50 protein-coding genes and 7 tRNA genes are annotated in these 55,541 nt (G+C 37.2%); 26 read left to right on the top strand and 31 right to left on the bottom strand.

Going from position 1 to position 55,541, the window contains the following annotated elements; translation table 11 throughout:
• A partial coding sequence (locus tag H4J39_RS01300) for a GNAT family N-acetyltransferase (RefSeq protein WP_182225634.1) occupies positions 1–397 on the bottom strand: 397 nt, incomplete at its 3' end.
• A 20-nt stretch (positions 398–417) separates the two neighbouring features.
• Positions 418–1,584, bottom strand: a complete 1,167-nt coding sequence (locus H4J39_RS01295) for a cupin domain-containing protein (RefSeq protein WP_182225633.1) — start codon at positions 1,582–1,584, stop codon at positions 418–420.
• Between the two features lie 117 nt (positions 1,585–1,701).
• Between H4J39_RS01295 and H4J39_RS01290 the strand changes: the two genes are divergently transcribed.
• Positions 1,702–1,866: a hypothetical protein gene (locus H4J39_RS01290; protein WP_182225632.1), complete on the top strand. Its 165-nt coding sequence runs from the start codon at positions 1,702–1,704 to the stop codon at positions 1,864–1,866.
• A 12-nt stretch (positions 1,867–1,878) separates the two neighbouring features.
• Here the strand turns inward: H4J39_RS01290 and purB are convergent, their stop codons facing one another.
• From purB to dinG, 6 genes are all read right to left on the bottom strand, one after another.
• Positions 1,879–3,249 carry an adenylosuccinate lyase gene (purB, locus tag H4J39_RS01285; protein WP_182225631.1) on the bottom strand — a complete coding sequence of 457 codons (1,371 nt, stop codon included), beginning with the start codon at positions 3,247–3,249 and terminating at the stop codon, positions 1,879–1,881.
• 49 nt (positions 3,250–3,298) lie between these two features.
• The gene (gene hflD, locus H4J39_RS01280) at positions 3,299–3,922 is read right to left on the bottom strand and encodes a high frequency lysogenization protein HflD (protein ID WP_182225630.1); all 624 of its coding nucleotides are present in this window, start codon (positions 3,920–3,922) and stop codon (positions 3,299–3,301) included.
• A 35-nt stretch (positions 3,923–3,957) separates the two neighbouring features.
• Positions 3,958–5,109 carry a tRNA 2-thiouridine(34) synthase MnmA gene (gene mnmA / locus H4J39_RS01275; RefSeq protein ID WP_182225629.1) on the bottom strand — a complete coding sequence of 384 codons (1,152 nt, stop codon included), beginning with the start codon at positions 5,107–5,109 and terminating at the stop codon, positions 3,958–3,960.
• 63 nt (positions 5,110–5,172) lie between these two features.
• Complete coding sequence (locus tag H4J39_RS01270) at positions 5,173–5,673, bottom strand: NUDIX hydrolase (RefSeq protein WP_182225628.1); 501 nt, start codon at positions 5,671–5,673, stop codon at positions 5,173–5,175.
• A 4-nt stretch (positions 5,674–5,677) separates the two neighbouring features.
• Positions 5,678–6,301, bottom strand: a complete 624-nt coding sequence (locus tag H4J39_RS01265) for a pseudouridine synthase (protein WP_182225638.1) — start codon at positions 6,299–6,301, stop codon at positions 5,678–5,680.
• A 24-nt stretch (positions 6,302–6,325) separates the two neighbouring features.
• Positions 6,326–8,443 carry an ATP-dependent DNA helicase DinG gene (gene dinG / locus H4J39_RS01260; RefSeq protein WP_182225637.1) on the bottom strand — a complete coding sequence of 706 codons (2,118 nt, stop codon included), beginning with the start codon at positions 8,441–8,443 and terminating at the stop codon, positions 6,326–6,328.
• A 140-nt stretch (positions 8,444–8,583) separates the two neighbouring features.
• Here dinG and H4J39_RS01255 point away from each other — a divergent pair, with 140 nt between their 5' ends.
• The gene (locus H4J39_RS01255) at positions 8,584–11,097 is read left to right on the top strand and encodes a DNA polymerase II (protein ID WP_182225627.1); all 2,514 of its coding nucleotides are present in this window, start codon (positions 8,584–8,586) and stop codon (positions 11,095–11,097) included.
• Positions 11,098–11,217: 120 nt separating this feature from the next.
• The gene (locus H4J39_RS01250) at positions 11,218–12,408 is read left to right on the top strand and encodes a cystathionine beta-lyase (protein ID WP_182225626.1); all 1,191 of its coding nucleotides are present in this window, start codon (positions 11,218–11,220) and stop codon (positions 12,406–12,408) included.
• 88 nt (positions 12,409–12,496) lie between these two features.
• Here H4J39_RS01250 and secF read toward each other — a convergent pair whose 3' ends face one another.
• The 3 genes from secF to H4J39_RS01235 form a co-directional block, all read right to left on the bottom strand.
• Positions 12,497–13,417: a protein translocase subunit SecF gene (secF, locus tag H4J39_RS01245; RefSeq protein ID WP_182225625.1), complete on the bottom strand. Its 921-nt coding sequence runs from the start codon at positions 13,415–13,417 to the stop codon at positions 12,497–12,499.
• Positions 13,414–15,267: a protein translocase subunit SecD gene (gene secD / locus H4J39_RS01240; RefSeq protein ID WP_182225636.1), complete on the bottom strand. Its 1,854-nt coding sequence runs from the start codon at positions 15,265–15,267 to the stop codon at positions 13,414–13,416. The genes secF and secD overlap by 4 nt, the downstream gene beginning before the upstream one ends.
• A gap of 128 nt (positions 15,268–15,395) precedes the next feature.
• Complete coding sequence (locus H4J39_RS01235) at positions 15,396–15,806, bottom strand: hypothetical protein (RefSeq protein WP_182225624.1); 411 nt, start codon at positions 15,804–15,806, stop codon at positions 15,396–15,398.
• A gap of 333 nt (positions 15,807–16,139) precedes the next feature.
• On the opposite strand from H4J39_RS01235, the gene aroG reads away from it, so the two are divergent.
• The 3 genes from aroG (at position 16,140) to H4J39_RS01220 (ending at position 19,102) form a co-directional block, all read left to right on the top strand.
• Positions 16,140–17,192 carry a 3-deoxy-7-phosphoheptulonate synthase AroG gene (aroG, locus tag H4J39_RS01230; RefSeq protein WP_182225623.1) on the top strand — a complete coding sequence of 351 codons (1,053 nt, stop codon included), beginning with the start codon at positions 16,140–16,142 and terminating at the stop codon, positions 17,190–17,192.
• 177 nt (positions 17,193–17,369) lie between these two features.
• Positions 17,370–18,182, top strand: a complete 813-nt coding sequence (locus H4J39_RS01225) for a hypothetical protein (RefSeq protein WP_182225622.1) — start codon at positions 17,370–17,372, stop codon at positions 18,180–18,182.
• Positions 18,179–19,102: an ABC transporter ATP-binding protein gene (locus H4J39_RS01220; RefSeq protein WP_182225621.1), complete on the top strand. Its 924-nt coding sequence runs from the start codon at positions 18,179–18,181 to the stop codon at positions 19,100–19,102. Before H4J39_RS01225 ends, H4J39_RS01220 begins: the two co-directional genes overlap by 4 nt.
• Here H4J39_RS01220 and H4J39_RS01215 read toward each other — a convergent pair.
• On the bottom strand, positions 19,099–21,642 hold the full coding sequence (locus tag H4J39_RS01215; RefSeq protein WP_182225620.1) for an EAL domain-containing protein: 2,544 nt from the start codon (positions 21,640–21,642) through the stop codon (positions 19,099–19,101). The two genes, H4J39_RS01220 and H4J39_RS01215, sit on opposite strands and share 4 nt — an antisense overlap.
• 220 nt (positions 21,643–21,862) lie before the next feature.
• Positions 21,863–22,378 (bottom strand): bifunctional 3-hydroxydecanoyl-ACP dehydratase/trans-2-decenoyl-ACP isomerase, encoded by a 516-nt coding sequence (fabA, locus tag H4J39_RS01210; RefSeq protein ID WP_182181111.1) that lies wholly within the window; start codon positions 22,376–22,378, stop codon positions 21,863–21,865.
• 183 nt (positions 22,379–22,561) lie between these two features.
• On the opposite strand from fabA, the gene H4J39_RS01205 reads away from it, so the two are divergent.
• The 11 genes from H4J39_RS01205 to H4J39_RS01155 all read left to right on the top strand — a co-directional run bounded on the left by H4J39_RS01205 (position 22,562) and on the right by H4J39_RS01155 (position 30,269).
• Positions 22,562–22,816, top strand: coding sequence for a hypothetical protein (locus H4J39_RS01205; protein ID WP_182181110.1), 255 nt, complete (start codon positions 22,562–22,564; stop codon positions 22,814–22,816).
• Positions 22,817–23,002: 186 nt separating this feature from the next.
• On the top strand, positions 23,003–23,647 hold the full coding sequence (uvrY, locus tag H4J39_RS01200; protein WP_182181109.1) for a UvrY/SirA/GacA family response regulator transcription factor: 645 nt from the start codon (positions 23,003–23,005) through the stop codon (positions 23,645–23,647).
• Between the two features lie 3 nt (positions 23,648–23,650).
• The gene (uvrC, locus tag H4J39_RS01195) at positions 23,651–25,501 is read left to right on the top strand and encodes an excinuclease ABC subunit UvrC (protein WP_259368713.1); all 1,851 of its coding nucleotides are present in this window, start codon (positions 23,651–23,653) and stop codon (positions 25,499–25,501) included.
• Between the two features lie 137 nt (positions 25,502–25,638).
• On the top strand, positions 25,639–26,226 hold the full coding sequence (pgsA, locus tag H4J39_RS01190) for a CDP-diacylglycerol--glycerol-3-phosphate 3-phosphatidyltransferase (protein WP_182225619.1): 588 nt from the start codon (positions 25,639–25,641) through the stop codon (positions 26,224–26,226).
• Positions 26,227–26,363: 137 nt separating this feature from the next.
• Positions 26,364–26,439 (top strand) — tRNA-Gly (locus H4J39_RS01185).
• A 47-nt stretch (positions 26,440–26,486) separates the two neighbouring features.
• Positions 26,487–26,560, top strand: a tRNA-Cys gene (locus H4J39_RS01180).
• Positions 26,561–26,654: 94 nt separating this feature from the next.
• A tRNA-Leu gene (locus H4J39_RS01175) sits at positions 26,655–26,740 on the top strand.
• Between the two features lie 94 nt (positions 26,741–26,834).
• Positions 26,835–26,910: transfer RNA gene (locus H4J39_RS01170), tRNA-Gly, on the top strand.
• Positions 26,911–26,969: 59 nt separating this feature from the next.
• Positions 26,970–27,045: transfer RNA gene (locus H4J39_RS01165), tRNA-Gly, on the top strand.
• A 235-nt stretch (positions 27,046–27,280) separates the two neighbouring features.
• Positions 27,281–27,366 (top strand) — tRNA-Leu (locus H4J39_RS01160).
• A 623-nt stretch (positions 27,367–27,989) separates the two neighbouring features.
• On the top strand, positions 27,990–30,269 hold the full coding sequence (locus H4J39_RS01155) for an EAL domain-containing protein (RefSeq protein ID WP_182225618.1): 2,280 nt from the start codon (positions 27,990–27,992) through the stop codon (positions 30,267–30,269).
• 229 nt (positions 30,270–30,498) lie between these two features.
• On the opposite strand, the gene H4J39_RS19020 is transcribed toward H4J39_RS01155, so the two are convergent.
• Genes H4J39_RS19020 through H4J39_RS01115 form a run of 8 tightly spaced genes read right to left on the bottom strand, consistent with a single transcriptional unit; the run spans position 30,499 to position 37,754 of the window.
• Positions 30,499–33,813: a complex I subunit 5 family protein gene (locus H4J39_RS19020; protein WP_182225617.1), complete on the bottom strand. Its 3,315-nt coding sequence runs from the start codon at positions 33,811–33,813 to the stop codon at positions 30,499–30,501.
• Positions 33,814–33,850: 37 nt separating this feature from the next.
• Positions 33,851–35,344: a complex I subunit 5 family protein gene (locus tag H4J39_RS01145; protein ID WP_182225616.1), complete on the bottom strand. Its 1,494-nt coding sequence runs from the start codon at positions 35,342–35,344 to the stop codon at positions 33,851–33,853.
• Positions 35,307–35,666: an NADH-quinone oxidoreductase subunit K gene (locus H4J39_RS01140; protein ID WP_182225615.1), complete on the bottom strand. Its 360-nt coding sequence runs from the start codon at positions 35,664–35,666 to the stop codon at positions 35,307–35,309. Before H4J39_RS01140 ends, H4J39_RS01145 begins: the two co-directional genes overlap by 38 nt.
• Positions 35,666–36,349, bottom strand: coding sequence for an MnhB domain-containing protein (locus tag H4J39_RS01135; RefSeq protein ID WP_182225614.1), 684 nt, complete (start codon positions 36,347–36,349; stop codon positions 35,666–35,668). The genes H4J39_RS01140 and H4J39_RS01135 overlap by 1 nt, the downstream gene beginning before the upstream one ends.
• Entirely contained in the window at positions 36,346–36,621 is a 276-nt protein-coding gene (locus H4J39_RS01130; RefSeq protein ID WP_182225613.1) for a hydrogenase subunit MbhD domain-containing protein, read from the bottom strand. Before H4J39_RS01130 ends, H4J39_RS01135 begins: the two co-directional genes overlap by 4 nt.
• A complete protein-coding gene (locus H4J39_RS01125) occupies positions 36,618–36,944 on the bottom strand; it encodes a monovalent cation/H(+) antiporter subunit G (protein WP_182225612.1) in 327 nt (108 codons plus the stop codon). Before H4J39_RS01125 ends, H4J39_RS01130 begins: the two co-directional genes overlap by 4 nt.
• Positions 36,934–37,230: a monovalent cation/H+ antiporter complex subunit F gene (locus tag H4J39_RS01120; RefSeq protein WP_182225611.1), complete on the bottom strand. Its 297-nt coding sequence runs from the start codon at positions 37,228–37,230 to the stop codon at positions 36,934–36,936. Before H4J39_RS01120 ends, H4J39_RS01125 begins: the two co-directional genes overlap by 11 nt.
• Positions 37,231–37,232: 2 nt before the next feature.
• Positions 37,233–37,754, bottom strand: a complete 522-nt coding sequence (locus H4J39_RS01115; protein ID WP_182225610.1) for a Na+/H+ antiporter subunit E — start codon at positions 37,752–37,754, stop codon at positions 37,233–37,235.
• Between the two features lie 145 nt (positions 37,755–37,899).
• Here H4J39_RS01115 and H4J39_RS01110 point away from each other — a divergent pair, with 145 nt between their 5' ends.
• On the top strand, positions 37,900–38,856 hold the full coding sequence (locus tag H4J39_RS01110; RefSeq protein ID WP_182225609.1) for a calcium/sodium antiporter: 957 nt from the start codon (positions 37,900–37,902) through the stop codon (positions 38,854–38,856).
• A 201-nt stretch (positions 38,857–39,057) separates the two neighbouring features.
• On the opposite strand, the gene H4J39_RS01105 is transcribed toward H4J39_RS01110, so the two are convergent.
• Complete coding sequence (locus H4J39_RS01105; RefSeq protein ID WP_182225608.1) at positions 39,058–39,537, bottom strand: hypothetical protein; 480 nt, start codon at positions 39,535–39,537, stop codon at positions 39,058–39,060.
• A 307-nt stretch (positions 39,538–39,844) separates the two neighbouring features.
• Here H4J39_RS01105 and H4J39_RS01100 point away from each other — a divergent pair, with 307 nt between their 5' ends.
• Positions 39,845–40,036: a DUF3185 family protein gene (locus H4J39_RS01100; protein ID WP_182225607.1), complete on the top strand. Its 192-nt coding sequence runs from the start codon at positions 39,845–39,847 to the stop codon at positions 40,034–40,036.
• A gap of 12 nt (positions 40,037–40,048) precedes the next feature.
• Positions 40,049–40,516 (top strand): nuclear transport factor 2 family protein, encoded by a 468-nt coding sequence (locus tag H4J39_RS01095; protein WP_182225606.1) that lies wholly within the window; start codon positions 40,049–40,051, stop codon positions 40,514–40,516.
• 218 nt (positions 40,517–40,734) lie between these two features.
• Here H4J39_RS01095 and cspD read toward each other — a convergent pair whose 3' ends face one another.
• Positions 40,735–40,956 (bottom strand): cold shock domain-containing protein CspD, encoded by a 222-nt coding sequence (gene cspD, locus H4J39_RS01090; RefSeq protein ID WP_182181100.1) that lies wholly within the window; start codon positions 40,954–40,956, stop codon positions 40,735–40,737.
• Between the two features lie 206 nt (positions 40,957–41,162).
• On the opposite strand from cspD, the gene clpS reads away from it, so the two are divergent.
• Together clpS and clpA are read left to right on the top strand one after the other, a co-directional pair.
• Complete coding sequence (clpS, locus tag H4J39_RS01085) at positions 41,163–41,483, top strand: ATP-dependent Clp protease adapter ClpS (RefSeq protein WP_182225605.1); 321 nt, start codon at positions 41,163–41,165, stop codon at positions 41,481–41,483.
• Positions 41,484–41,511: 28 nt separating this feature from the next.
• On the top strand, positions 41,512–43,764 hold the full coding sequence (gene clpA, locus H4J39_RS01080; RefSeq protein WP_182225604.1) for an ATP-dependent Clp protease ATP-binding subunit ClpA: 2,253 nt from the start codon (positions 41,512–41,514) through the stop codon (positions 43,762–43,764).
• Between the two features lie 136 nt (positions 43,765–43,900).
• Here the strand turns inward: clpA and H4J39_RS01075 are convergent, their stop codons facing one another.
• Together H4J39_RS01075 and H4J39_RS01070 are read right to left on the bottom strand one after the other, a co-directional pair.
• Positions 43,901–44,956 (bottom strand): 3-deoxy-7-phosphoheptulonate synthase, encoded by a 1,056-nt coding sequence (locus H4J39_RS01075; RefSeq protein WP_182225603.1) that lies wholly within the window; start codon positions 44,954–44,956, stop codon positions 43,901–43,903.
• Between the two features lie 136 nt (positions 44,957–45,092).
• Complete coding sequence (locus H4J39_RS01070) at positions 45,093–45,902, bottom strand: pyruvate, water dikinase regulatory protein (protein WP_182225602.1); 810 nt, start codon at positions 45,900–45,902, stop codon at positions 45,093–45,095.
• Between the two features lie 473 nt (positions 45,903–46,375).
• Here H4J39_RS01070 and ppsA point away from each other — a divergent pair, with 473 nt between their 5' ends.
• From ppsA to H4J39_RS01055, 3 genes are all read left to right on the top strand, one after another.
• On the top strand, positions 46,376–48,751 hold the full coding sequence (gene ppsA, locus H4J39_RS01065; RefSeq protein ID WP_182225601.1) for a phosphoenolpyruvate synthase: 2,376 nt from the start codon (positions 46,376–46,378) through the stop codon (positions 48,749–48,751).
• A gap of 212 nt (positions 48,752–48,963) precedes the next feature.
• Positions 48,964–52,041 carry an FAD-binding and (Fe-S)-binding domain-containing protein gene (locus H4J39_RS01060; protein ID WP_182225600.1) on the top strand — a complete coding sequence of 1,026 codons (3,078 nt, stop codon included), beginning with the start codon at positions 48,964–48,966 and terminating at the stop codon, positions 52,039–52,041.
• Positions 52,042–52,147: 106 nt separating this feature from the next.
• Positions 52,148–52,351: a hypothetical protein gene (locus H4J39_RS01055; protein ID WP_182225599.1), complete on the top strand. Its 204-nt coding sequence runs from the start codon at positions 52,148–52,150 to the stop codon at positions 52,349–52,351.
• A 27-nt stretch (positions 52,352–52,378) separates the two neighbouring features.
• On the opposite strand, the gene H4J39_RS01050 is transcribed toward H4J39_RS01055, so the two are convergent.
• The 6 genes from H4J39_RS01050 to H4J39_RS01025 all read right to left on the bottom strand — a co-directional run bounded on the left by H4J39_RS01050 (position 52,379) and on the right by H4J39_RS01025 (position 55,302).
• Complete coding sequence (locus tag H4J39_RS01050) at positions 52,379–52,711, bottom strand: TusE/DsrC/DsvC family sulfur relay protein (protein WP_182225598.1); 333 nt, start codon at positions 52,709–52,711, stop codon at positions 52,379–52,381.
• Positions 52,708–53,004, bottom strand: coding sequence for a sulfurtransferase complex subunit TusB (gene tusB, locus H4J39_RS01045; protein WP_182225597.1), 297 nt, complete (start codon positions 53,002–53,004; stop codon positions 52,708–52,710). The genes H4J39_RS01050 and tusB overlap by 4 nt, the downstream gene beginning before the upstream one ends.
• Before the next feature lie 6 nt (positions 53,005–53,010).
• Positions 53,011–53,382 (bottom strand): sulfurtransferase complex subunit TusC, encoded by a 372-nt coding sequence (gene tusC / locus H4J39_RS01040; RefSeq protein WP_182225596.1) that lies wholly within the window; start codon positions 53,380–53,382, stop codon positions 53,011–53,013.
• 7 nt (positions 53,383–53,389) lie between these two features.
• Positions 53,390–53,764, bottom strand: a complete 375-nt coding sequence (tusD, locus tag H4J39_RS01035) for a sulfurtransferase complex subunit TusD (protein ID WP_182225595.1) — start codon at positions 53,762–53,764, stop codon at positions 53,390–53,392.
• A 126-nt stretch (positions 53,765–53,890) separates the two neighbouring features.
• Positions 53,891–54,556, bottom strand: coding sequence for a Bax inhibitor-1/YccA family protein (locus H4J39_RS01030; protein WP_070373648.1), 666 nt, complete (start codon positions 54,554–54,556; stop codon positions 53,891–53,893).
• 137 nt (positions 54,557–54,693) lie between these two features.
• Positions 54,694–55,302 (bottom strand): DNA-3-methyladenine glycosylase I, encoded by a 609-nt coding sequence (locus tag H4J39_RS01025; protein WP_182225594.1) that lies wholly within the window; start codon positions 55,300–55,302, stop codon positions 54,694–54,696.
• A gap of 148 nt (positions 55,303–55,450) precedes the next feature.
• Here H4J39_RS01025 and H4J39_RS01020 point away from each other — a divergent pair.
• Positions 55,451–55,541, top strand: a tRNA-Ser gene (locus tag H4J39_RS01020).

Raw genomic sequence — 55,541 nt, 5'->3', positions numbered from 1 at the left:
GCATGCCTGCCTCCATAAAAACGGCCCCTGCACTGATAAAGTTAAAGTTTCTAAAATATTCAACGTTATCAAGTGGGCTGTAAATAAAAACCTCATCCAATTTGAGGTCTTTTGCAATAGCGAGTAATCCTTTGACAACCTCTCGGTCGATGTTTCTTTTTCTAAAAGACATTAATACTGCTATACGGGATATTTCTCCGGTAGACAAGATCCGGCCCGTTGCAACGGGCTCTTGGGTAATATCATCACAAACTAAGACATGAAATGCATATTGATCTTTACGGTCAAACTCAATTTTACGTGGAATACGCCATTCACAAATGAAAACTTTTTCACGAACATCCCTTAACAATGATGCTGCTTGTTCCCAATTCACTCTACTGACACTAAACGACATTATAGCTATTCCACTTGTTCTTATTCTACATACCAAAGCCCCATATTAAGAACATTAGTCAATAATTTTTCATTTTTCAAATTTATAATTAAACTTTTTACTTTTTCTGTGGTCAAAGTTTCCTGCTTTGTTAAGCAAGTCGCTAATGCAATTGTTTCTTTATCAATTAAGAAGCTTTCGCCATTAATATATAAGTAGCTTTTTTCTGGTGATTCATCTCCTTGGCGAATAGGAATAATTAAGCTTTTTATACCTGAAACGGGTACTAAGGTATTTTCAGCTTCAGCCAGAATATCGCTAAGCTGTTCGCTATCGATAGGGGATACTGGCATTAATATTTCTAAGGCGTGGTGATTCTGGGTAAGATATTTCCCGATAAAAGGCGTAAATAAATTATCGTCGTCTAGTTGTGCTTGCATGAAAACCTTTAATTTTTCAATATCAGTTTGTTCAAGCTGTTCAGGTTGATGGGTTAATGAACGTTCTTTATCAGGAAAACGTGCTTCACCGAGGTTCTCATCGATTAATTTATCAGCAAAGGCTGACCAGAGTTCCTGATTATTGGGTGCCTGAAAGCCAATAGAAAAGTTCATTGAGTTCTCTATTGATACGCCGTTGTGTGGATGATTAGGGGGAATATAAAGTAAATCTCCAGCTTCCGTCACTTCGTCTATCACAGGCGTAAACGTTGAAACCTGTTTTAAATCAGGGTGTGGTATTAACAGCTGAAGTGAACTATCAGGTGCACCAACTTGCCAACGGCGCTTTCCTTCACCTTGAACAATAAAGACATCGTATTGGTCTAAATGAGCGCCGACACCCCCGTTGGGTGTTGAAAAACTCACCATCACATCGTCAATACGCCATTGAGGTAAAAAATCAACCGCAGCTAACAGTGATTGAGTATCTCGAGACCAATTGTTTACCGCCTGAACCAGTAGGGTCCAATTTTCTTCGCCAAATTTATCGAATGATTTAAAAGGGCCATGTTCTACTTGCCACTCGTTATTATTACAGGCAATAATTCGTGATTCTATTTCGCTTTCCATCGCTAAACCCGCAAGCTCATTAGCATCGATAGGATCGGTAAAATCTTTAAATGCGCCTTTTATTAATAAAGGTTTTTTTTGCCAATAGTCTTTTAAAAATTGCTCAGGCGTTAGGTCGCCCCAATGAATCTTTTGCATGATGTTGTTACTCTCTTTATTAATACCGTTCATCGACGTGCATGGATACACTAATGTCTTGAAAGCCAGGATGTCTGAGAAAGGCCTGAACATATACGTTCAATGGTATCGACGCACATGGATGTGCTAATTTCTCAAAGGCATGGACGCCTAGGAGCGACCATTCCACCACGTTATACCGTTCATCCTGAACATATACGTTCAATGGCATCCATGCCACCACGTTATACCGTTCATCCTGAACATAAAAAGGAACCGCGAGGTTCCTTTTTATTAGCATAAGTCTACATAAAATTAATCTAATTCGTTAATAAATTCTACTGCACGGCCAATATAGCTCGCGGGTGTCATTTCACATAACTGTGCTTTAGCGGCATCAGGTAGTTCAAGCGTCATAATGAAAGCACGCATTGAGTCGCCATTGACACGCTTACCACGTGTTAACTCTTTTAATTTTTCGTATGGCTTTTCAATACCGTAACGGCGCATCACCGTTTGGACAGGCTCAGCTAAAACTTCCCAGTTACTGTCTAACTCAGCGGCAAGGTTCGCTTCGTTTACTTGTAGCTTACTTATGCCTTTTAACGTTGCGCCGTAAGCTATCATCGCATGAGCAAAACCAACGCCTAAATTACGTAAAACGGTAGAATCTGTTAAATCACGTTGCCAGCGAGAAATAGGTAATTTCTGTGCTAGATGAGTAAATAATGCGTTAGCAATACCTAAGTTACCTTCAGAGTTTTCAAAATCAATAGGGTTAACTTTATGTGGCATTGTTGAAGAGCCAATTTCACCGGCAATTGTTTTTTGCTTAAAGTGACCCATTGCAATGTAACCCCAAATATCACGATCAAAATCGATTAATATGGTGTTAAAACGTGCAATTGCGTCGAATAACTCAGCAATATAATCATGCGGCTCAATTTGAGTGGTAAAGGGGTTAAATGATAAACCTAATGAAGTAACAAATTCATTAGCAAATTCATGCCAATTAACTTCAGGGTAAGCGGATAAATGCGCATTGTAGTTACCCACTGCACCGTTAATCTTACCTAATAATTCAACATCAGCAATTTGGGCACGTTGACGTTTAAGACGAATATAAACGTTGGCCATTTCTTTACCCAAGGTACTAGGCGAAGCAGGTTGACCATGGGTACGACACATCATTGGAATGGTTTTGTATTCAATCGCTAATGCTTTAATCGCTGCTAATATTTTATCCATTTCTGGTAATAAAACGTCAGTACGACAGTCATTGAGCATTAAACCGTGTGAAAGGTTGTTAATATCTTCTGAGGTACAAGCAAAGTGAATAAATTCAGTCACCGCGTTTAATTCAGCATTATCAGCAATTTTTTCTTTTAAAAAGTACTCAACCGCTTTTACATCATGATTAGTGGTTGCTTCAATATCTTTAATACGCTGAGCATCTTCTTCATTAAAGCGGTCAACAATCGCATTCAATGTTGCTGTGGCATCTGAGCTAAAAGCAGGAACCTCTGCAATTTCTGCGGTGGCTGCAAGTTTTTGTAACCAACGTACTTCAACGGTAACACGGTATTTTATTAAACCAAATTCACTGAATATAGGGCGTAATGACTTAACTTTGCTGCCATAACGACCATCTACTGGAGATATTGCACTTAATGCTGAAAGTTCCATAGGGTTTTCCTAATGTTTAAAGTAAGGTTAAAAACTAATTTGAATTTGTTTAACAAGTTTTGAGTAATTGCTCTGCACACTCAACTATTTTTGAACGTGAAAATATGATACTGCGGCGTTGTCCGCCAACTTGTCGCCATAATACACTCGAACGAATACCCGCTAATAAAAGCGCACGTATTTTATGTTGATTGACGGTTTGTTTTAATATCGTAGGATCGCCTGCTACTTGTATTGGCGTTCCAAGTGGACTGATTAAATCGCTATAAATCGAGGCTAAGCTTGAAACAAGTGTTTCACTGATAATATCGTAATGCGCTAATTGTCGTTGGCTTTGGGTAATACGTTCACCAAGTGCGTTCATCTTATCTTTATGTTTACTTAAACGGCGCTCTAAACCCAGTAAGCTCACCACATAACGGGTGATCTCAGGGTCTTTGTTTGTTGACTTATTACCTAAATGGTTGACTAACGTGGTTAACCCTGTTTTTAAATGGCTAATTTCACCACCATAAACTTCCATGGTATTTTCTGGAGAGGTGATCATTACGCTATTAAGTAACAAAGCGAGTTCGTCTTCGTCTATTTGCCCACTGCGTGATATTTTTTGTACCCAATAAGCCACTTGGCAAACGGCGGCAAGTGTTAAGGTTTGTTCATTTATGCTGTTCATAACTATTTAGTGCTCAACTATTTTATAACGTTCACTTAACGAATAAGTGTGTTGATGATACCACCACCAAGACAAATATTATCTTGGTAAAAAACCACGGATTGGCCAGGCGTCACTGAACTTTGGGGTTCATCAAACATCACTAGATATTCGCCATCGCTCATCGGCGAAAGATGGCAGGGCACATCATCTTGGCGATAGCGTGTTTTAACCGTGCATTTTACTGGCGCATCAAGAGGTTTACGATTAACTAAATGTAACTGATTACCGATTAAACCCTTAGAAAATAAACGAGGGTGGTTATGACCTTGACCGACAATTAACACATTGCGCAGTAAGTCTTTTTCAACCACATACCAAGGCTCTTCACCCGCATTCGCTAAACCGCCAATGCGCAGACCTTTGCGTTGACCCAGTGTGTGATACATTAATCCGTCGTGCTCGCCAATAACGTCACCTTCGGCGGATTCAATTTTTCCTGGCTGTGCGGGTAAATATTGTCCTAGAAAATCTTTAAATTTTCGTTCGCCAATAAAACAAATACCGGTACTGTCTTTTTTATTATGGGTAATTAAATCAGCTTGTTCAGCAATTGCACGTACCGCTGGCTTTTCAATATTGCCAACGGGAAATAAAGTACGTCCGACTTGTTCGTCGCTTAGCGTGTATAAAAAATAACTTTGATCTTTATTACTGTCTAAACCGCGTAACATCGCCCATTGCCCATCAATAAATTCACGTTGAACGTAATGACCTGTCGCAATATAGTCAGCGTCTAAGTCTTCACAAGCAAACTCTAAAAAGGCTTTAAACTTGATTTCTTTGTTACACATAATATCGGGGTTAGGGGTACGGCCCGCTTTATATTCGGCCAAGAAATATTCGAAGACATTGTTCCAATATTCGGTAGCGAAATTGATGGTGTGTAGTTTTATACCGAGCTTGTCGCAAACAAGTTGCGCATCTTCTAAGTCTTGTGCAGCAGCACAGTATTCATCGGTATCGTCTTCTTCCCAGTTTTTCATGAACAGGCCTTCAACTTGATAACCTTGTTCAATCAATAAGTGTGCAGAAACAGAGGAGTCAACACCGCCAGACATTCCAACAATAACTTTTGTGTCGCATGGTGCTTTGGTTTTAGGCGCAGAGTTTTGGCTTTCAGCGCTCGATGATACTTGTGATGACATTAAAACTACAAATCTAAGGAAAAAGGCGAAAAATTATAGCATGCCAAGATTTAGCGGCATAGATTAAAGATTGGATTTTAATGAAGATAATGATATTTTTTTTCCACTTTTCAAAATGGATAAGTAATCTTCAATGCATTCTAAAACCAGTGTACTGCGTAATTGTGATGATTTTTCTCTTATTTCTTCAAAGGTTAACCAATGAGTGTCAATAATTTCATTATCTTGCGGGGAACTTTGCAGAAATTCATTAAGTTCGATAACAAAACAAAAACGCAGATAGTAAAGATTAATTTCTGCTCGGTGAAAGTAATAAATACCAGAAACGTAATTAGGTGTTAATGTTAATCCTGTTTCTTCGAGTACTTCTCGTTCAATAGCACTGATCAGGTTTTCATTAGCTTCTAGATGCCCAGCAGGCTGGTTAAAGACATTTTTACCGTTTTCAATTTCCTCAACAAGTAAGAATTTATTTTGATGAACAATAATAGCAGCGACTGTGGCGTTGGGTTTAAATTGACTTTCACCATGCGCGTTATTGATGCTATCAACGGTTAACGTCATTGTCTTATTCACCTTTAATTTGTTGGTAATGGCCATTTTCGATACCATTAAGGGTATATTTTCCTATGCTGTAACGAATAAGTCGTAGCGTTGGGAAACTAATAGCGGCAGTCATTCTGCGTACTTGTCTATTCTTTCCCTCAGTAATAGCAATGCTCAGCCAAGTGGTTGGAATACTCGCTCGTTCTCTAATCGGCGGGTTGCGTGGCCAAAGATCTGGCTCGGCGATTATTTTTACGTGTGCAGGTAAGGTTTTACCATCTTTTAATTCCACACCCTCTCGAAGCTTTTGTAAGTCTCCTTCTTGTGGAACTCCCTCTACTTGCGCCCAGTAGGTTTTTTTGGTTTTTTCTTTCGGGTTAGCCAGTTTATGTTGCAATTTACCATCGTTTGTTAGTAACAATAATCCTTCACTGTCACGGTCTAAACGGCCCGCTGCATAGACATCTTTTACCGGAATAAAGTCTTTCAACGTTTTACGCTGCTGGTCGTCAGTAAATTGTGAGAGCACATCAAACGGTTTATTAAAAAGTACCAAAACTCGATCGGCAGGAGCAGGGCGAGGTTTAATGTCTTTTAATGAACGACCCTTCGATAGTCGACGATTGGTTGAGTTTGACGCTTTTATCGTTTTAGTGAAATCAGTCACAGTTTATCCTTTTGAAATAATTCGATATGGGGGTAAAGAATCAAGTAATTGTTTACCGTATCGTTTGGTGACTAAACGTTTATCCATTAAGGTGATAATACCAGTATCTTTTTCATTGCGCAGTAAACGTCCTGTTGCTTGAATTAGTTTTTTTGATGTTTCTGGTACCGAAATTGACATAAAAGGATTCCCCCCTTTAGTGGTAATGTACTCAGCTTGGGCTTCTTCAACCGGAGAGGTAGGAACAGAAAAGGGTAATTTAGTAATAATTAAATTCGTTAAATATTTACCTGGTAAATCTAAACCTTCAGAAAAACTTTGCGTGCCAAAAATGATACTCACTTTATCTTCGTCGCAGCGTTTTCTATGGGCTTCAATAATATGCTGACGCGACTGTTCACCTTGTACTTGTATGTCCATTTTGTGTTGCTCTCGCAACGCTTTAGCCACTTGTTCCATTTGCCAGTACGAAGAAAATAGCACTAAACAGGCTTTTTCTTGCTTAATTAATGCAGGCAATTCAGTAATTAATTCATCAGTAAATTGTGGGCTACTGGGCTCATTTTTCATTTTAGCGATTACAAGTTGCGCATTATTTTGATAATCAAACGGAGAATCAACTTTTTGATATTGCGTGCCGTCATTCGTTTGTAAACCGACTTGACGACGAAAATGATCAAAGGAATTCAGTGCTAAAATGGTGGCTGAACATAAAACAGCTCCTTCACATTTTGACCAAAGAATATCTTCAAGCGTAAAACCAACTTCAATGGGAGAGGCCGACACTAAAAAATCACTGCGTTTTCCGGTTAGCTTCTCTAACCATCTCGCCATGGGAGCGCCTTTTTCATTGTCTGTTTTTGCATACATTTTCCAAAGCGAGTTGAAATTTTCTAAGCGTTGGATCATAAATCCCGCTTCAGCCAACAATGGCTCAGCTAAAAACATTTGGCAATCACCGTCTTTAACTGATTCCATCAGTAAATTGTAGAGTTTGTTGCAGTGGGCTAAACATTTTTTACTGAGCTCGGCTAAATCTTCAGCCCAATTTTTTAAATTTTGCGGAATGATGCCATTTTCAAAACGGTATAATGCTGCTTCGTCATCACGGGAAAAACGGCTATTCTCTTTAGCTTTTTCATTAAAATATAACGCCTGATTATTTTCGATAAAACTGGATACCTTTTGCATTTCCATTAATAAATCTTGGCAATCGTCACCTAATTTCAAAGAAGGTGAAATGGCTGAATTCGACTTAATGAGCTTAGCCATTTTATCGCCAGTTTCTTTTAACTTGGTTAGCCAGTCAATGGCGCCTTTAATCGTAACATTGGCACTTGAATGATCTCGAGTTACCTTGGGCAAATGATGCGCTTCGTCAATAATATAAAAAGTGTCTTCTGGCGACGGTAAAATAACGCCACCACCAAGCTCTAAATCAGCGAGTAATAAACTATGGTTAATCACCAACACATCGGCTGAATCCATGGTTTCTCGCGCTTTATGAAAAGGGCAATGAGTGTGTTCAGCTAAATGCTTTAAACAGCTATGTTTGTCACATTGAATTTGTTGCCATAAATGATGGGGCACCGGATCTGCCCAAGAATCAAGATCGCCTTGCCATTTGTTATCCGTTAACGCTTTATGCAAATGATGTAATAACTTTATATCGGTGGCATTGGGTTTTTGCGCAAAGGTGAAGCCGGCTTGTGGTGAATCATCTTGACTCACTGCAAGGGCTAGCTTTTGACGACAAACATAGCGTTGGCGACCTTTGACTAAGGTAAAGTTAAAGTCCAGACCTGAGTGCTTTTTTAAGAAAGGTAAATCTTTGTCAACTAACTGCTCTTGTAAGGCGACGGTAGCGGTAGAAATACAGACCTTTTTTTGGCGTGACATCGCTAACGGAATAGCGCCTAATGAGTACGCTAAAGATTTACCAGTACCGGTGCCTGCCTCAATGGTAATAATTTTTCGCGTTTTGTCGTATTCACCCGCTAATGTTTTAGCTATCTCGGCAATTAAAAAAGTTTGCTGTTTTCTCGGATGAAAATTTTCTAGATTTTCACCGATGGTTTTATACGACGTGCGAATTGCTTCTTTTATTTTATCGCTTAGCATGCTGGTAGCCATTTAGGGTTCATTGGTTGGTATACTCATCCTACTTATGTCTGCTGAATCTTGTATCTTCAAATAGTATGGGTATATACTGCTGTATATATTAACAGTTTATCGTTTTACGCCACGAATTAAAATAATTAATGTCATTAACTGCAGAAAAATTAACGCCTCGCTCGAATTATGGTTTTTTATTAACCCGCCAAGCCTATGATACCAAGCAGGGTATAGAATTGTCGCTATGGGTTAAAACGTTACAAGGTGCTGTTAATGTTATTGTACAGCATCAGCAAGCGTTATTTTTTGTTGAGCAAACTCAACAAGAGCAAGCACAAATACTCTTATCAACAAAAAGAATAGCCACAGCGAAAGTTAGCCCTCTTGCCCTTAAAACATTTAATCAGCAATTGGTCAGCGGTTTTTACTTTTCAACGATACGTGAGTTTTATCGGGCGCGCGATATATTAAAACAACATAACATTAAATGTTATGAAGACGATTTTCGCCCCGATGAACGTTTTTTAATGGAGCGTTTTATTACCTCAGGTATTGAATTTATTACCCAAGTAAACGTTAAACCTATCACGCTGCCAACATTGGGCCATCAAAAAAGTAATTTTCCTACCTTTCACAGCGATAAATGTCGCGCAACGGATAAAACTCAGTCACTTGATGATATTGCGTTAACCATGGTATCTATCGATATCGAGTGTTCCATGGCAGGAGAGCTTTATTCTATTGGATTACACTCTCATAAAATGTCTGATGGAAAGCCGATAAAGTGTGTTTTGATGATCGGTGATCACAATAATGTCTTAGCAAAAAAAAAGCAGTCAAAATTATCTGATGAAGAAGCCCGCGAGATCGCTGAGCACATCGTTTGGGTCGACAATGAGCAAGCGCTTTTAACGGCACTGATCGCTTGGGTAAAGGCTCACGACCCTGATATCTTTATTGGCTGGAACGTCATTAATTTCGATTTTAATTTATTACAAAAACGTTGTGACATCCACAATATTGCCTTTAATATTGGCCGTAATTACCAGTCGCCACGCTGGCGTACCCGATCTGCTGGGGGGAGCCAAAATGAACAAAAATTTATTGATGTCGCTGGCAGAGTGGTACTTGATGGAATCGATTTATTAAAAAATGCGACTTATAATTTCCCAAGCTTTTCCCTTGATTTTGTTGCAAATGCATTATTAGGAAAAGGGAAAAAGGTCGATGATGTAGACAACAGAATGCAAGAAATCAACAACAATTTTGCTCATGACAAACTCGCCTTAGCCGCTTATAACCTTGAAGATTGCCATTTAGTTACGCTTATTTTTGAGCAGTCCTTATTACTCGAGTTTACCCGTTTAAGAGCAAAACTAACGGGATTATCAATAGACAGAATTGGTGGTTCGGTTGCTGCCTTTACCAATTTATATTTACCTAAACTTCATCGTAGTGGTTATATTGCGCCCAATATGGGTGATGGTTTACAAGGGTTAGTTTCTCCGGGTGGTTATGTGATGGATTCCATTCCAGGGTTATATAAAAATGTGCTCGTACTTGATTTTAAAAGTCTTTACCCCTCTATTATTCGAAGCTTTAATATTGATCCTATGGGCTTAATTGAAGGGCTAAAATCACCCGAAAACAGCATTAAAGGTTTTGATGGCGCTTATTTTTCTAGAGATAAACACTTCTTACCTGACATTATTAATGAGCTTTGGCTAGAGCGAGATATCGCTAAAAAAGATAACAATGCCGCATTGTCGCAAGCAATAAAAATTATTATGAATTCGTTTTATGGTGTGCTGGGTTCAACAGGATGCAGGTTCTTTGATCCCCGTCTATCGGGTTCTATTACTAAACGGAGCCATGAGTTATTAATTACCACCAAGATGTGGTTAGAAAACGATGGCTATCAGGTTATTTATGGCGATACCGACTCTATTTTTGTCAGTGTTGACGATGACTTTAGTCATCAACAATGCCAAAAGTTGGGTAAAGCGCTACAAAATAATATTAATGTTCGGTGGCAAGCAACGCTCAAAGAAGAGTTTTCAATAGAAAGCCAACTTGAAATTGAGTTTGAAACACATTTTAGTCAATTCTTAATGCCAACAATCAGAGGGCAAGATGTTGGTACTAAAAAACGTTATGCGGGGATCGTAGAAAAAAAGGGCAAGTCTGAACTTATTTTTAAAGGTTTAGAGAGTGTTCGCACCGACTGGACAGAATTGGCAAAAACTTTTCAACGAGAGTTGTATTTAAAAATATTTAACGGCGAACCTTTTGCCGACTATGTCCGCAGTATTGTTGCTCAAACCTCTGCAGGGCAATTAGATCACTTACTGGTTTATCGTAAGCGTATTCGCCGGCAATTAGATCACTATGTTAAAAACGTGCCTCCTCATGTCAAAGCTGCACGTTTAGCTGATGACATTAATAAAATAAACAATCAGCCGTTAAAGTATCAGCAACGCGGTTGGATAGAATATTTCATTACGACGTCTGGTCCGCAAGCAAAAGGTTATGTCAAAGCGCCCTTAGATTACCAGTTTTACATTGACCGACAATTAGCGACTGTTGCCGATGCTATTCTACCTTTTGTTGGCAGCAGTTTCGAAAAGCTAACCAGTGATCAAATGAACTTATTTCAATAAGTTTATTGCTGTAATTATTGTAAATAAATCGTGCATCATGCTTGGAAAGATCATAAGGTAACTTTATTAAGTTAGCTATTTAGATGGCTAAATGAATTTTATGCTTTAGGATGAAAAATCATGATCAACGATACCAAAATAGTCAATGCTGGACGAAAATCAAAATGGACACGTGGCGTTGTTAATCCCCCGGTAGAACGTGCATCAACCGTTGTTTTTAATACGGTTAAAGAAATGAATCACGCAACTGCTAACCGTGGCAATCAGGTGCTTTTCTACGGACGAAGAGGCACCTCAACCGCTTTTGCTTTCGCAGATGCAATGACTGATCTTGAAGGTGGTGCAGGTTGTGCTATTTATCCTTCAGGTACAGCGGCAATTACCAATGCCATTCTTTCGTTTGTAAAAACGGGTGATCATATTTTAATGGTTGATACCGCTTATGAACCAACACGCGATTTTTGCGACAATATATTGGTTAACATTGGCGTAGAAACCACTTATTACGATCCCACTATTGGTAAAAATATAGACACACTTATCAAAGATAACACCCGACTTATTTTCTTAGAATCACCTGGCTCTATTACTATGGAAGTGCAAGATGTTCCTGGTATTGCTGAAGTTGCTCACCAGCATGGCTGTATTGTTATGCTCGACAATACTTGGGCCGCGGGGGTTAACTTTCAACCTTTTGACTACGGTGTTGATATTTCAATTCAAGCCGCAACTAAATATATCGTCGGTCATTCTGACGTTATGTTAGGCACGGCAACGGCGACAGAAGAGTACTGGCCACAATTACGTGAAAATAGCTATTTAATGGGGCAATGTACGTCGCCTGACGATTTATATTTAGCGATGCGTGGTATTCGCACCTTAGGTGTTCGTTTAAAACAACACCAAGCCAGTGCCCTAAAAGTGGCTAATTGGCTGGCAACACGCGATGAAGTTGATGTAATTCTTCATCCTGCTTTTGAATCATGTCCGGGCCATGAATATTTTAAGCGTGACTTTACGGGCGCTAACGGTTTGTTTTCTTTTGTGTTAACGCGTGGTGATAAGCGGTCACTTAATGCCTTACTCGATGGTATGGAACATTTTAAAATGGGCTATTCTTGGGGAGGTTTTGAAAGTTTGATTTTGGGTAATACTAATGTTGGACGCATACGCACAGCAACTCAGTGGCATTATGAGTACCCATTAATTCGTTTGCATATAGGCTTGGAAGATGTTGATGACTTAATTGCCGACCTTGCTAGAGGTTTTGATAGATTAAATGCGGCGTTGGAAATATCATCGTCTAGCTGATGTCGTTAAGGGTATTTACGGTTAAGTAAATACCCTTGTGAGTTATTGTCTTGATACGACTATCGAGCCGTAATTATTAGACTATTATTCAAGGTAAGGGGCAAATATCTGCTTCTATTTTTTGATAATAATCAGCGGTTAAACCAAGTAATTGTGGCACTGTTGCTGAAATTGCAATCGAAGAGAAAGTACCCACTAAAACGCCGGTGAATAGTGATATAGAAAAACCTGCTAAAGACTCTCCTGCAAACCCCCATATGGCAATAATAGTCGCTAATGTCGTTCCTGAGGTGATCATTGTTCTTACTAAAGTTGATTTAATGGCTTGATTGATCACGTCATCTATATTTGCATGACTATTTGATTTCATTATTTCTCTTATTTTGTCACCGACAATAATTGAGTCGTTTAATGAGTAGCCAATAATGGCTAACAAACTGGCTAAAATTGTTAAATCAAAGGATAAGCCAAACCATGCAAATAACCCGAGTACGATAAGTACATCATGAAAAAGAGCAATAACAGCACCAGCGGCTAAACGCCACTCAAATCTAAAAGACAAATAGATTAAGATGACAATAATTGCGGTTAATAGCGCTAATCCACCTTGGTTAATTAATTCTTCACCGACTTGGCTTCCTATGTAAACGGCGTCTTGAGGCGTGATGTTTAATTGATTTTTGTCAGCAAAATCAGTTAGCCATTCCTTACCTTGTAAACTGACGTTATTATCTGCTTGTTGAACACTCCAATGTGTTCCTTGTTCAGCAGAGGTTAATTTAAAGCTTTCAGGGAGATAAGCACTGAGTAAGGTCTTCATTTTTGTTTGGCTAAGGGAATTTTCCGTTGAAAATTCAGTAAGGTAACCGCCAGTAAAATCTAAACCAAGCGCTAAATTTTTGCTAAATAGACCAGAAAGTGCAATAACAATAAATATTGCTGCGCAATAAAAGCTGGCGATGCGAAAGTAGCTTAAAGTAAAGTATTTATTAAGTTTCATGGTACTCATACGTTAACTCCCAATAATTGTGTTTTATTTTTTTGAATAACCATGTTTGTTAATACCTTTGAAACAAAAACACCCGTAAACATACTGGTTAAAATCCCTAAGCATAAAATAAGTGCAAAACCTTTAACCGGACCATTTCCTATGGTGTACAAAATAATGCCAGTGATCATGGTGGTAATATTGGCATCAAGAATTGTTGAAAAAGCACTTTTATAACCTTGTTCAATGGCTGACAACACTTTATGGCCGCGCTTTAATTCTTCTTTTATCCGCTCAAAGATAAGGACATTGGTATCAACAGCCATACCAACCGTTAACACTAAACCGGCAATACCGGGTAAAGTCAGTACTGCACCAGGCAGTAACGACATCAACCCAAGTAAGCTGATCAAATTCAATGTTAGTGCTATATTTGCAATGACTCCTAAAGAACGATACCAAAAAACCATAAATAACAAGGTTATACTAATACCTACGCTAAGGGCTTTAATACCATTTTTGATGTTATTTTCACCGAGTGACGCCTCAATGGTGCGTTGTTTTACTATAGTGACTGGCGCTGTTAGCGAACCTGCTCGCAATAATAATGACAGTTCTTGTGCAGCCTGTTGGCTTGACATGTTAGTGATACTAAATATAGAGCCAAGGTGTTGTTGGATTGTAGCGACGTTAATGACTTTACTTTTTTTGACCATTTGATTTTCAGCATTTCGATAAAATTCAGAAAATACCGTTACCATAGTATTACCGATATTTTGCTTAGAAAATTGCGACATCTTCTTACCACCGATAGCATCTAGGGTAAGATTGACTAAAGGCATGCTCATTTGATCTTGTCCTGCTCGTGCATCTTTAATATTGCTGCCTGAAAAAACCACCTGGCTGTTTAAGGTGAGTGTTCTGCCATGTTCATCTGACATGCGCAATATACCTGCTGCCTTTGAGTTTTCTGCAAGCTGATAAAAATCGAGTGAAGCTGTGGCACCTATGATACGTTTTGCTTCTTTGGGATCATGAACACCAGGCAATTCAATGCGAATATGATTTTTTCCCTGTTGCTGTGTTACCGCTTCAGTTATCCCTAGCTCTGCTATTCTTCCTCGCATTGTTTTTAATGTTTGCTGCATGGTTTCTTGACGAAATTGAGCTGCTATTTTTGAGGAGTATGACAACGTCACTTGGTTATGCTGATCTTTTTGCTGGGATAATTCAGGATATATTGCTTTTAGTTTGCTAAAAAGTGTATCAACTTTACTCTTCGCTACGTTAGGAAAGCTGACAGAAAGGTTTTGTTGATGTGCTTCAGCAAATTGGCTTGCCTTGCTTTGAATGACATTAACCCCTCGAATACGTGCTTCCATGGCAAGTGTTTTTATCGCTAATGCGATGTTTTTTAAACGATCAAATAAGGCTTGTTTTGTATCAACATCAAGCACAAATAATACCCCGCCACTTAAATCTAAGCCTAATTTTATTGGCTTAGCATTAAGTGACTCCAGCCATGAGGGTAAGCTATTTACCTTGTTAATTTCAATAAGGTAGTCATCTTTTAACTTATTATATAACAGTGAGTTAATTGATTTTATATCGGATTTGTTACCGTATGTAATTGTTGTTTTTTCTCTAGTAACATGAATTTCATCAACAGATAAACTCTGCTGATTGAATAAGTCTTTAAGTTCTGTTGTGGTTATTTGTTGAACACTTGAATTAATAGGCAAGAGTTCAATTTTTACTTTATCGACATATAGATTCGGTAAGGCACTGACTAATAGGAAAAGTAAGGTGAATAATATTAATAGATTTTGCCATTTAAAATAACGATATGGCTTTTTCATCGGTGAGTTCATCATAAAATCTCGTAAATTCTTGTTGCCTTCGCGTTCTAAATTTTAGAAAAGGGCATACAACAAGGGCCACGGTTAAAAAGTGGCAGAAAAAAGGAAAAAGATTGTTTAGTAATTGTTAGATGATGAATCTATGAATGGTAGGTTATGCTTGCTGTGTATAAACTATTGCCATCTTTCCAACCTGCAAGTCGATTAGAACTTGTGCGATGGCTAAGTTGCTCATACCAATTAATCTGCACAGGTGGATTAGCCAGATTTTTAAATAATCCAGCGGTGAGTTTAACTTTAAAAAACTCAATAACGAGCAGGTAGTTTGGTGTAGTCTGTATTTCGTTAGTAAATAATGATGAACAAATGCGATTTAATCGTGGCAAGTTGAATGATTGGTCAGGGGCATTTTCATCGACCAACAAGGTAAAGTCAGGGGATAAAGGAGAGTGACTTTTTTCAATCGTTAATGTAGTGGTAAAGGTTATTTTATTCGTAAAATTTTCAGCAGGCAAAGCATTAGCTGTAGAAGCTAAGACAAATAAAAACACTACTATCGAAAAATTTCGCCACATAATAAAATTAGATTGTTTGTTGTGCCTTTATTATAGGCAGATAAATATTGAGGTTTCAATGGCTGTATAAAATAAACTGGCAGGAGCTGCGCTAAAAGTAGGATGACAACAGCCATTATAAACCACTTTATGAATATATCGTTTTTAAGACATTTTCTATTGGTATTGTCTGTTTAACACTGATAAATTGTTGATGGGTTAACCATCTAGGAGTCTAGCCAGCGAGTTAGACGTACACAATGAAAATAATAAAATACTAATGTGTGCAATTACTGTCCAGTTTTAGTGTTGAAGTAAAGAGAAATGACTATGTTCTACCAAACCGACGACGTTCGCATTAACAAAATAAAAGAATTATTACCTCCTATCGCATTAATTGAGCGATTTCCTGCTTCTCAAGAAGCGTCTAAGTCGGTGTTTTCTGGGCGTAAAGCCATAAGTAAAATTTTTAATGATAAAGATGATCGCTTGCTCGTGGTGATTGGCCCATGTTCAATACATGATACTGAAGCCGCATTAGAATATGGTCAGCGATTAGTTAAATTACGTGAAAAGTATAAAGATACCCTTGAAATTGTCATGCGGGTTTATTTTGAGAAACCTCGCACAACAGTTGGGTGGAAAGGCTTAATTAATGACCCGTACATGGATAATACTTTTAAGCTTAATGACGGTCTTCGTATTGGCCGTAAATTATTACTCGATTTAAATGATATGGGTATGCCTACAGCGGGTGAGTTTTTAGACATGATAACGCCACAATATATGGCTGATTTTATGTGTTGGGGAGCAATTGGCGCCCGTACTACGGAAAGCCAAGTGCACAGAGAACTCGCTTCAGGCTTGTCTTGCCCGGTTGGTTTTAAAAATGGCACTGACGGCACAATTAAAGTCGCTATAGATGCTATTGGCGCGGCAAGTGCTTCTCATCATTTCTTGTCGGTGACCAAATATGGCCATTCTGCTATTGTGCAGACAACGGGTAATAAAGATTGTCATATTATTTTACGTGGTGGTAAAACGACAAATTTTGATGCTGACAGTGTAAAAGTCGTGACAGAGCAGTTAGAGAAGTCTTCACTTAATACTAAAATCATGATCGATTTTAGTCATGCTAACAGTAGTAAGAAATTTAAAAATCAAATGCTAGTCTGCGATGATGTTTGTCAGCAAATCAGCGGTGGGAATCACAATATCTTTGGTGTGATGGTTGAAAGTCATTTAGTGGAAGGTCGCCAAGACCTCGTTGATGGTGAAGTCGCAACATACGGTCAAAGTATTACCGATGCTTGTATTGGCTGGACCGATACAGAATTACTGTTGGCTCAATTAAGTGAATCAGTTTCTATACGTAGAAAATAAGTTTATTGACTGTTTCATTTTAAGTAGCATAAAAAAAGCCAATCAATATTGATTGGCTTTTTATTTACAGAATAAACAGTCATGTCTTTGGCTGACGTATGGTGAAACAAAATAACACTCGCATTTTTTGGGCTGTGCATTTATGGTATTGCAAAATAATCATTAGCAGGCTTTCATTTGTTAAACATTCATAGACTTTCTATTCTCACTCAATTTGAACTGAACCGTATTTTTAAAACTAAAAATGGTTTAATTGCTTTAACAGCCTTTTGTGCTGTTTGGTTTGTTCTTTTATATTATGTGATCAGCTCAGCAACAGACATTGTTTTTTCGGATACTTTTAAAGTTGCTGCAAGTACTTTGTTTGGTTCTTTAGGGTTAAGTGCTTTATTAAAATGGCCCGTAGCGGAGTTTTCTATTTACTGGTTGGTGGCTGTTTATTCCTTTCCAATATTTACTTTACTGGTGACAAGTGATCAAACTTGCTCAGACAGGGCACGTGGTACTTTACGCTTCATCACATTAAGAGCGACACGCAGTGAAATACTGCTCGGGCGATTTTTAGGGCAATTCCTTATTCTTGTTAGCTTAATATTATTAACATTATTGGCCTGTGTCGCGTTAGCTGTCGCCCGAGATGGCACATTATTGTTCCCTGCGATAAAACAAGCTGCAGTACTGTTTGTCGAGTTATCTATTATTATTTTACCCTTTATTGCGCTTATGTCATTTTTTAACAGCATTTTATCCTCCGCTAAAATGAGCATTGTTGCAGGAATTTTGTTTTATACTCTTGGTGCGTTATTGATAGGCTTTATTCAATTCCAATTAAATAGCGGTCTTTTTCTTAATTTTATTTTTCCTGGTACACAAATTAGTCGCGTAGTTTCATTAGAAACTCTCGATTTTTATCATTATTTAATTCCTCTCTTTCAAACTGTTGTTTTGTTATTTGTTGCGGATAAACTATTAAAAAGGGCGTCAATATGAGTTTACTGAACAGCCAAACAGGTCCGTTAATTCAAGTTAACAACTTGTCAAAATCATTTGGCGATCATTTAGCGTTAGACAACGTGTCATTTAACATAGAAAAAGGGCAACCTATTGCATTGGTTGGCCCTAATGGCGCAGGTAAAACCACTTTATTCAGTCTATTATGTGGTTACTTATTGCCAAGTAGTGGCAGTATTACCATCGCAGGATTTAAAACAGGGGATGCAAACCTATTTGGCCGGTTGGCTGCGCTGCCACAAGATGCTCAGTTTGACCCGCGTTTTTCGATTGCTGAACAGTTAACGTTTTATGCACAACTGCAAGGCTTTAGCCGTAAAAAAGCGATAAAAGAAGCGCAAAGAACATTAGAACTGGTTGGCTTAGCGGATACTTTTAATGCAAAACCTGATGAATTATCACATGGTATGCGTAAACGTGTCGCTATTGCACAAGCCTTAATAGGTTCGCCAGACATTGTAATGTTAGATGAAGCCACGGCGGGTCTTGACCCGATAAATGCTCGAGAAGTGCGTGAGTTGGTTGCGTCTTTATCATCAGAGATTACGTTTATTTTGAGTTCTCATGATTTAAGTGAGCTAGAGCGGTTATGTAGCCAAGTTTTATATTTAGAAAAAGGACAGTTGCAACAACATCAGAACTTACAAAGTGAAGAAGAACAGCGTTATTTAACGATTAGAATGAGGCAGTCGTATGATGACTTTTTATCCTTAGTGGGCTCCATTGCTAATGTACAGCATATTGAACAGACGCAAAGTAATGAGTTTTTAATCACTAGCTCTGCTGTTGCGCTTGAAAGTGAACCGTTAGATCTACAAATACTTCAACTTTGCCATAAACAGCAATGGCAATATTCACAATTAACTAACGGTAAAACATTAGAAAACAGATTGTTCTAGTCTTTATCAGCAGGAATAAACTCACCATCAAGGTCGACACGTTTTTGTGTTCGACCCTTGTTTTGTAAAAACAACCAGTCTAGGTAATCGTCTATCGGCATCGGCTTTGCGTAGTAATACCCTTGACCAATATCACAGCCAAAGCTGCGTAATGTATCTTCATCTGCTTGACTATTAATACCTTCAGCGACAACTTCTAAGCCTAAACCTTTTGCCATTTTAACCGTTGCTTCAGCAATAGTTTTCCGTTTATGGTCGTCATTAACATTTTCAACAAAGAGTCGGTCAACTTTAAGCTCTTGAAAGGGAAGATGGCTAATTTGTGCCATTGACGAATAACCTGTGCCGAAATCATCAATACTAATGGTAAAGCCTAAATCGCTTAATTTTTGAATTAATTCAAGAGATTGTTGATTATGGCTAATTGAAGCAGACTCGGTTAGCTCTAATATTATTTTTTCAGCTGGAACACCGCTTTCTTCAATAACTGTCAATGCATTAGTAAAAAAGTGTTCATGAGCAATATCTTTACCACTAATGTTAATAGACACCATATGATTATTATTTGCTAATATTTGTTGGTGTTGTGCTAAAGAGCGTTTAATGACCCATAACGTAAGTTGGTTAATAAGCCCCAAATCTTCAGCTAAGGGGATAAAGACAACGGGAGAAATAAACCCTTCACTGTTATGATTCCAACGAATTAAACACTCGCTACTACACACTCGTAAGGTTTTTAAATCAATTTGTGGCTGATGATATATTTCCAATGTATCTTTTTCGATAGCCTCTTTTAAATCAGTCGCTAACTTAAGTAAATAGCTAGTTTGATCTGATTTTTCACTTTGATAGTAAGCCCAACGGCCATAGACGTGTTGGGCATCATTAACGGCTAATAAAGCATGATTAATTAATAAATAATTAGCGTCGCCATGCTCTGGGTAATTAGCAATACCGATGACAGCGGATAAAGGCAGTTTAAGATCATCAATCTGGAATGTTTCTGAGATAAGCTGTTGTATTGATTTTATCAGTACGGATAAATCTTGCGTATCCTTCTTTTTATTGACCACAATAGCCAAACAATTGTTTTCTAAGAAGCAAATTTTTTCGTTGTTAGAAGATAACGATACAATCGCATCATTATAAATGAACAATGAGCTTAAACGACGGCTTAAGCGTTTAAATAAAGCGGCGTTAGCTTTATCGTCTATATAAAGAGAGATCTGTTCAATATGCTCAGGTTTAATGACTAAGACACAAAAATCGTTATTCCCAGATAATTGCAATTTATTCATCGCAGTTTCAAGCATTGATTTACGAGGGAGTTGAGTAAACTCGTGATAACAGATGTTATGAATTCTATCTTGTTCATTTCTGCGCATGCGTTCAGCAAGTGCAAAAGCCATGAAGGTGATTTCGATCATTACCGCAAACAAAAACGCATTTCGCGTTAAAAATGTTGAATCAATATAGTTTAATAATACTAAGGGTTGGATTGCTGCTCCCGCTAGAAAAGGTATCCATGAAATAAAATAGAATCGGGCCCAAGCAAAATCTTTAGAGAGTCTTTTGAAAATAATAAATAATGAAAATAGAAAAAATAGAGGTTGAATTGAAAAGAAGAGTTTAGTTTGAGTTGTCTGGTCTAAAGACAGGGAATACAGAGCAACCAGCATTAACAATATGCTTGAGGTAATACCTATTTTATAAAGATTATTATTAACTTGGTCATAGCGTAAAAAAAATAACGAAAATAATAATAAGAAAAACACCAGAGCATAATGTGTAAATAAGACATATTCATGAATAAAGTATTGAAATTCTTTTGAGAATATTAGATAGCCATAACCTGTAACGCCAGCTAAAACTATAAAAGAAGATAACAAATAGCCGATATAAACGAGGTAAACTTTATCTTTTGTCGCAAAGTATAAAACAAAGTTATAGGTTGCCATCAACAAAATAATACCAATGAAAATACCATAGACAATTTGTGTGTAATCAATTCTCTTACCAAAATCCTCTTTGTTATAAACAACTAATGGTACATTTGGTGGGCCATTACTTTTTACATGGGCAATAAGTTGTACCGTGCTATTGGCGAGTAGGTCAAAACTTACATGGGGAAACACGTCCAATAACTTTACGCGTTTACGTGTTGGCTTTTGCTGTGTGATCGCGGTGATATTTTCGAGATTTACATTCACTTTGTAAACATCAAAAAATGCCAACATACTGTTATCTGCATGTAAAACAAGATTTTGATTGCTTAGGCTATTATTACTCATATTAATTTTTATCCAATATGATTGATGACCTAAATCATAAGGAATGTCGTTAGCTAATGAAGGGATAAATAAAGCAGCAGAATCTTTTTGATTAACAAGTGTATTAATATCTAAATTGTTCTCATGATCAACATAATAACTAAACTCACTACTGATTAAAGAAGAGTCGTCACGCAGAGCAAGTTCATCAATATTACTGATAAATGCCCACACACTATTAAAAATAAAAATTAACGCTAGAGAAATCATAAAGATAAAAGTTAATCTAGTTATTTTATAAATACTTGAAGGTAATTTGATCATAAGAATAATGTAAGAATAGCGACAAAAAAAATTGATTATATTTCATTAATTTAGCAGAAGAACAGTGATAAAGCAGGAATTAATAAAAATAAAAAGCCCACTGTTTAAAAAGTGGGCTTTAGTTTTAATCATGTGACGCGCTGTAATAATGTAAATAAAACTTATTTTAGAAAGACGTTGTATCCGTAAATAAACCTACTTTTAAGTCTTTAGCTGTGTAGATTACTCTACCGTCAACTAAAACTTCACCATCAGCAATACCCATGAAAAGTTTACGTTTTATGACGCGTTTTAAAGTAATTTTATAGGTAACCTTTTTATTCGTCGGTAAAATTTGACCGGTAAATTTCACTTCACCCACGCCAAGTGCACGGCCACGGCCAGGTCCACCAGACCAACCTAGGAAGAAACCCACCAGTTGCCACATAGCGTCTAAACCTAAACAGCCTGGCATTACGGGGTCACCTTTGAAATGGCAATCAAAAAACCAAAGGTCGGGACTAATATCAAGTTCAGCAATAATCTCGCCTTTACCGTATTCGCCGCCATCTTCAGTGATAGAAATAATACGGTCCATCATAAGCATATTGTCTGAAGGCAATTGGCTATTTCCTTCGCCAAACATTTCGCCCGTACCCGCTTTTACTAAGTCTTCTTTAGAGTATGAATTTTGATCTAACATGAGGTCACTTTTCTTCAGTAATAAAATTATTCGCTACTTTAGCGAACACCTGTACACTAAACAACTCTGAGCAGTACTTTATTTGAATTTTATTGATATAAAGTTAGATCATTACTACTTTTTTATATATTATTTGGTTACGCATAACCTTGTTTTTTTTTAAAGGAATTTGGTAACATACTGATGAAAGATGATAAAAAAGCGTTTAGCAACGCAGAAAAGCAAAAACGCTACCGCGAACGGCAAAAAGAGTGTGGTAAAAAGGAAATGCGTGGTTATTTATCTCCAGAAGCGCAAAATTGCTACGAACTCATTGCCGAACAAACTAAATGGACTGACAGTGTTATTTTAAGCAATGCTGTTCGGTTAACCTATGCGGCTTATAAAAATGGTCAAATTGGTTTACTGAATAATTGGTTGAAAAAGCATGACCTGTAGTTAAAAATCAACCTCATTGTCTGTAAATAAGGCAGAGGAAAATTTATGCTACACTTTTTTAATCAAGATAGTTAAATTCAATTGTGCTGTTTGTTAATACCCTATATGCTCTGATCTTATAAAGTAAGGATATTAATGGCAGTATTCTTCTACACAATAAAAATTGTAAATTAAGGTGAACTTCCGTTGATAAATGTTTTATTGGTTGATGACCATGAGTTGGTTCGTACAGGGATACGTAGAATTCTTGACGACGTTAAAGGACTTAAGGTTATTGGTGAGGCCGAAACTGGAGAAGAAGCCGTACAATTTTGTCGTAAAAATGAACCCCATGTTGTGCTAATGGACATGAACATGCCTGGTATCGGTGGTTTAGAAGCGACTAAAAAAATAATTCGCTATTCACCCGACATAAAAGTTATTGTCTTAACGGTTTATTCTGAAGACCCTATCCCTACAAAAGTTATGCAGATTGGTGCTGCCGGTTATTTAACGAAAGGGGCCGGTGCTGATGAAATGGTTAACGCTATTCGTGCAGTTAATAGCGGGCAACGTTACATAACACCCGATATCGCGCAGCAAATGGCATTAAGCCAGTTTAAATCTAATCAAGAAAATCCATTTAATATGTTGTCTGAACGTGAACTACAAATTATGTTGATGATCACGCGTGGTGAAAAAGTCCCTCATATTTCAGAACAACTTATTTTAAGCACCAAAACGATTAATAGTTACCGTTACCGAATGTTTGAAAAATTAAATGTCGGTAATGATGTCGAACTAACTCATCTTGCTATTCGCCACGGTATGATTAAAACAGAAACATTATAAACTTTGTCAGTAACTCAGCCCATTTTTGATCATCAAGCTTTTCTCTCTTCAGTTTCTGAACAAGCGGGTGTTTATCGGATGTACGATAAACACCAAGCCGTTATCTATGTAGGAAAAGCTAAGCAACTTAAAAAGCGTCTAGCGAGTTATTTTCGTAAAGATGTCGGCAGCACTAAAACCAAAGTGCTCGTTAGTCATATCATTGCCATTGACGTTACCGTAACTCACACAGAGGGCGAAGCGTTAATCCTTGAAAATAATTATATTAAAAAGTATCTCCCTAAATATAATATTTTATTGCGTGACGACAAATCTTACCCCTATTTATTGATCACTGATCACAAACACCCTAAATTAGGTGTTCATCGTGGTGGCAAAAAGGTTAAAGGTGAATATTTTGGCCCTTATCCAACCGTTGGAGCTGTTTGGGAAAGCCTTCGTTTAATGCAAAAGTTGTTTCCTGTTCGCCAGTGCGAAGATAGCTACTACCGTGCCCGCAGTCGTCCTTGTTTGCAATATCAATTAAATCGATGCTCAGCGCCGTGTGTTGACAAAATATCAGCCGTTGATTATCAACAACAAGTTGATATGGCAAAACTATTCTTACGCGGTAAAAGCTCTACTGTTATTACTAGTCTTGTTAATAAAATGGAAGAAGCGAGTCAAACACTTAATTTTGAGAGTGCGGCGAAATACCGTGATCAAATAGCCACTTTACGACAAGTTCAAAAACAGCAGTTCGTTAGTGGTATTGTCGCAGAGCTTGATGTGATCGGTATTTACATTGAGAAGTCACAGGTTTGTGTGCACGTATTATTTATACGCGATCAAAAAATTTTAGGAAGTAAGAGCTATTTTCCAAGTGTTCCAGCTGATACCGAACAAGCAGAAGTCTATCAAGCATTTATCAGCCAGCATTACTTAGGGCAAGACTTAAACAGTGCTGTTATACCCAAAGAAATAGTGATCAGCGAAAGCTTTGAACAGATTGAAGAACTTACTCAGCTTTTAAGTGAACAAGCTGAGCGTAATGTTAAAATATCAACAAGCGTACGCAGTGAGCGCGCACAATATTTAAAATTAGCGTGTACCAATGCACAAAATGCATTAGCCACAAAAAATAGTCATAAAGCTTCAATGCAGGCACGTTTTTCGGCATTAAATGAAGTCTTTGAACTAGATAATGGAATTAATCGAATTGAGTGCTTTGATATTAGCCATACCATGGGTCAACAAACTGTGGCATCAAATGTGGTTTTTAATCAAGAAGGGCCGTTAAAAAGTGATTACCGACGTTATAATGTTTATGGCATCACTCCCGGAGATGATTATGCAGCGATGGCTTTTGCGCTTAACAAGCGTTATGGCAAAGTGACTAATATGGAAAACATGCCTGACATCGTCTTTATTGATGGCGGCAAAGGGCAACTATCAAAAGCCGAAGAGTTCTTTGCAAACCTTCAGGCTAATACAACATTAGACAAAATCCCCTTATTAGTGGGCGTTGCAAAAGGAGAAGGGCGAAAGCCTGGACTTGAAACGTTGATTTTAGCGGGCAGCCACCAATTAATTTCTTTACCCCCTACCTCCTCAGCTTTACATTTAGTACAACACATACGTGATGAGTCACATCGCTTTGCTATTACTGGACATCGAGCTAAACGTCAAAAAGCCAGCAAAAAATCAACACTTGAATCTATCGAAGGTATTGGCGCCAAGAAACGTCAAGCTCTCCTAAAGTACTTAGGTGGCCTACAAGAAGTAATGCAAGCAGATAGAAGCACGCTTGAAAAAGTTCCCGGTATTAGTAAAGTGCTAGCTGAAGCTATTTATAATGCCCTCCATGAAAAGTAAGTGAAGTGATTTTTTAAAAGAATGACTTAAATACATCTTTATTTATTCTGTTTGTTTTTTTGATAAAAATTTACGCCCAGCCTCTAATCTGTGTAGAATGTGACAACGCTTGTTGTCATTAGTAGTAAAATAAATTTATGTGGACTATTCCAAATCAAATTACTATGTTCCGTATAGTATTAATACCTGTGTTTTTAGTGGTGTTTTATTTACCGGTATCATGGAATCATTTCGGCGCATTTGCCGTATTCTGGCTTGCAGCTATTAGTGATGCCCTTGATGGCTACTTAGCACGTAAACTCAATCAATCTTCAGCTTTTGGCGCGTTCATTGACCCTGTTGCTGATAAGCTAATGGTTGTTGCCGCTTTAGTACTCCTTATTCAAGACTATCAATTATGGTGGATTTCAATTTCAGCCATCTTAATGATTGCTCGTGAAATATTTATTAGCGCCTTGCGTGAATTTATGTCTTCTCGTGGTAAGCGAGATGAAATTGCTGTGTCGCAAATGGGTAAGTATAAAACAGCTGCGCAAATGTTAGGTATTATGGGACTTATTTGGCAACCCGATTATGATATTCCATTAATTTTGTTTAATTTTCCGCATGAAATATTAATGTTTATCGCTTATAGCTTTTATGCGATAGCTACGGTGCTTACTTTTTGGTCGATGATCGCTTATTTTAAAGTGGCTTGGCCTGAGTTAGTTAAACAAAACAGTTAGAAAATGATGTTTTTAGTTAAAAAAACGTCAAATTAGCCGCTTTTTAAGCAGTCAAAACAAAATTGAAATTAAACTGTTGACTCCAAATAATTTCAATGTAGAATGCGTCCCAAGTTGACAGGGAGTCAGCAGATGAAGCGGCTGTAGCTCAGCTGGTAGAGCATCACGTTGCCAACGTGAATGTCACGAGTTCGAGTCTCGTTAGCCGCTCCAAGTTTGATTTGTAATATTATTTTCGTTATTGTCAAGTGTAAAAGTTTGGCGGGTTGGCAGACTGGTTATGCTGCGGATTGCAAATCCGTCTACCTCGGTTCGACTCCGGGACCCGCCTCCATATCTTATGTAAATAAGTGTGGGAGTATAAAGGAATTAGTTTAAATGCTAATAAGTAGGGAACCAATCTCTACTCTAAAAAATAATTATCCGATGCCCGGGTGGTGGAATTGGTAGACACAAGGGATTTAAAATCCCTCGCTCATAGAGTGTGACGGTTCAAGTCCGTCTCCGGGTACCACTTTTTCCTTATGGAATTAAAGAGGGTAATTTAATTGATGTACGCTGGCACGTACAAGTAAAAAATATTAACTTGTATAAAAGCAAGAAATGAAGCGGCTGTAGCTCAGCTGGTAGAGCATCACGTTGCCAACGTGAATGTCACGAGTTCGAGTCTCGTTAGCCGCTCCAATTTTATTTTAGATTTATTAGTAATACCTTAAATAATGTTTAGTTATTTAATCTACGAAGCGGCTGTAGCTCAGCTGGTAGAGCATCACGTTGCCAACGTGAATGTCACGAGTTCGAGTCTCGTTAGCCGCTCCAATTTAGTTTTGAATGAACTAAATTTATTAGCAAAGCATTAATGTTAATTGTGAATGTAATTTGTTAATAAAAATGTAATTCATTGTTAATAATTACAATTCTAGTGTTTTAATAAGCTAGAGAGTAGTATAAGATACAGTCTTATTAATTGCTCAAGTCTCTTCTTCACGATTTCTATATAAGTGTAGCAGTGTTAGTAGGGAGCCAATCTCTACTTTAAAAAGAATTATCCGATGCCCGGGTGGTGGAATTGGTAGACACAAGGGATTTAAAATCCCTCGCTCATAGAGTGTGACGGTTCAAGTCCGTCTCCGGGTACCACCTTTACTGTTCTTTCTGTACAGTAAATCAAAGTTATACTCAGCAGTAGTAAACTTACCATCTCGCATGAATCATGCAACTATCAATATTTAATAAATAATTAATTTTATATATCAACAACATATCTGTAATATTTTTGACGTTCTTTAAAGATTATATTTTAAAAATCATCATGCTAAAAAGATATTTCTAATGAATAAATATACTCTGATATATTTACCCGTTTCTAGCCCTTACTTATTTCTGAGTTTTATCAGTATTCATTATTCATTATTCTCATTGTAAGCAGTTAAGCAGTTAAGCAGTTAAGCGTTAATTTTCAGCCACTATAGTTAACTTCAGTATCGTAAAATACTGTTCTTGTCATTTTTATTTAGATTAATTTATCGCAACAACAACACTATTATGGTCTGCAAAATAACGTGAATTTTTCTAAACGTGGCTAAATTAAGCTTACTTGCGATTGATTACTTATGTAAATTTAAAGAAAAGCTGATTAATCATAACTAATAAACTATGCTGATATAAGAATGAAGTTCATAACGTAAATTCTTTTATGTATTTGACGCTTAAAATATTTTTAACAATGAATAATTAATGTCATTAAAAGTCTATGGTGAAGTATGGATACCGTTAGGTTAAAAAAGTTACTTTTTCACCAACAAGATATATTATCTAAAATTGCATTAGGGACATCTTTAAATGATGTTTTACACGATATTTGTTTATCTATTGAAGAACTTATTGATGATAAGTCGGCAAGATGCTCAATATTGTTGTTAAAGGGAGAGCAACTTTTTCATTGTGCAGCACCCAATATTGATGATAAATATTGTCAGTTAATAAATGGCATACATATAGGTCCAAATGTAGGCTCATGTGGAACAGCAGCATATTTAAAGTCCCGTATTATTGTTGAAGATATAGAAACATCATTGCTTTGGATTGACTTTAAGGAACTCGCGCTAAATTTTGGCCTTCAATCGTGCTGGTCAACACCTATTATCTCGACACAATCCAATATTCTCGGTACGTTCGCTATTTACCATAGCGCTCCTAAAACACCTTCCACCAAAGATTTAGAATTAATCGATTATTTCGTACACTTTTCTAGCATAGCATTAGAAAAAAATGCTGAGGGGCTTATGGTTGAGCAGTTAATCGCTGACCTACAGCAAAGTAATGAAAAGTTTAAAGCTTTTACTAAAGTTATGCCTGATTTAACCTTAATCTTAAGTGAAGAGGGTGAATATACTGACATTTATGGCTCATCTGATGAATTGTTATATAAGTCGTTAAGTAAACTTATTCACAAAAATGTAAATGCCGTTTTGCCTAAAAAGGATTCACAGCCAATTATGGCCGTGATTAATAAAACATTAGCAACAAACGAGGTTCAAATTTTTGAATATGAACTTGACGTTCAAAAAGGTAGGGTTATTTTCGAAGGAAGAACTGCACCCATTGAAAATTACCAAAAAAGTAACCCATCTAAAAGACATATTGTATGGATGGCAAGGGATATTACAATCCGTAAAAATGCAGAAAAAGAAGTCGAACGATTAGCTTTTTTTGATCCATTAACAAACTTGCCTAATCGTAGAATGCTTAACGAAAGGTTAACTATGTGCGTTGAAAGAATAAAACGTTCACATAAAACAGGGGCCTTATTATTTTTAGACTTAGACAACTTTAAAAAAATTAACGATTCATTAGGACATAGCGCTGGTGATGAACTTTTAGTTGAACTGTCATACCGATTGAGTTCTGTTATAAGATCATCTGACACTTTAGCCAGAGTTGGAGGCGATGAGTTCATTATTTTGTTAGAATATGTCGGTGATGACAATGAGCAAGCGAATATCGAAGCAGAAATTGTTGCTCAAAAACTGCAAAGTGTATTCAATAAAAAATTTGAGGTCGAGGGATTAGCATTTCAGATGAGTTGTAGTATTGGTATTTGCCTAATTGATAGTAAAAATTCAGTTACAGATAATATATTGAAGTTCGCAGATACCGCGATGTACCGTTCTAAAATGAAAGGGGGGAATCGTTATAGCTTCTATGACCCTCGATTACAAACATTACTAGAAAACCAGGCTGAACTTGAAATAGATCTTGTCAGGGCTATCGCTTGTAATGAGTTTTGCACTTACTTTCAACCGCAAATAAGTGCATTAGGAAAAGTTATTGGCGCAGAGGCGCTTATTCGATGGGATCATCCCATAAAAGGACTGATAGCGCCCAATGAGTTCATACCGATTGCTGAACAGTATGGTCTCATGAATAAGTTACAACATATTGTACTAAAGGATATCTGTGTTTTAATTGAACAACTGAGTGCTAAAAACATTATTGATGATTTATTTAGTGTATCGATTAATATAAGTCACTGTCAATTTAACTCACTTTCCTTAAATTCTGAGTTACTTAATGTGATTAATGACTTTAATATACGACCATCACAAATTAAATTAGAAATTACAGAATCAATGCTCTCTGGTGATATGGAAAGTACCGCAAGACAGATGGAAGAACTTAACAAATATGGATTTATCTTTTCAATAGATGATTTTGGTACCGGTTATTCTCGCCTGGCACACCTAAGTGTTTTTCCTATTAATGAATTAAAAATTGATAAAAGCCTCATTGATAAAGTGTTAGATGATGGTAGCGGACTTAAGCGTGTAAATTTGATTATAAATTTGGCCAAAAGTCTTAATATAACCGTGATTGCTGAAGGGGTTGAAGGGATAGAACAATTTGAAATATTAACAGCTATGCATATTGATTCAATTCAAGGTTATATTATTGCAAAACCTATGATCAAAAATGAGTATGTAGAGTGGCATAAACTTAATGTCGTTAGCCCGGTGATTGACGTTCAAGTGAACAATAACTAAGTAACTCACTAATAACTCATAAAACACAGTAAAAGAGCATTAAAACGACTTAACAGTGACACTGATAATAGTGGTGATACATAGACACCTAAAAGGTCGATGAGGTAACTGTGCTATTGTTTTGTTAAACACACGCAGACCCGTAACTCTCATCATCTATTTGGGGAAAATGTTATAGGCATTTAAACGCATCAAACTAATAACCTCATTATGTTCTGAAATATTTAGATCAAAAGCCAAACGCCACTAATAATAAAATACAAACACCTATTAATACCAACGACACATAAGTTGACTGCATATTCAGTGGCATAACTTCTTGTGGTGACAGTTTTTTATCAATAAAGGTTTTTAACTGGGACAATACAGTAGAGCCAAGATATCGTTGTTGATTATTTTTTATGAGCTTAATGTTGTTAAATAAAGGCTTATTGAGACTTAAAAGCCTCGATACTTTAACCGAATAAAATGAACGATCATCTAGTTTATATACCATCAGTAATTTATAGATAATAATGGCGAGAACAATGGGTATTATTGATGAAATAAAACTGCTTAAGGTCACTAATGATAATAAGCTGGATAATGTGTATTTTTCATTGATCAAATACCAAGGTGCTAGCAACACTAATATTGTATTAGCGCTGCAAATAGCGAGTAATGGATAATCAGAACTTGGAGTGTGATGACTGTTTGACTGACCTTTATAGTAGGCCATATGGATAAATCGGCACATCAATAGTCCGGTAAATAAGGCACTAATAATAATCGCATATTTTAAATAAGGTAGATCATTAAGTAACATTTTAACTTCATTCTTAGCAAAAAAACCACTAGTAAAAGCTGCACCAACCAGTGATAACGCTGGTAATATCATGATGAGATAAGTCATGACTCGCAAATATATTGAGGTCGTGCTTTGCTTATTCAATAAGGGGGTAATGCCCACAGATAAAAATAGGGCTGACTTAGCTAAGCCGTGATGAATTGCATAGAAAACAATGGCGATGGTCATCGGATCTTTGAGTGAAGGAAAGGACAATACCACACCAAAACAAGCCGATAATATTCCCATTTGGCTAACCGTCGAGTAAGCCAATACCGCTTTAGGATCTTTTTGCCCTAAGCCCTTTAAGGCTGAGTAAAAGGCGCCTATAACCCCAACACCGATAGTCAGTAAACCTAGATGATAAAATGTGGCGACTTCATTAGATTGAAAGGGGAAAAACTTAAACCAACCAATCATGCCCGCTTTCACCATAAAACCACTTAATAATGCACTAGCAGGTACTGCTGCAACGGGGTGCGCAAGCGGTAACCAGGTGTGAAATCCAAATAAGCCAATTTTTATCCCAAAACCAATAATTAACATTACCCCCATGAACTGTAATAAAACAGGGTTAACTATTTGTTGAGATAACTCCATATAGTTAAGAATACAAAAGGCACTAAAAATAGCGACTTCACCTATAATTACCCACTTTATATACACATTAGCCGCTGATACTGCTGCTTCTGTTTTATCTCGAATAATGAGTACATAGGAAGATAAACTCATAAAGGTGAAAAAGGTCAAAAAACCAAACATATCCGCACTAAGCACTAAACCAAAGCTGCTGGCCATGGCTACACAAAATAGTGCCATAAAGTGAGATTTGTTTTTACCTAAATGCCGATAAAATAAAGCATACGATGAGCTGAGGAACCACAACAACCCTGCTAATAATAAAAACCCTTGGCTGAGTTCATTAAGTAATAATTCACTCCCAAAGAATAAAAACGGTATGCTTTGCAGTAAGTACTCGGACTGTAAGCCTAAATAAATAGCAGGAATAGCGCATAGAGGCATTAAATATGTAAATTGTTTCACTTTGGGAAGTAGCATAATTAATGCGGCTAATATCAATGGCAGCATAATACACCACACTAATAAACTCGACATTTGCACAGGTAGAATACTTGGTTGTAACACAGTTGCCATTTGACTAAAGCCAATTGATTCAGATGTTGCAATAAGCTTTGACCAACTCAATGCGCTATATTGACTGTTAGCAAATAGGCCTGCCAGTATAGCAAAAGTAATAGTAACAACTGGCGGTAATACCATCATCCAATGCGCTTCAAGTGTCGATTTTTTCTCTACTTGAATATGCTGTTTAGTCTCTGGACTGGCTTGTATATGAGCCGTTACAGGACTATGGTCAATAGCTTGAGTCTCCTCGATAGGGTCAAGAAACCATGCTCGATAAACCAGTGGTAAAAAATAAATGGCGTTTAAAACACTACTACCCGCTAACACCAAAATGACCCAAGAATTACCTGCTTCGATGGCTCCAACACCAAGGTACCACTTAGAAACAAAACCAGCGATGGGTGGTATGCCAATCATCCCTAAAATTGCAATGGTGAAGGCGGTCATTGTGATAGGCATTTTTTTAGCAATACCGTTTAACTCACTGACTTTATAAATGTGGTGTGTTTCTGCAAGCAAGCCTGCACAAAAGAACATAGTGATTTTCATTAACCCCTGATGAACTAAATGCATAATAGCGCCAACGGCTGCGATAGGGCCAGCTAATGCAATACCTAGGGTAATATATGAGACCTGACTAACGGTTGAATAAGCCAGTCGCTTTTTTATATCGTCTTGATAAATAGCTCTGACTGAGCCATAAATAATGGTAATACAAGCAAATATCACTAATACCTGCAATACGCCCAATGTGCTTGCTAGGTCAACACCATAAACATCATAAACGACACGTATAATACCAAAAGCTCCCGCTTTAACTACCGCGACAGCATGCAATAACGAACTAACTGGCGCAGGTGCAGCCATAGCGCGAGGTAGCCAGCCATGTAGGGGAAATAAAGCAGCTTTTACACCTAAACCTATCATTAGCATGACAAAGATAATCGTGATTGTGGTCGCATCTATATTGGGGGTATTAATTAGGATATCAGGTGTTGAAAAATCTAATGCGCCCGCGATAGATTTCAGCCAAACCACAGCGATCATTAAAATAGCGCCACCGATCATGGTATAACGTAAATAAGTTTTACCTGACTTTAAAGAGTCTGCGTTACCTTTATGCACAATTAATGGGTAAGTAGCGAGGGTAAGTAACTCATAAAAAATTAAAAAAGTAATTAAATTACCAGCTAAAGCCACACCTAAAGTTGAAAAAACACAGAGACTAAAAAAACCAAAAAATCGGCTTTTGTGTTTACCGTGCTTAAAGTAACCAACAGCATAAATCGTTGTGAAAAACCATAATACGCCCGAAAGAGTAACAAAAGCTAAAGAAAGGGCATCAGCTTTGAGCACCAAGTTAATATCAGGTAATAGCGGTAACCGTGTTTCAAACACCTCACCTTGAGAAACCCCCAAAAGCATTATGCCAATTAAGATGATGTTTACGGCGGCACTGGTTAAATTAACGGATGTTCTAAGTCGTTCATTTTTCTCATTGATCACCATCATCAAAATACCGGTACTAAAGGCAACGATTAAGATAATAAGCGGTAGCCAGTCGTTTAACATGACAAAATTCCTTGAAGCGCTTTTACAACATTAATCATTAATAACTACCCGTAATAAGGTTGGTTAACCACATCGCATTTAATCCGATGATAATCGTAATAACAGAGAGTCCAACTGCACCAATAAGTTTGCTTTCACTGATAGCTAAAACGTTAAGTGAGTTTTCTTGAGTCGGCGTTGTAAATGCTAGGTTTAGCACCCTAAATAGATAGGCGCTAGCCAATAAACCTCCTACAAATAGTGTTACAACCCACCACCACTGCTGAGCTTCTACGGCATTATTAAGTAATAACCATTTAGCAATAAAACCACCACTTGGCGGAAGGCCAATTAAGCTGGCGCTGGTTACAGCAAAAACAAAAATACTAATGGGTAACTGTGATGCTATACCTTGCAGCTGAGATAATTGGTCATGTCCCATTGCTTTTTGGATAACACCGGCCGCTAAAAACATAGCGGCCTTGGCACAACCGTGGGCAACAATGAAGTAAATAACCGCTGTTCGAGCTAAATCTGGTGTGGTAAACATTAACGGAAATGCTAAGAATAAATAACCAATTTGAGCGACAGTAGAATAAGCAATTAATTGCTTTAGTCTGGGTGAAGTAAATGCGCGATAAGAACCATAAACCACAGCCATTGCGCCAAATATACCCATGATAGTAACGGCCACTGAAGTGACAACAGGCGTGAGAATTTCAAACCAAAAGGTGAATAAAATAAAGAACGCAGCTTTGACCACTAAAGCTGACAACATAGCACTTACCGGTGCTGAAGCATTTGAATGTGCTGAAGGCAGCCAAAAGTGTAACGGAAATAACGCGCACTTCATCATCATACCGAGCGTTATAAGTGCTAACGCTAATTGCATACTTGTATTACTTTCAACTAAACTAGCAATCAATTGATTATCAAGAACCCCATAGGTACGATAAATAATTGCGACGCCTAATAAATACATCAATGAGCCAAATAGCCCAACTAATAGGTACTGAAATGATGCCTGAAGTGCTTGTTGAGTTCCTTGAATAGCAATTAAACTTACCGCAGAGAGCCCTAAAAGTTCGAGCATAATATAAGTATTAAAAATATCGGATGAGATAAAAATACCATTTAATGCAGTGATCAAAAACCACCATAAAGGCCAGAAACGTACTTCTTTTTCGTCATCATCAAAGTATTGGGTACTGTAGAAGGTTATTGTCAAGCCAATGGTAGAGGTCATTAACAACATAATTGTGCTAAATTCGTTAATTGATAATTTTATCCCTAGTGGTGGTTGCCAACCACCAATAACTAATTCAATGGGTGCAACTTGTTGTAATACATAACCTGCTTGTAGTGCACATATTACAACTAAAGCAATTGAGCTAATAACACTTATTATACGGCTTAATTGGATATTACCTGCGACAAAACAAATAATAGCAACGGTCATAGGTACTAGGATTAATGCAGGAATTGAAAAGACCGTGATGAAAATATCAATCATCTTAATGCTGACCTCGCACATCGTTGTTACTTGTTTCATCTAGCACTTCTGATTGGCTAGCGGTTTCTTCTTTTTGTACAAGTCGAGCAAATTTAGCTATTTTAGACGCTAAGTTGAGACCTAAAGCGGTACCTGCAGCAGCAACAATAATTCCGGTTAGCACCATCGCGTGTGGAATAGGGTCAATCGCATTAGGGTTAGTGTGTGCTACAGCAAGCAACAACATAAAAATAGCAATCCCAATAACATTTAAACCAAGTAGCTTACGGATAAAATCGGTATTTAATAAAAAACCCAGTAAGCCAATCGCGAACAATAAAATTGAACATAGGGTATATAAATTAGTTTGAGTAAACTCCATTACGCATGCCCTTTGTTAATCGATTCAAAACAAAGAAATAATATCAAGGCAATGGCAAATGTGGCAAAAAATTCAATGACTAAAATAATGGCGCCTGCAAGTTCAACCGGAAATGTCAGAAAAGACATTGACTGCAAGTAAAGCAGGGCAGCAACGGCTAAGAAGGCTATTAATCCAGACGACATAAATAAACGGTAACGTAATTTAGTAAAATCAATGACTTGTACGTTCGCTAAAGACAATAACACTAAACACCCCGCTAGTAATGCCGATGCTTGAAAAGCACCCCCAGGCTTGGATGAGCCTATCCACAGTAAGTAACCGGCCATAATAATGGTTAACGGAATAAAGACCTTGGCAATGAGTAAAACTTGAGACTCTTCTTGAAGTTTAAATGTTAATATCGGAGTATCTAAAATGTAAGGTAATACCGCTATTGCCACACAGAGAAAAACAGCAAATTCGATGAAGGTATCGTAAGCACGGTAGTTTAAAAGTACGGCAGTAACCCTATTAGTTACACCTGTTTTATCAAGGTGATTGACGGCTAATGCTTGTAACTCATTATTGTGTAATGGCTGATTAAATAAAGCAAATATGAAAAACACCGTAAAAAGGGTGACTAAAATAACAATCAATATTTTTTCAATAACATGACGATTGTTTGTCAAAAATTTTATCAAAGGTCACCTCTAGTCTTTTTTTCAGAGGGCTTATCGATAGACAACTTTCTCCATGATGCCAGCAACATTGCACCGGTTAATCCTGCACCAATAGCCGCTTCAGCGATCGCAACATCAATAGCCTCCAACTGGATCCAACAAAGTGTGATCACCAGCCCAAGACTTATAAATAAAACAATGGCAGTAAACGACTGCTTCACTAAAAACATTGAACTAGCGATAACCAAGACACAAATACATAATAAAATATCAACGGATAAGTCTATATTCATCTATCATTTTTCCCGTTTGTATTGTGATTGCCATCGCTCTCACTGATTTGTCTTCTGCGCTCATGTCGGGCAACTAAATGACAACTCGTTGCACTAGTGAGTAATAACAACGCCCATACCAAGAGAACTTTTATTCCCATAGAGACACTATTTACTTGTGGTAGCAAACCTAAGGTGATTAAGCCTAACCCTAAATTATCTGATTTAGTGAGGGCGTGTAAGCGACAAAAAACGTCAGGGAAACGTAATAACCCTAAGGTTCCAGCAATAAAAAAAATGCAACCAAGCGACAGCATTACTACCGTAAATAGGTTAGCTATCATGTTTGTGGTTATCCGAAGTAGAAGTAGGGTCGATAGGTTGTTCTGCCAACTTTAAAAATGCAATCACTGTAATTGACGCCAATAAAGTAAAGACTAACGCAACGTTAGTTATTACTTCGTTATTTTGTAATACCGACAAGATAATAACAATTGTTGTGCCTATAGTGCCAAACAGTTGAGCGGCTAACATACGGTTAGCGTTGTCAGGCCCAATTAATACTCTTATTAACCCTATAATTAAACAAAGCAGTAAAAGAACAATCACAGCAATATAAAAAACAGTCACTTTTAACTCACTTTTCTTGTTGATGAATCTTGGTATTGTGAAGAAATATCTAAACTATACAGTTCACAAATCGCGAGTTCGCATTCATAGATATCTTCTAATGAACTTTTAGTGACAGCTAATACATGAACGAGCACGCTAGTAGGTTCTCTTATTACACTGACAGAACCTGGTAATAAACTCACTACATTCATAAACAAATTCATTGGTGAACCTGCAGGCAAATGCTTAATAGGATAATGTATAAATTCAGGCTGTAATTTCATGTCAAAAGAGAACACTCTCACTGCTGTGTCGGTGCCCCCTTTTATGGATTGATAAAGAAAAAACCAGATGAATTTTGGTATCTTAGCGATATTAATGTAAAACGCACGATTAGCAAGGTCAGTTTTTTCAGATAATTTGGCAGAGACATAAACACTCATTGGGATAAAGACGACACCCACAAGTAGTGAAGTAATATCACCGTCAGAAAGTAAAAACCAAAAGCCGGTTAATAACAGGCTGGATATAAAGTAAAACAAGATTTAAGACTTAGTATTTTATCAATAAGATTAATCACAATTATAGGAGCTAACTACAGCAAAGCATACAAAAAATTGTCATCATTTTGTTATTTTCACTATATACTAAAAAAAAGTTTTTTACGGGCAGCCTACAGGCGAATTAATGAATTATATAATGATGGTTTCAGGGCTGGTGATGTTAATTATTGGCGGTGAGCTTTTAATACGTGGCGCTATGTCTGCGGCTAATAAACTTAAGATATCGCCATTTTTAAGTGGCTTAATCATTGTTGGCTTTGGCACCTCTATGCCTGAATTAATCGTTTCAGTTAATGCCATTATGAATAACAACGCATCAGTCGCATTAGGGAATATAATAGGGAGTAACATTGGTAATATTGGCCTTATTATCGGTACTTGTGGATTGATTGCGCCATTAGCGTTTAAGCAGTCAGCACTTAAACGTGATGCTTTGGTGATGTTAGCGGCAGTTATTTTACTTATATTAGTGGGCTTAACGGGGGCTTTTTCGTTGCTTTCGGGTCTGTTGATGCTTAGCGCACTATTTGCTTATTTAGGCTTTACTATTTATACAGAAAAAAACCAAAAAACGCCTTCTCAGAAACTCCATCAAGACGAAGGTAAAGCATTACATGCTAAGCCACATAATCTATGGCTAGTGATATTATCTGTCGTATCAGGTTTAGTGATGTTGATGCTAGGAGCACAGTGGTTTGTTACTGGTGCTACGGTTATTGCTACGCATTTAGGAGTATCACAAGCACTTATAGGTTTAACATTAGTAGCCATAGGTACCTCATTGCCAGAATTTACAATTTCGATAATGGCGGTATTGAGAAAACACATGGATGTAGCGGTTGGTAATGTTGTAGGTAGCAATATTTTTAATATTTTAGGTATTTTGGGTGTTTCTTCCTTTATTTCTCCTATTGCTTTTGAAGGGCGATTTGCTGACTTTGATCAATGGGCCTTGTTGTTTATTACGGTGGTATTGACAGCGTTTTTATTGTTTGGCCATTCAATTAGTAAAATGAAATCAGTTTTTCTGCTGTTGTTTTATGTGTTATATGTTGGGCTTGGTTACTACTTATTTAACTAGAGAATAATTACTTTTACTCAAAAGCTATAAAAAGTAATGAGCTTAGCGAGTATAAAAAATAGTACTGATTTTCGATGTTAAGAGCAAATCCGAGCATCAAGTCTTTATAGATTGACTGTTTGAAAATTTAATAACCGCTGAACAATAAAGCCAATTATTTTGATTTTGGTATGGTAGCAAAGGCGGAGCGCATAGTGATGATTAATTAAGGCTATAACTAAAGGTCATATTTTTGCCGAAAGGGTAAGATTCTGTTAAGCCTTTTTTGGCCATAAACTTGTAAGTCTCAACCGTAGTCGTCACGATTGGAGACATATCTTTGCATTCATCATCAGGTAGTTTGTGTATTTCAATAGCTTGGGGTTTAACTCTACTGTGCACAACCGTGAGTTCTACTTCATCGTTTAGCATTTGATGGGTTACCTTCAGGCCATCAAAATAGTCAATTGATGAGAAGAGTTTTTCAGTTTTACCATTCTCTAATTGTCGACACTTTAATTGCACGTAACTGCTTCTCAGTCCTTTATTCCAAGTCGTAAGCTTTGATGTTACTAAAACATTGCCTTGACTTCGTACGCTTTTTTCTTGCTTAAGGTCGAAGTTAACGATCAACTTATCAGTCGCACTAACCTGCTGACTTAGCGCAAATAAAACTCCAATAAACAATAAACGTTTAAACATTAACGTAGCCTTTTTATATAAAAATATTTAAACAGTATATACCGAGTGCAAATTATTACTATATATTATCAAGAGAAATTTTTGGATTATAAATAATGCATTAATAGAAGGGCTTACATATGATTATTGGGTTATGTTTAATATGATTTTTACTCATTTATAATAAAGAAATTATGCTACATTTACAAAAAATACACCTTTAAAATATTAACTCGCTATATATAATCGTGCATAATGTTTATTCTATCGTTAATAAAGCTCACGCAACGTTAAATGAGTTTTATCAGTTTTTTAATGGGAAGAATCTATGAATAATAAAATGTTTGGAATTGTATTTATCATTGTTGGCGTTGTTTTAGCTTTGTGGGGCTATAATATTTATGATGCTGCTAGCGCTCAGTTAAGTCGAGCATTAAATGGTGATACGCCCATTGAAGCTTGGGCAGGAATGGTTGGTGGAGTGGTCTGCGTATTAGTTGGTATCACTCGATTAAAATAAGAAGGGTTTTATATGAAAAAGTGGTCACTTATTTCCTTTCTATTTGCTTGCTCACTATCCGCTTGGGCAGATGAGTCAAAGCTAGATTTAAAGGTCTTTGCTCAACAATACTTTGATGCCATGGTCGCGAGTCAAGCACCTAATGCCACAACAAAAGAACTTGAAAATTATTTAGCTTTACTTGTTGATGATGTTGGGCATTCGCATTTACCCTATGTAACCGATGATTCTCGAGAGGCAGATGGGAAAATATCAATGCGTAAAGGTATGACCTTTTATTTAGGTGCGCACACTGAATATCAAGCGGAACTGTTGGATGTATTTATTTTTAATCATTCAGCCATAGCGATTAGATATAAGAATAGCGCTAAAGGTATCCATCCTCAAAATAACCAACCGATAGCTTATGTTCAAACGATGATGGAAGTCTTAGAAATAGAAAAGGGTAAAGTGGCAGTGATACGAAAGTATCATGAGTAAATACTCAGAGTAGCCTTTAAAAAGAGTAAAAAAACGATAATTTAGTACAAGTATGAAATATTAAAAGGTAACGCTAGTAATAGTAATGAGCGTTATAAAATGATCATATTTATAAAAATATGAGCGTGACATTAACCAGTTATTTTTTTATTTAAAAAAAACCTGTTTGTTATACTGACAAACAGGTTTTTTATTGGATTATTTTTGCGATATTGAAATTATTCTTCACCTTCAATTTCATCAGGTGTGATACTAGCAGCATGGTGGCCTTTAGGCCCTGCATTTAGTTCATAATCTACGTCCTGACCAGCTTTTAATGTACGGTATCCTTCCATTTGGATTGTTGAATAGTGCGCGAAAATATCTTCACCACCGTCCTCTGGACGAATAAAACCAAACCCTTTTGCATTATTAAACCACTTCACTGTACCGTGAGCCATACTTCAACTTCCTTCTATATTCATCGGTAATTAGGTATGCTTGCCTAAAAGCATTAACATAAATATATTTGTGATTAAAAAATAATCACTAAATTAAACAGTAGACAACCTCTGAAAATAATCAAGTTTATTTTATAAGTAATTTACAAATTTAATTTTTTGTAAATGTTAAAGCAAAATCACCCGGTACAGACTAATATAAAATTATGAGCAAGTGGAAAGAGTTAATAGATAATCAGGAAGTTCTTGAAGAAGAGTTCGTTGAGCAATTTGAAAAGCCCCCTATGTATACTGTCATTTTACTAAATGATGACTATACACCGATGGATTTTGTTATAGATGTGTTGTGTCGATTTTTTAATATGAACTCAGACAAGGCGACTGACGTAATGTTAGAGATTCATTATAAAGGCAAAGGTCGATGCGGTACTTTTACTTCTGAAATAGCAGAAACAAAAGTTGAGCAAGTAAACCAATACGCATTAGAAAATGAGCACCCATTGCAATGTACAATGGAAAAAGCGTGAATTCGCATGGTTTAAAGTGGAGTAGTCTATGCTGAACAAAGATTTAGAAATATCATTAAATATGGCTTTCCGTCAAGCCAAAGACTCTCGTCATGAATTTATGACGGTGGAGCATTTATTATTAGCTTTATTGGATAACCCTTCATCAATTGAAGCACTCAAAGCATGTGCAGCTGATATGGGAAAAATCCGTAAAGAATTATTAGATTTTATTGCAGAAACAACGCCTGTGATCCCCGAAGGTGAAGTAGAGCGTGAAACTCAACCTACGTTGGGTTTTCAACGGGTATTACAACGTGCAGTTTTTCATGTGCAATCTTCTGGAAAAAGTGAAGTTACTGGTTCAAATGTATTGGTTGCTATTTTTAGTGAGCAAGAATCTCAAGCCGCTTATTTTTTGAAAAAATCAGATATTAGCCGTTTGGATATTGTTAACTTTATTTCTCATGGGATATCTAAAATAGAACATGTTGATTCTCCTCAATCGACTGATGAAGCACAAGTAGGAGAAGAGCCACGCACTATTGAGAACTTTGCCACTAACCTTAATGAAGAAGCTAGAAAAGGTAATATTGACCCATTAATAGGTCGCGATAGTGAATTAGAGCGCACGTTGCAGGTATTAAGCCGTCGCCGTAAAAACAATCCGTTGTTTGTTGGTGAAGCAGGGGTAGGTAAAACAGCTATCGCTGAAGGCCTTGCTAATCTATTGATTTCTGATGATGTGCCTGAATTCTTAGCTGAAACTACTATTTACTCACTTGATATGGGGGCATTATTAGCAGGAACCAAATATCGTGGTGACTTTGAAAAACGTTTTAAAGGCCTATTAAAAGAATTAGAAGAAGATGGTAATGCTATTTTATTCATCGATGAAATTCATACTATTATCGGTGCGGGTGCCGCTTCTGGTGGTATGATGGACGCTTCTAACTTAATAAAACCGCTATTATCGTCTGGTAAGTTACGCTGTATGGGTTCAACAACTTATCAAGAATACCAAAGTGTCTTTGAAAAAGATCGTGCCTTAGCCCGTCGTTTCCAAAAAATTGATGTGGTTGAGCCAAGTGTTGAAGACACCACTAAAATATTGCAGGGCTTAAAAGAAAAATACGAATCACATCACGGTATTCGTTACACCAACAAAGCATTGCGTGCTGCTGCACAATTGTCAGCTAAATATATAAATGAGCGCTTTCTCCCTGATAAAGCTATTGATGTTATTGATGAAGCGGGTGCTAAACAACAACTTGTTGCTGCTTCTAAACGCAAAAAAGTGATCAATAATAGCGATATCGAATCGATTGTTGCAAAAATGGCAAGGATCCCAGAAAAGTCAGTTTCATCAACAGAAAAAGACAGCCTTAAAACATTAGACCGTAATTTGAAAATGGTTGTTTTTGGTCAAGACCACGCTATTGATGAATTAACCTCTGTTATTCGACTATCCCGAGCTGGTTTAAGCAGTGAACAAAAACCCGTAGGTTCATTCCTCTTTGCCGGTCCTACAGGTGTTGGGAAAACTGAAGTAACTCAGCAGTTAGCTAAAGCTTTAGGTGTAGAGTTACTTCGCTATGACATGTCTGAGTATATGGAAAAACATGCGGTTAGTCGTTTAATAGGCGCGCCTCCAGGCTATGTAGGCTATGAACAAGGTGGGTTATTAACGGATGCTGTCATTAAACACCCTCATTCTGTGGTATTACTCGATGAAATAGAGAAAGCACATGAAGATGTATACAACATTCTCCTACAAGTTATGGACCACGGAACTCTAACCGATAATAATGGCCGTAAAGCTGATTTTAGAAATATTGTGCTTGTGTTAACTACAAATGCTGGCGCACATGAAATAACCCGCCAATCAATCGGTTTTAAGCAGCAAGATCAGTCGATTGATGCGATGGGTGAAATTAATAAAACCTTTTCGCCTGAATTTAGAAATCGCTTAGACAATATTGTTTGGTTTAATCATTTAGATGAAGTCGTTATTCAACAAGTTGTTGATAAATTTATTGTTGAGTTGCAAGCTTTACTGGATGAAAAAGGCGTTTCATTAGAATTGACTAAAGAAGCTAAGAAATGGTTAGCGGTGAAAGGATATGACAAAACGATGGGTGCTCGTCCTATGTCTCGATTAATTCAAGAGCAATTAAAGAAGCCTTTAGCGAATGAACTATTGTTTGGTGATCTCACTCATGGTGGTGTTGCAAAGGTGGGGGTTAAAAAAGACAAATTAGTGCTTAGTTATATACAGAAGAAAGAATTAGTTGAGCACTAGGTTTTAGCACAGAACAATAAACGCTGTGGTTAGAGAGCGTTTATTGGCCTTATCTGAAAGATATCAAAATATATTTATCAATAAAAAAGCCGCTTAGGAATTATCCTAAACGGCTTTTTTGTGTTTATATTTTAATTTAACTTGAGCGTTTAGCTTGCACAGCGGCTGATAGCTCGTCTAACAAATCTACACTGGTGTCTAAATTAATACAGGCATCTGTTATACTTTGTCCGTAAGTTAGTTTGTTTACATCAACAACTTTTTGGTTACCTTCAACGATGAAACTTTCGACCATTACACCAAATACAGCTTTATCACCTTGCTCAATTTGAGCTCTTAATGAACGGGCAACATCAATTTGCTTATTGTGATCTTTATAACTATTTCCGTGGCTACAATCGATCATAATACGATTTTCTAAGCCAGCCTTAGCTAACACTTCGCCCGTAGTCTTAATATCTGCGAGGTGGTAGTTTGGTTCTTTACCGCCACGCAATATAACGTGAGCATAAGGGTTACCATGTGTTTGATAAATACACATTTGACCACTTTTGTTTGGCGAATATAACACATGGGGAACACTGGCTGCCTTTATTGCATCAACAGCAATTTGTACATTACCGTCAGTACCATTCTTAAAGCCTACGGGGCAAGAAAGTGCCGAGGCTAATTCACGATGAACTTGGCTTTCTGTCGTTCTAGCGCCGATAGCACCCCAGCTTATTAAGTCTGAAATATACTGACCGGTAACCATATCTAAGAACTCAGTGCCCGCAGGTAAACCGAGTCTATTAATATCCATCAATAATGAACGTGCTAAGTTTAAACCTTTAGCTACATGGAACGATTTGTCTAGATCAGGATCACTGATAAGTCCTTTCCAACCTACAGTGGTACGTGGTTTTTCAAAATAAACCCGCATAACAATTAATAGTTCATCGCGATATTTATCATGTAATACTTTAAGTCTTTTAGCGTAATCGACCGCTGCAGTCGTATCATGAATTGAACAAGGACCAATAATGACTAATAAACGGTCGTCTTCACCATTAATGATCGCTTCAATGTCTTTTCTACTTTGAATAATAAAACTTGCTGTTTCATCATCTAATGGAATTTGTTGTGCTAATTCTTCAGGAGAAACAAGGTTTTCAATTAGCGTGGTTCTAAACTCATCGGTTTTAATAGTCATGGTATTCTAATTTATTTATTTAAAAGCGTTAATGCGCAATGAAAGTCAGCGCAATATAATTTATCGCGCTAACATAACCAAATTAACGGCTTATGTGAAATGGTTTCTGCCTTTTAAAAGATTAATTTGAACTAAGTTAATATTTATAGCGTTGTAAGCCAGTCTCATTGAGAATTTTTGCAGATATCTCTTCGACCGAAAACTTAGTGCTGTTAAGGAAGGGGATTTTTTCTTTTTTATAAAGTTTTTCAACTTCTCTTACTTCCATTCGACATTGTCTGGCTGATGAATACTTACTATTGGCTAATCTTTCCCCGCGAATATCAATTAAGCGTTGTGCGTCAATGGTTAAGCCAAACAGTTTCTTTTTGTGGGGCTTTAAGAAATCAGGTAGCGTTAAATCATCCATATCATCGTCAGTAAAAGGGTAGTTGGCCGCTTTAATGCCATACTGAAGTGCTAAATATAATGAAGTAGGGGTTTTACCTGAACGTGAGACTCCCACAAGAATAACATCAGCGTGTTCATAATTGGTTACATTTGAACCATCATCATTTGCTAATGAATAATTAACCGCATCGATACGATAATCGTAGCTATTCTCATGGATACTGTGTGTTCTATGTGCGGTTGGCTTCGCTTCTAGCTTTAGCTCTTTTTCAAGTGGAGCGACGAAGTGCTCTAAAAAATTATAAATAACACCATCGCAACTATCAATAATCTCTCTGATGTCGTTATTAACAAAAGTATGAAAAACTAAAGGAGGCATACCCGTACGTTTAGCGGCTTTATTAATTTTTATTTTCGCCGCTTCGGCTTTTTCAATGGTTTCAACAAATGAAATAGTATCGTGATCAAATTCCATGGGGAAAAGTGAAAGCAAAGCATGACCAAAAACTTCTGAGGTAATTGCTGTACCATCAGAAATATAAAAAGCAGCGCGCATTTAAAACCTCTTTATTATCAATAACTGTAACTTATTATGAAATGTTTCAAATAACATTTCAGTTTATAAAGCTCGCAGTGTAAAATGTCTTAAGCTATAAATATACTGATAAATACCCAAACTACTTGAAAATACAAGTTTCAGCAAGTCGAGAAAGGGTTAGCACCAAGGAATTGATTGAAGACAATAGTTATTCTATTATCGAAATTAATAACTTAGGAGATGACCCTTTCTCGGCTTGCCCGTAGGGAGATAAGCTAGAAAATCAGTTCTGCGTTGCGATAATTGAAAAGGTTCCCACACGGATGTGGGCCATTAGGGCAACGCAGGACGCAGTTGTCGAGAATGACCATTCTCTGCGTATCGCGTCTTAATCTGATTTCCTAGCTTAGCTCTGAAATTGCATCTTCAAGTAGCTTGGGTATTACATATAAATCTATTTATTTTTGTTTCTTTTTTTTGGAGAAGATGTCGTGCAAGAAAATGTACTTTGGTATGAAGTTTTAGGAATGAATGATGTTGACCGCGTTGGCGGAAAAAATGCATCACTCGGTGAAATGATCTCAAACCTTTCAAACGTAGGCGTACAAGTCCCGGGTGGTTTTGCCACAACTTCTTTCGCATTTAATGAATTTTTAGAACAAAGTGGTATTAATGATAAAATATATCAGCTTCTTGATAATTTAGATGTCGATGATTTAGCAGCCTTATCAAAATCAGGTGAAACGATCCGTAACTGGATTATAGAAACGCCCTTTCTCCCACAAATGCAGTTAGATATTGCTGAGGCTTACGAAAAGTTAGCTGACGGTTTTGCTGACGATGCTTCTTTTGCGGTGCGTTCATCGGCAACAGCAGAAGATATGCCAGATGCTTCTTTTGCTGGTCAACAAGAAACCTTTTTAAACGTACGTGGTTTTGACGCAGTGATGATTGCTATAAAACATGTTTACGCCTCATTATTTAACGACCGTGCTATTTCTTACCGTGTTCACCAAGGTTACGATCACCGCGGTGTTGCTTTATCTGCGGGTATTCAACGTATGGTTCGTAGTGACATTGCCTCAAGTGGTGTGATGTTTTCTATTGATACTGAGTCAGGTTTTGAAGATGTAGTCTTTATTACTTCAAGCTACGGTTTAGGTGAAATGGTTGTGCAGGGCGCGGTAAACCCTGATGAATTTTACGTTCATAAACCGACACTTGCCAAAGGTAAACCTGCAGTTGTTCGTCGTAATATTGGTAGTAAAGCCATAAAAATGATTTACACAGCGGATGAAAGTCACGGAAAACAAGTTGAAGTTGTTGATATTGAAGAAGCATTGTCAAATCAATTCTCGTTAACTGATGATGAAGTACAAGAACTTGCTAAACAGGCTGTTATTATTGAACAGCATTATCAACGTCCAATGGACATTGAATGGGCAAAAGACGGTTTAGACGGAAAGCTTTATATTGTACAAGCGCGTCCTGAAACCGTACGTAGCCGTGAAAGTGCTAACGTAATGGAACAGTTTCAATTACAAGCAACAGCTGATGTTATTTGTGAAGGTCGTTCAATTGGTCACAAAATTGGTAGTGGCCAAGCGAAAGTTTTAGCTTCTCTTGCTGAAATGGACAAAATTAAGCCCGGTGATGTATTAGTTACTGATATGACCGACCCTGATTGGGAGCCTATCATGAAGCGCGCTTCGGCGATTGTGACTAATCGTGGTGGTAGAACATGTCATGCGGCTATTATTGCCCGTGAAATGGGGATTCCTGCGGTTGTTGGTTGTGGTGATGCGACAAAACGTATTGCTAATGGTGACGATATAACGGTTTCTTGTGCTGAAGGCGATACTGGCTTTATTTATCAAGGCAAGCTTGATTTTACCGTCACAACGTCTCAAGTCGATTCAATGCCAGAAGTTCCATTAAAAATAATGATGAATGTGGGTAATCCCGATCGAGCTTTTGGTTTTGCACGTTTACCGCATGCAGGTATTGGTTTAGCCCGCTTAGAATTTATCATTAATAAGATGATAGGCATTCATCCGAAAGCGTTATTAAATTTTGATGAGCAATCTGATGATTTAAAAGATGAAATTAACGATATTATTGTTGGTTACGCTAGCCCAGTTGAATTTTATATTGCTAAATTAACCGAAGGTATTGCCACCTTAGCTTCTGCTTATTCGCCAGAGAAAGTAATCGTTAGAATGTCTGATTTCAAATCTAACGAATACGCTAACTTGGTTGGTGGTGACGTGTTTGAGCCAGAAGAAGAGAACCCGATGATCGGCTATCGTGGCGCGGCACGTTATATTTCGAAAGACTTTCGTGAATGTTTTGCGCTTGAATGTGAAGCAATAAAACGTGTTCGTAACGATATGGACTTGACCAACGTAGAAGTGATGATCCCATTTGTTCGTACGGTAGAAGAAGCTGAACAAGTCATTGAAATTCTGGCTGAGAATGGCTTGAAACGCGGTGAGAATGGTTTACGCGTCATTATGATGTGTGAATTACCTTCTAACTGTTTGTTAGCCGATCAATTTCTTGATCACTTCGATGGTTTCTCTATTGGTTCAAACGATTTAACGCAATTAACGCTCGGATTAGATCGTGACTCTGGCTTAATCGCTCATTTATTTGACGAACGTAACCCTGCTATTAAAGCTTTACTATCAATGGCAATTAAAGCGTGTAAAGCACGTGGAAAATATGTTGGTATTTGTGGCCAAGGCCCTTCAGATCATCCTGATTTTGCCGCTTGGTTGGTTAATGAAGGTATTGACAGTGTTTCGCTTAATCCAGATACCGTATTAGCAACTTGGTTGTATATTGCTGAAAACCATAAACCATAAACCATAAACCATAAAGCATAATTGTATAAACTGTTTTTAACGTAAGGCTTCAGTCTTGCGGGCAGTATCATTGATAAAGGCTAGGATCTTTTAACGATAAGTTTAGTTAAAAAGTTCTTAGCCTTTTTGCTCTCTTAAGCAAAACTTGGTCATAAATCAAAACTGACGTGATATACTGAAAACATTATTAATTGTCAGTATGTTTTTCGCTTATGTCTCAAAGCTTACCTTCATTAGAACACCTAGAACTTATCGCTCCGTTGTATCAAAAGTTTTCTCAGGAGCTTGGTAAAAGTCAATATACAGGTGAAATAAATTGCCAATATAGTGCCCGTTTAGCGGTTGCTACAGACAACAGTATTTATCAACAATTGCCGCAATTGGTTTTGCATCCTAGAAGCAAAAAAGACATACAATTGATCAGTCAATTGTCTTCAACTGAACAATATCAAAGCATAAAATTTAGTGCACGTGGCGGTGGTACTGGCACAAATGGTCAAAGTTTAACGCCAGGTATTGTCGTTGACTTATCAAAATACATGAACCGTATTTTAGAAATTAACATTGAAGAAAACTGGGTACGTGTTGAAGCCGGTGTCATTAAAGATCAATTAAATGATTATTTACGTCCCCATGGCTTTTTCTTTTCTCCTGATTTATCAACCAGTAGCCGTGCAACCATTGGTGGCATGATCAATACAGATGCCTCAGGGCAAGGGTCTTTGGTTTACGGAAAAACTTCAAACCATGTGTTGGCGTTAGAATCGGTTTTAGCGAACGGTGACATGCTTTCAACATCACCAATGGCAATTGAGCAAGCAGAAGAACTTGCCACACAAAATAGCAGTTACGGCAATATTATCAAACAAGTACTCAACTCTTGCCGTGATAATCGCGACTTGATTTTAGAAAAATTTCCTCGTTTAAATCGATTTTTAACCGGTTATGATTTGGAGAATGTTTTTAATGATGACTTAAGCCAACTCGATGTTTCTCGTTTGATCACCGGTTCAGAAGGCTCATTAGCGTTTGTTTGTGAAGCAAAGCTTAACTTAACGCCGATATTAAAAGCTAAAACACTGATCGTTATTAAATATGACAGTTTTGACTCGGCACTTCGTCATTCTCCAGCATTAGTTGAAGCTAAAGCGACATCTGTGGAAACCATTGACTCAAAGGTCTTGAACTTAGCGAAGCAAGACATTGTTTGGCATTCTGTGAGTGATTTAATTACTGACGTAGAAAATAAAGTGATGGACGGTATTAATATCGTTGAATACAACGGAACAAGTATCGAAGCTCTAGCAGAGCAAGTGGCGGAGTTAACCGCACGTTTAACGCAAGACATAAGCAACAACACGGGTGTTATTGGTTACCAAGTGACTACCGATTTAAGCAGTATCAATAAACTTTATGGTATGCGCAAAAAAGCAGTGGGTTTATTAGGTAATACGCCTGGTAGTCAAAAGCCGTTAGCTTTTGCTGAAGATACTGCCGTACCTCCTGAAAATTTAGCTGATTATATTGTTGAATTTCGAGCGTTACTCGATAGTTACGATTTACATTATGGTATGTTCGGTCATGTTGATGCTGGCGTTTTACATGTCCGCCCGGCACTGGATATGTGCGATCCAGAACAAGAAAAGTTATTGCGTGAAATTTCCGATAAAGTGGTTGCTTTAACCGCCAAGTATGGTGGCTTAATGTGGGGTGAGCACGGTAAAGGTTATCGCAGTGAATATAGCCCACAGTTTTTTGGTGAACATTTATTCAACGAATTAAGAAAAATAAAATCAGTATTCGATCCACTTAATAAAATGAATCCTGGTAAAATTTGTACGCCGCTTGAGTCGAAAGAAAAGCTCGTTTCAGTCGACGATACCAAACGAGGATTTTACGACCGCCAAATTCCTATAACAGTTAAAGATTCATTTAGCTCAGCACTTGACTGTAATGGCAACGGTTTATGTTTTAATTATGATGTAGATAGCCCAATGTGCCCGTCAAGTAAAGTAACTCGTGACAGAAGACACTCGCCAAAAGGTAGAGCTGGGTTGATGCGTGAGTGGTTACGCCTTTTAGAAGCGAAGGGTGTAGATATATTGGCTTTAGAAGAAAATATTCAGCATTGGTCAGTAAAACGTTTACTCGATAAAATAAAGAATCGTTTTTCGTCTAATCAACAAGAAGACTTTTCTCATGAGGTGATGGAAGCCATGCAAGGTTGTTTAGCCTGTAAAGCGTGTGCAAGCCAATGCCCTGTAAAAGTAGATGTACCAGACTTTAGAGCGCGTTTTGTCAACTTATATCATTCAAGATACTTTCGTCCGTTAAAAGATCATCTTGTCGCTAATGTAGAAACGTTAACGCCATTAATGGCGAAAGCGCCTAAATTAATTAATTCGGTGTTATCTCACCAATGGTACGACAAGTTTTCACGTGCAACTATTGGGTATATTGATACCCCAATATTGTCTGTGCCCACCTTGGCAAAGCAAGTGAGTGACAAAAATTATAAAACTTTTGATCTCGCTTATTTAAAAAACCTAAACGCCGAGCAGCAAGCGAGCCATGTCTTGATCGTGCAAGACCCTTTTACGTCTTTTTATGATGCAAATGTGGTTGAAGCCATGATGGCGTTAATCGAAAAATTAGGTTTTACTCCGGTATTATTACCCTTTAAACCTAATGGTAAGCCGCAGCATGTAAAAGGATTTCTAGCTAAGTTTGCAAAAACAGCTAAAAATACCGCTGAGTTTTTAAATGAACTACATCAATTAAATATTCCTATGGTAGGTTTAGATGCTTCATTAACGCTTTGTTATCGCGATGAATACAAACAAACGCTTGGCGATAAACGAGGTGACTTTCATGTGTTGTTAGCCCATGAGTGGCTATTAACGGTTATAGCACATCAAAATACTAAAACCGCGCTTTCATCATTAGCCCATGAAAAGCAGGCTGTTCCTTATAAATTATTTGCGCATTGTACTGAGAAAACGGCATTAGCCGGTAGTGAAGGGCAATGGCGTGAGATATTTAAGTTATTTGGTTTAACACTTGAAAATGTCTCTGTTGGTTGTTGTGGTATGGCCGGTACTTATGGTCACGAGCAAGTAAACTTTGAAAATTCAAAAATGCTTTTTGAAATGAGTTGGCAAAATAAATTAGCTGCATTAGAGGCTAAACAAGTCTTAGTTACCGGTTACTCCTGTAGAAGCCAAACAAAGCGTTTAGGGAACATGCAGACTCGTCATCCTGTGGAGGCGTTATTATCAGCTTTTGACTAAATATTTTCATGGGCTAAAGTTATGATAAAGCGAGTCGATATAGTTTATGACAAATGTTGTACTTGTTCTAACTTGCTATGTGAATAGCTAAAATGTGAGAGGCTTTATGTCATTATCATTAAATAATACTGAAGGTGTTCAAACCAATATAACAACGGGACATGCTTTAAAAACCGCAGCGTTATCTAAGAACCAACAAGAACTTGAAGGTGAAATGGCGTTAAAGCTAATAGCCTCTGCCGCAGGTCTTGATTCCGCGGCATTACCTACCGTAGGTAATAGTGGTTATAATATCAATATAAAAGTCTAATATTGATATTAAGTATTTTTTAAACCATTAAATGCATCGTGCTGGCTTTGGTAAGCCAGCATACTTTGTTGCTTGTTTTGCTGGACCTTCCTTGAATAATCGATATAAATACCGACTACTGGCTTTTTCTTCTCCGAACTCAGCTTTCATTGCCTTCGTCAATGCTCTGATCGCAGGAGATGTGTTGTAGGTTAGATAAAACGCCCTAACAAAGCGTATAACTTCCCAATGCTGTTCTGTTAATACTAGTTCGTCTTTATCAGCAATTAACTGCGCTAAATCACTGTGCCACTCTTTAAAATTAATTAAATAGCCTTGCTTGTCGGTAGCTATTTCTTGTGCATTAAAGTGTAAGCTCATTGCCAAGTTACCGATTTTTCTGTTTCACAAATGAGGGTCATTAAAGCTTCTAGTGATAACGCATTAATTATGTTTTTATCAATAGCTATTGATCTTGCTTGAGCATGTGCCTCAACAATATAAAGTGCTGATAGGGTTACTTTACTTAAAGCTTTTTGCCATAAATCATGACTAATATTGTAGCAACCATCATCGAGTAAAACGAGGGTGTCACTTGCTTGTATTACGTTAAGGCATTGCTGGAAATCATTCGCTTGAAAAGCGGAAGTGCGCACTAAATGAAGCATACTCATTGTCGGTTAAAACCTTAATATTGTTTGATGTTGATGTAATGATGTTGAGAAATCATCACGGTTGAGTACTTGTACATTTTCAATAGAAAAATGGTTCGTTAAACCACGTTCAATCATTGAATGATGACAGACATAAATATTTTCAATGTCGTAAAATTCTAAAGCAGCAAAAGTTTTTAAGAAGTCTTTTTGTTCAACCTTCTCAGGCTGTTGCTCCGCGATTAATTGATAAACGCCATCACCAAGAAAATACAAACTAACGGCTTGTTCATAAGAGCCAAAAATAAGTGCAATATCCAGAGCATCTTTAGCATTGGCTTTTGACAATGGTGCACTGGCATTAATTATAGCAACTGATTTTTCAGGTTGAGTCATCATAAATTCCTTACAGTTGAATTAAACGATCAGCGTTTACATTCAATTCTACTAACTCACCTAAGCCTGACAAGGTAAATGCTTGATGAATATTAGTCGCTTGCTTATCACTAATATCGTCACTTAACCCACGCTTCTCTGCTGCCGTAGCACATAAATGTAAAGCAAGGTTATGGTCGTTGTGAAGCTGTTGCCATTGATGATGAGCTTGGTATTCGTCATTAGGAATGGCAAGATGCAGGCTACCATTTAAAACACCGTCTTGATAAAAAAATACTCCAACAACTTCAATACCACTTTGTAGCGCAGCGGTAACCATATTAATAGCGGTAGCTGTTAAATTACTGTTGGGTGGCGTGGTAATAACAAAGGCGAGTTTTTTCACAAGATGTCCTACATGCACAAGAAAATAGTGGCTATAAATGAATATAAAAAAACCTCGTTGACCGTGAGATCAACGAGGTTTTATATTATAAGCAATAACTCACTTACATTCTATTATCTTACGATATTAATCATCGCCGCCCATTACACCTAGAAGGTGTAATAAATGTACGAAAATGTTGTAAATATTTAAGTATAAAGAAATGGTTGCTCTAATGTAGTTTGTTTCACCACCATTAATTATACGACTGGTATCAAATAAGATTAAGCCAGACATAATCATGATAATAGCTGCGCTAACCGCTAATGAAAGTGCCGGTATTTGAAAGAAAATATTTGCAATACTTGCCACTATTACCACAATCAAACCAACCATTAAAAAACCACCCATAAACGAGAAGTCTTTTTTACTGGTTAATGCGTAACCTGATAAGGCGAAAAATATTAATGCTGTACCACCTAAGGCTTGCATTATCATTCCAGGGCCAGCAGGCATTGCTGCGTAATGGTTAAGCATAGGGCCTAGTGAGGCACCCATTAAACCAGTGAATGCAAAAATCCAAAAAATACCACTCGCTGAGTCAGCTTTTTTGTTTACAACAAACATTAAGCCAAAAGCGACTAATGTCATTATAAGTGCTGCACCATGTGGCAGGTTTAACGACATAGAAATAGCGGCAGTAACGGCACTAAAAGCTAATGTCATTGATAACAACATATAGGTATTTTTAAGTACCTTGTTAATTTCTATAGCTGAACTTTTACTAGCCTGTAAACCAATATTTGATTGCATAAAACTTCCTCTGATAACTTTAGTTATACTTTTTAGATAAGGTCGTATAAGTAGAATTCAAGAGTATTCTTAAAATTTACTTCGACATCTTGACATATTATGGCATGGTGTTTTTTAAATTACTATTATTTAGTTGCTTAAATCTGTTGATATTCATTAATAATTTGTGAACGTTTGTAACAGTCAATATTGTGGTCATTAACCATTCCGCATGCCTGCATATGTGCATAGCAAATGGTAGGTCCCACAAACTTAAAACCACGCTGTTTTAAATCTTTACACCAAGCATCTGACTCTGGAGATGTAGCAGGGCTGTTGTCACCGGTATGCCATGAATTTACAATGGTTTTGTTATTAACGAATTGCCACATATAGGCGCTAAAACTACCAAACTCCTTTTGAATATCAATAAAGCACTGCGCGTTATTAATGGCAGCGTTAATTTTGGCTCGATGCCGAATGATGCTAACGTCTTGTAAAAGTGCTTCAACTTTATTCTGATCATAAGTCGCGACAATATTTACATCAAAATTATCAAATGCTGTCCGATATCCATCACGGCGTTTTAAAATAGTGTACCAACTTAAACCTGCTTGTGCAGACTCGAGTGTAAGGTATTCAAAAAGCTTTTGATCATCATAAACAGGCACTCCCCATTCTTCATCATGATATTTTACATAATCAGGTTTTGAGGTATCAAGCCAAGAACAGCGACAAATTTTCAGGGCAGAGTTTTCATTATTCATATACAACCTTAAATGTTGTTTAAATAGCTAGCAATGTGATGTTTTTTTTAGCAAACGGTTAGCTTTCGGAAATAAATGCTTTACAAGTGTTTTTCGACACTTTAATATTCGCCTCGTCTTCAAGCAAGCAATTGTTTTAAGACATTCAGGTGAGATGGCTGAGTGGTCGAAAGCACTGGTCTTGAAAACCAGCAAGGGTTTATAGCCCTTCTAGAGTTCAAATCTCTATCTCACCGCCA

The organism is Colwellia sp. Bg11-12, from assembly GCF_014076955.1.
Lineage (GTDB): Bacteria > Pseudomonadota > Gammaproteobacteria > Enterobacterales > Alteromonadaceae > Colwellia_A.
Note: the sequence above shows the minus strand (reverse complement) of the source record. Positions and strands in the feature narration are given on the sequence as shown.

Coding starts and splice junctions, on each gene's coding strand:
- H4J39_RS19020 (WP_182225617.1), bottom strand. CDS start 33,813: ATGTTAAACGACTGGCTACCGCTTATTATCTTAATCGTTGCCTTTAGT.
- H4J39_RS01255 (WP_182225627.1), top strand. CDS start 8,584: ATGTCATTAACTGCAGAAAAATTAACGCCTCGCTCGAATTATGGTTTT.
- pgsA (WP_182225619.1), top strand. CDS start 25,639: ATGTGGACTATTCCAAATCAAATTACTATGTTCCGTATAGTATTAATA.
- H4J39_RS01155 (WP_182225618.1), top strand. CDS start 27,990: ATGGATACCGTTAGGTTAAAAAAGTTACTTTTTCACCAACAAGATATA.
- H4J39_RS01140 (WP_182225615.1), bottom strand. CDS start 35,666: ATGGAGTTTACTCAAACTAATTTATATACCCTATGTTCAATTTTATTG.
- hflD (WP_182225630.1), bottom strand. CDS start 3,922: ATGAACAGCATAAATGAACAAACCTTAACACTTGCCGCCGTTTGCCAA.
- H4J39_RS01130 (WP_182225613.1), bottom strand. CDS start 36,621: ATGAATATAGACTTATCCGTTGATATTTTATTATGTATTTGTGTCTTG.
- H4J39_RS01025 (WP_182225594.1), bottom strand. CDS start 55,302: ATGAATAATGAAAACTCTGCCCTGAAAATTTGTCGCTGTTCTTGGCTT.
- H4J39_RS01290 (WP_182225632.1), top strand. CDS start 1,702: ATGGATGTGCTAATTTCTCAAAGGCATGGACGCCTAGGAGCGACCATT.
- H4J39_RS01095 (WP_182225606.1), top strand. CDS start 40,049: ATGAAAAAGTGGTCACTTATTTCCTTTCTATTTGCTTGCTCACTATCC.
- tusB (WP_182225597.1), bottom strand. CDS start 53,004: ATGAGTATGCTTCATTTAGTGCGCACTTCCGCTTTTCAAGCGAATGAT.
- H4J39_RS01075 (WP_182225603.1), bottom strand. CDS start 44,956: ATGACTATTAAAACCGATGAGTTTAGAACCACGCTAATTGAAAACCTT.
- H4J39_RS01060 (WP_182225600.1), top strand. CDS start 48,964: ATGTCTCAAAGCTTACCTTCATTAGAACACCTAGAACTTATCGCTCCG.
- tusC (WP_182225596.1), bottom strand. CDS start 53,382: ATGATGACTCAACCTGAAAAATCAGTTGCTATAATTAATGCCAGTGCA.
- fabA (WP_182181111.1), bottom strand. CDS start 22,378: ATGTTAGATCAAAATTCATACTCTAAAGAAGACTTAGTAAAAGCGGGT.
- H4J39_RS01100 (WP_182225607.1), top strand. CDS start 39,845: ATGAATAATAAAATGTTTGGAATTGTATTTATCATTGTTGGCGTTGTT.
- H4J39_RS01145 (WP_182225616.1), bottom strand. CDS start 35,344: ATGAAACAAGTAACAACGATGTGCGAGGTCAGCATTAAGATGATTGAT.
- H4J39_RS01050 (WP_182225598.1), bottom strand. CDS start 52,711: ATGAGCTTACACTTTAATGCACAAGAAATAGCTACCGACAAGCAAGGC.
- H4J39_RS01205 (WP_182181110.1), top strand. CDS start 22,562: ATGAAAGATGATAAAAAAGCGTTTAGCAACGCAGAAAAGCAAAAACGC.
- secF (WP_182225625.1), bottom strand. CDS start 13,417: ATGAGTACCATGAAACTTAATAAATACTTTACTTTAAGCTACTTTCGC.
- H4J39_RS01220 (WP_182225621.1), top strand. CDS start 18,179: ATGAGTTTACTGAACAGCCAAACAGGTCCGTTAATTCAAGTTAACAAC.
- H4J39_RS01270 (WP_182225628.1), bottom strand. CDS start 5,673: ATGACGTTAACCGTTGATAGCATCAATAACGCGCATGGTGAAAGTCAA.
- H4J39_RS01055 (WP_182225599.1), top strand. CDS start 52,148: ATGTCATTATCATTAAATAATACTGAAGGTGTTCAAACCAATATAACA.
- dinG (WP_182225637.1), bottom strand. CDS start 8,443: ATGCTAAGCGATAAAATAAAAGAAGCAATTCGCACGTCGTATAAAACC.
- purB (WP_182225631.1), bottom strand. CDS start 3,249: ATGGAACTTTCAGCATTAAGTGCAATATCTCCAGTAGATGGTCGTTAT.
- H4J39_RS01105 (WP_182225608.1), bottom strand. CDS start 39,537: ATGTTTAAACGTTTATTGTTTATTGGAGTTTTATTTGCGCTAAGTCAG.
- secD (WP_182225636.1), bottom strand. CDS start 15,267: ATGAACTCACCGATGAAAAAGCCATATCGTTATTTTAAATGGCAAAAT.
- H4J39_RS01125 (WP_182225612.1), bottom strand. CDS start 36,944: ATGATAGCTAACCTATTTACGGTAGTAATGCTGTCGCTTGGTTGCATT.
- mnmA (WP_182225629.1), bottom strand. CDS start 5,109: ATGTCATCACAAGTATCATCGAGCGCTGAAAGCCAAAACTCTGCGCCT.
- cspD (WP_182181100.1), bottom strand. CDS start 40,956: ATGGCTCACGGTACAGTGAAGTGGTTTAATAATGCAAAAGGGTTTGGT.
- H4J39_RS01070 (WP_182225602.1), bottom strand. CDS start 45,902: ATGCGCGCTGCTTTTTATATTTCTGATGGTACAGCAATTACCTCAGAA.
- clpS (WP_182225605.1), top strand. CDS start 41,163: ATGAGCAAGTGGAAAGAGTTAATAGATAATCAGGAAGTTCTTGAAGAA.
- H4J39_RS01215 (WP_182225620.1), bottom strand. CDS start 21,642: ATGATTTCTCTAGCGTTAATTTTTATTTTTAATAGTGTGTGGGCATTT.
- aroG (WP_182225623.1), top strand. CDS start 16,140: ATGTTCTACCAAACCGACGACGTTCGCATTAACAAAATAAAAGAATTA.
- H4J39_RS01110 (WP_182225609.1), top strand. CDS start 37,900: ATGAATTATATAATGATGGTTTCAGGGCTGGTGATGTTAATTATTGGC.
- H4J39_RS01295 (WP_182225633.1), bottom strand. CDS start 1,584: ATGCAAAAGATTCATTGGGGCGACCTAACGCCTGAGCAATTTTTAAAA.
- H4J39_RS01030 (WP_070373648.1), bottom strand. CDS start 54,556: ATGCAATCAAATATTGGTTTACAGGCTAGTAAAAGTTCAGCTATAGAA.
- clpA (WP_182225604.1), top strand. CDS start 41,512: ATGCTGAACAAAGATTTAGAAATATCATTAAATATGGCTTTCCGTCAA.
- H4J39_RS01250 (WP_182225626.1), top strand. CDS start 11,218: ATGATCAACGATACCAAAATAGTCAATGCTGGACGAAAATCAAAATGG.